52 protein-coding genes (1 of these 52 running past the window's edge) are annotated in these 57,671 nt (G+C 42.8%); 14 read left to right on the plus strand and 38 right to left on the minus strand.

All coding sequences use genetic code 11. The features are described from left to right. Positions 1 to 154: 154 nt before the first annotated feature. Both ycaC and ACZ9AO_RS21455 read right to left on the minus strand, forming a co-directional pair. Complete coding sequence (ycaC, locus tag ACZ9AO_RS21450; RefSeq protein WP_048681500.1) at positions 155 to 796, minus strand: isochorismate family cysteine hydrolase YcaC; 642 nt, start codon at positions 794 to 796, stop codon at positions 155 to 157. A 173-nt stretch (positions 797 to 969) separates the two neighbouring features. Further along, positions 970 to 1,530 carry an NADPH-dependent FMN reductase gene (locus tag ACZ9AO_RS21455; protein WP_251542332.1) on the minus strand — a complete coding sequence of 187 codons (561 nt, stop codon included), beginning with the start codon at positions 1,528 to 1,530 and terminating at the stop codon, positions 970 to 972. Between the two features lie 218 nt (positions 1,531 to 1,748). Here ACZ9AO_RS21455 and ACZ9AO_RS21460 point away from each other — a divergent pair, with 218 nt between their 5' ends. Both ACZ9AO_RS21460 and ACZ9AO_RS21465 read left to right on the plus strand, forming a co-directional pair. Then, positions 1,749 to 2,840, plus strand: a complete 1,092-nt coding sequence (locus tag ACZ9AO_RS21460; protein ID WP_063594736.1) for a low temperature requirement protein A — start codon at positions 1,749 to 1,751, stop codon at positions 2,838 to 2,840. A gap of 133 nt (positions 2,841 to 2,973) precedes the next feature. Continuing rightward, positions 2,974 to 3,402 (plus strand): MarR family winged helix-turn-helix transcriptional regulator, encoded by a 429-nt coding sequence (locus ACZ9AO_RS21465; RefSeq protein ID WP_202312082.1) that lies wholly within the window; start codon positions 2,974 to 2,976, stop codon positions 3,400 to 3,402. A 47-nt stretch (positions 3,403 to 3,449) separates the two neighbouring features. On the opposite strand, the gene ACZ9AO_RS21470 is transcribed toward ACZ9AO_RS21465, so the two are convergent. Then, the gene (locus ACZ9AO_RS21470; protein WP_476110468.1) at positions 3,450 to 4,424 is read right to left on the minus strand and encodes an MFS transporter; all 975 of its coding nucleotides are present in this window, start codon (positions 4,422 to 4,424) and stop codon (positions 3,450 to 3,452) included. Positions 4,425 to 4,432: 8 nt separating this feature from the next. On the opposite strand from ACZ9AO_RS21470, the gene ACZ9AO_RS21475 reads away from it, so the two are divergent. Next, the gene (locus ACZ9AO_RS21475) at positions 4,433 to 4,690 is read left to right on the plus strand and encodes a hypothetical protein (RefSeq protein ID WP_476110324.1); all 258 of its coding nucleotides are present in this window, start codon (positions 4,433 to 4,435) and stop codon (positions 4,688 to 4,690) included. Then, positions 4,677 to 5,327 (plus strand): O-methyltransferase, encoded by a 651-nt coding sequence (locus tag ACZ9AO_RS21480; protein WP_476110325.1) that lies wholly within the window; start codon positions 4,677 to 4,679, stop codon positions 5,325 to 5,327. Before ACZ9AO_RS21475 ends, ACZ9AO_RS21480 begins: the two co-directional genes overlap by 14 nt. Positions 5,328 to 5,558: 231 nt before the next feature. On the opposite strand, the gene ACZ9AO_RS21485 is transcribed toward ACZ9AO_RS21480, so the two are convergent. The 6 genes from ACZ9AO_RS21485 to ACZ9AO_RS21510 form a co-directional block, all read right to left on the minus strand. Next, a complete protein-coding gene (locus tag ACZ9AO_RS21485) occupies positions 5,559 to 5,966 on the minus strand; it encodes a hypothetical protein (RefSeq protein ID WP_476110326.1) in 408 nt (135 codons plus the stop codon). 131 nt (positions 5,967 to 6,097) lie between these two features. Then, positions 6,098 to 6,253, minus strand: coding sequence for a DUF1540 domain-containing protein (locus tag ACZ9AO_RS21490; protein WP_065421101.1), 156 nt, complete (start codon positions 6,251 to 6,253; stop codon positions 6,098 to 6,100). Between the two features lie 144 nt (positions 6,254 to 6,397). Then, a complete protein-coding gene (cstA, locus tag ACZ9AO_RS21495) occupies positions 6,398 to 8,191 on the minus strand; it encodes a carbon starvation protein CstA (protein WP_048679266.1) in 1,794 nt (597 codons plus the stop codon). 141 nt (positions 8,192 to 8,332) lie between these two features. After that, positions 8,333 to 9,079 carry a LytR/AlgR family response regulator transcription factor gene (locus ACZ9AO_RS21500; protein ID WP_476110329.1) on the minus strand — a complete coding sequence of 249 codons (747 nt, stop codon included), beginning with the start codon at positions 9,077 to 9,079 and terminating at the stop codon, positions 8,333 to 8,335. Continuing rightward, positions 9,076 to 10,833, minus strand: a complete 1,758-nt coding sequence (locus ACZ9AO_RS21505) for a LytS/YhcK type 5TM receptor domain-containing protein (protein WP_476110470.1) — start codon at positions 10,831 to 10,833, stop codon at positions 9,076 to 9,078. The genes ACZ9AO_RS21500 and ACZ9AO_RS21505 overlap by 4 nt, the downstream gene beginning before the upstream one ends. A 244-nt stretch (positions 10,834 to 11,077) precedes the next feature. Beyond that, positions 11,078 to 12,193: a GerAB/ArcD/ProY family transporter gene (locus ACZ9AO_RS21510; protein ID WP_476110472.1), complete on the minus strand. Its 1,116-nt coding sequence runs from the start codon at positions 12,191 to 12,193 to the stop codon at positions 11,078 to 11,080. Positions 12,194 to 12,865: 672 nt separating this feature from the next. Here ACZ9AO_RS21510 and ACZ9AO_RS21515 point away from each other — a divergent pair. From ACZ9AO_RS21515 to ACZ9AO_RS21525, 3 genes are all read left to right on the plus strand, one after another. Further along, positions 12,866 to 13,555, plus strand: a complete 690-nt coding sequence (locus ACZ9AO_RS21515; RefSeq protein WP_476110331.1) for a response regulator transcription factor — start codon at positions 12,866 to 12,868, stop codon at positions 13,553 to 13,555. A 317-nt stretch (positions 13,556 to 13,872) separates the two neighbouring features. Next, positions 13,873 to 14,193 carry a YbjQ family protein gene (locus ACZ9AO_RS21520; protein ID WP_034304199.1) on the plus strand — a complete coding sequence of 107 codons (321 nt, stop codon included), beginning with the start codon at positions 13,873 to 13,875 and terminating at the stop codon, positions 14,191 to 14,193. Further along, positions 14,193 to 14,420 carry a hypothetical protein gene (locus ACZ9AO_RS21525; RefSeq protein WP_251542344.1) on the plus strand — a complete coding sequence of 76 codons (228 nt, stop codon included), beginning with the start codon at positions 14,193 to 14,195 and terminating at the stop codon, positions 14,418 to 14,420. Before ACZ9AO_RS21520 ends, ACZ9AO_RS21525 begins: the two co-directional genes overlap by 1 nt. Before the next feature lie 309 nt (positions 14,421 to 14,729). Here ACZ9AO_RS21525 and ACZ9AO_RS21530 read toward each other — a convergent pair whose 3' ends face one another. The 5 genes from ACZ9AO_RS21530 to ACZ9AO_RS21550 all read right to left on the minus strand — a co-directional run bounded on the left by ACZ9AO_RS21530 (position 14,730) and on the right by ACZ9AO_RS21550 (position 18,907). Continuing rightward, entirely contained in the window at positions 14,730 to 15,191 is a 462-nt protein-coding gene (locus tag ACZ9AO_RS21530) for a carboxymuconolactone decarboxylase family protein (RefSeq protein ID WP_054399644.1), read from the minus strand. Between the two features lie 85 nt (positions 15,192 to 15,276). Then, complete coding sequence (locus tag ACZ9AO_RS21535) at positions 15,277 to 16,146, minus strand: RNA polymerase sigma-70 factor (protein WP_476110334.1); 870 nt, start codon at positions 16,144 to 16,146, stop codon at positions 15,277 to 15,279. Positions 16,147 to 16,404: 258 nt separating this feature from the next. Then, positions 16,405 to 17,106, minus strand: coding sequence for an LptM family lipoprotein (locus ACZ9AO_RS21540; protein WP_476110336.1), 702 nt, complete (start codon positions 17,104 to 17,106; stop codon positions 16,405 to 16,407). 301 nt (positions 17,107 to 17,407) lie between these two features. Beyond that, positions 17,408 to 17,584 (minus strand): hypothetical protein, encoded by a 177-nt coding sequence (locus ACZ9AO_RS21545; RefSeq protein ID WP_214786801.1) that lies wholly within the window; start codon positions 17,582 to 17,584, stop codon positions 17,408 to 17,410. A gap of 426 nt (positions 17,585 to 18,010) precedes the next feature. After that, on the minus strand, positions 18,011 to 18,907 hold the full coding sequence (locus ACZ9AO_RS21550; RefSeq protein ID WP_063594747.1) for a LysR family transcriptional regulator: 897 nt from the start codon (positions 18,905 to 18,907) through the stop codon (positions 18,011 to 18,013). 134 nt (positions 18,908 to 19,041) lie between these two features. Here ACZ9AO_RS21550 and ACZ9AO_RS21555 point away from each other — a divergent pair, with 134 nt between their 5' ends. Together ACZ9AO_RS21555 and ACZ9AO_RS21560 are read left to right on the plus strand one after the other, a co-directional pair. Beyond that, positions 19,042 to 20,025 carry a DMT family transporter gene (locus ACZ9AO_RS21555; protein ID WP_340877538.1) on the plus strand — a complete coding sequence of 328 codons (984 nt, stop codon included), beginning with the start codon at positions 19,042 to 19,044 and terminating at the stop codon, positions 20,023 to 20,025. 10 nt (positions 20,026 to 20,035) lie between these two features. Then, entirely contained in the window at positions 20,036 to 20,179 is a 144-nt protein-coding gene (locus ACZ9AO_RS21560) for a YrzO family protein (protein ID WP_476110339.1), read from the plus strand. Between the two features lie 975 nt (positions 20,180 to 21,154). On the opposite strand, the gene ACZ9AO_RS21565 is transcribed toward ACZ9AO_RS21560, so the two are convergent. The 9 genes from ACZ9AO_RS21565 to ACZ9AO_RS21605 all read right to left on the minus strand — a co-directional run bounded on the left by ACZ9AO_RS21565 (position 21,155) and on the right by ACZ9AO_RS21605 (position 31,042). Further along, positions 21,155 to 23,059 carry an endonuclease MutS2 gene (locus ACZ9AO_RS21565; RefSeq protein WP_476110341.1) on the minus strand — a complete coding sequence of 635 codons (1,905 nt, stop codon included), beginning with the start codon at positions 23,057 to 23,059 and terminating at the stop codon, positions 21,155 to 21,157. A gap of 654 nt (positions 23,060 to 23,713) precedes the next feature. After that, positions 23,714 to 23,866, minus strand: coding sequence for a hypothetical protein (locus tag ACZ9AO_RS21570; RefSeq protein ID WP_153246156.1), 153 nt, complete (start codon positions 23,864 to 23,866; stop codon positions 23,714 to 23,716). Between the two features lie 187 nt (positions 23,867 to 24,053). After that, on the minus strand, positions 24,054 to 25,772 hold the full coding sequence (locus tag ACZ9AO_RS21575) for an adenine deaminase C-terminal domain-containing protein (RefSeq protein ID WP_476110343.1): 1,719 nt from the start codon (positions 25,770 to 25,772) through the stop codon (positions 24,054 to 24,056). Between the two features lie 16 nt (positions 25,773 to 25,788). Next, positions 25,789 to 26,853, minus strand: a complete 1,065-nt coding sequence (locus tag ACZ9AO_RS21580; RefSeq protein ID WP_063575186.1) for an ABC transporter ATP-binding protein — start codon at positions 26,851 to 26,853, stop codon at positions 25,789 to 25,791. A gap of 15 nt (positions 26,854 to 26,868) precedes the next feature. Continuing rightward, on the minus strand, positions 26,869 to 27,657 hold the full coding sequence (locus tag ACZ9AO_RS21585) for an ABC transporter permease (RefSeq protein WP_053536295.1): 789 nt from the start codon (positions 27,655 to 27,657) through the stop codon (positions 26,869 to 26,871). A 6-nt stretch (positions 27,658 to 27,663) separates the two neighbouring features. Then, the gene (locus tag ACZ9AO_RS21590) at positions 27,664 to 28,488 is read right to left on the minus strand and encodes an ABC transporter permease (RefSeq protein ID WP_476110346.1); all 825 of its coding nucleotides are present in this window, start codon (positions 28,486 to 28,488) and stop codon (positions 27,664 to 27,666) included. A gap of 24 nt (positions 28,489 to 28,512) precedes the next feature. Next, positions 28,513 to 29,442, minus strand: coding sequence for a nucleoside hydrolase (locus ACZ9AO_RS21595; RefSeq protein ID WP_289322710.1), 930 nt, complete (start codon positions 29,440 to 29,442; stop codon positions 28,513 to 28,515). 19 nt (positions 29,443 to 29,461) lie between these two features. Then, entirely contained in the window at positions 29,462 to 30,499 is a 1,038-nt protein-coding gene (locus ACZ9AO_RS21600; protein WP_252267669.1) for an ABC transporter substrate-binding protein, read from the minus strand. Positions 30,500 to 30,691: 192 nt separating this feature from the next. Continuing rightward, positions 30,692 to 31,042, minus strand: a complete 351-nt coding sequence (locus ACZ9AO_RS21605; RefSeq protein WP_095679093.1) for a DUF2294 domain-containing protein — start codon at positions 31,040 to 31,042, stop codon at positions 30,692 to 30,694. Between the two features lie 360 nt (positions 31,043 to 31,402). Here ACZ9AO_RS21605 and ACZ9AO_RS21610 point away from each other — a divergent pair, with 360 nt between their 5' ends. From ACZ9AO_RS21610 to ACZ9AO_RS21620, 3 genes are all read left to right on the plus strand, one after another. Further along, entirely contained in the window at positions 31,403 to 32,938 is a 1,536-nt protein-coding gene (locus ACZ9AO_RS21610; protein ID WP_476110349.1) for a maltose/glucose-specific PTS transporter subunit IIC, read from the plus strand. Positions 32,939 to 32,969: 31 nt separating this feature from the next. Continuing rightward, positions 32,970 to 33,662, plus strand: coding sequence for an N-acetylmannosamine-6-phosphate 2-epimerase (locus ACZ9AO_RS21615; protein WP_134784475.1), 693 nt, complete (start codon positions 32,970 to 32,972; stop codon positions 33,660 to 33,662). A 149-nt stretch (positions 33,663 to 33,811) separates the two neighbouring features. After that, positions 33,812 to 34,654, plus strand: coding sequence for a MurR/RpiR family transcriptional regulator (locus ACZ9AO_RS21620; protein ID WP_053537367.1), 843 nt, complete (start codon positions 33,812 to 33,814; stop codon positions 34,652 to 34,654). 119 nt (positions 34,655 to 34,773) lie between these two features. Here the strand turns inward: ACZ9AO_RS21620 and ACZ9AO_RS21625 are convergent, their stop codons facing one another. The 15 genes from ACZ9AO_RS21625 to ACZ9AO_RS21695 all read right to left on the minus strand — a co-directional run bounded on the left by ACZ9AO_RS21625 (position 34,774) and on the right by ACZ9AO_RS21695 (position 56,152). Continuing rightward, entirely contained in the window at positions 34,774 to 35,223 is a 450-nt protein-coding gene (locus ACZ9AO_RS21625) for a YfmQ family protein (RefSeq protein WP_476110352.1), read from the minus strand. A gap of 247 nt (positions 35,224 to 35,470) precedes the next feature. Beyond that, positions 35,471 to 35,665 carry a hypothetical protein gene (locus ACZ9AO_RS21630; protein ID WP_048687505.1) on the minus strand — a complete coding sequence of 65 codons (195 nt, stop codon included), beginning with the start codon at positions 35,663 to 35,665 and terminating at the stop codon, positions 35,471 to 35,473. A gap of 510 nt (positions 35,666 to 36,175) precedes the next feature. Next, positions 36,176 to 37,606 (minus strand): MocR-like pyridoxine biosynthesis transcription factor PdxR, encoded by a 1,431-nt coding sequence (gene pdxR, locus ACZ9AO_RS21635; RefSeq protein WP_476110354.1) that lies wholly within the window; start codon positions 37,604 to 37,606, stop codon positions 36,176 to 36,178. Positions 37,607 to 37,775: 169 nt separating this feature from the next. Further along, positions 37,776 to 39,344 (minus strand): SagB family peptide dehydrogenase, encoded by a 1,569-nt coding sequence (locus ACZ9AO_RS21640; RefSeq protein WP_476110356.1) that lies wholly within the window; start codon positions 39,342 to 39,344, stop codon positions 37,776 to 37,778. A 23-nt stretch (positions 39,345 to 39,367) separates the two neighbouring features. Continuing rightward, on the minus strand, positions 39,368 to 41,311 hold the full coding sequence (locus tag ACZ9AO_RS21645) for a TOMM precursor leader peptide-binding protein (protein ID WP_251542367.1): 1,944 nt from the start codon (positions 41,309 to 41,311) through the stop codon (positions 39,368 to 39,370). After that, entirely contained in the window at positions 41,301 to 43,250 is a 1,950-nt protein-coding gene (locus ACZ9AO_RS21650; RefSeq protein ID WP_476110359.1) for a putative thiazole-containing bacteriocin maturation protein, read from the minus strand. Before ACZ9AO_RS21650 ends, ACZ9AO_RS21645 begins: the two co-directional genes overlap by 11 nt. Before the next feature lie 146 nt (positions 43,251 to 43,396). Further along, positions 43,397 to 43,660, minus strand: coding sequence for a heterocycloanthracin/sonorensin family bacteriocin (locus ACZ9AO_RS21655; protein WP_082196509.1), 264 nt, complete (start codon positions 43,658 to 43,660; stop codon positions 43,397 to 43,399). Positions 43,661 to 43,938: 278 nt separating this feature from the next. Then, a complete protein-coding gene (locus ACZ9AO_RS21660; protein WP_251542370.1) occupies positions 43,939 to 45,234 on the minus strand; it encodes a uracil/xanthine transporter in 1,296 nt (431 codons plus the stop codon). Positions 45,235 to 45,655: 421 nt separating this feature from the next. Beyond that, a complete protein-coding gene (locus ACZ9AO_RS21665; RefSeq protein WP_251542371.1) occupies positions 45,656 to 46,903 on the minus strand; it encodes an amidohydrolase in 1,248 nt (415 codons plus the stop codon). Between the two features lie 28 nt (positions 46,904 to 46,931). Further along, positions 46,932 to 48,182 carry an amidohydrolase family protein gene (locus tag ACZ9AO_RS21670; protein WP_476110361.1) on the minus strand — a complete coding sequence of 417 codons (1,251 nt, stop codon included), beginning with the start codon at positions 48,180 to 48,182 and terminating at the stop codon, positions 46,932 to 46,934. A gap of 24 nt (positions 48,183 to 48,206) precedes the next feature. Then, positions 48,207 to 49,454 (minus strand): amidohydrolase family protein, encoded by a 1,248-nt coding sequence (locus ACZ9AO_RS21675; protein ID WP_476110363.1) that lies wholly within the window; start codon positions 49,452 to 49,454, stop codon positions 48,207 to 48,209. 399 nt (positions 49,455 to 49,853) lie between these two features. Next, positions 49,854 to 51,419 (minus strand): glutathione ABC transporter substrate-binding protein, encoded by a 1,566-nt coding sequence (locus ACZ9AO_RS21680; RefSeq protein WP_476110364.1) that lies wholly within the window; start codon positions 51,417 to 51,419, stop codon positions 49,854 to 49,856. Positions 51,420 to 51,519: 100 nt separating this feature from the next. Continuing rightward, positions 51,520 to 53,019 (minus strand): chlorohydrolase family protein, encoded by a 1,500-nt coding sequence (locus ACZ9AO_RS21685; RefSeq protein ID WP_476110366.1) that lies wholly within the window; start codon positions 53,017 to 53,019, stop codon positions 51,520 to 51,522. Position 53,020: 1 nt separating this feature from the next. After that, on the minus strand, positions 53,021 to 54,529 hold the full coding sequence (locus ACZ9AO_RS21690; protein WP_251544212.1) for an amidohydrolase family protein: 1,509 nt from the start codon (positions 54,527 to 54,529) through the stop codon (positions 53,021 to 53,023). Positions 54,530 to 54,595: 66 nt separating this feature from the next. Next, positions 54,596 to 56,152: a glutathione ABC transporter substrate-binding protein gene (locus ACZ9AO_RS21695; RefSeq protein WP_476110369.1), complete on the minus strand. Its 1,557-nt coding sequence runs from the start codon at positions 56,150 to 56,152 to the stop codon at positions 54,596 to 54,598. Between the two features lie 210 nt (positions 56,153 to 56,362). Between ACZ9AO_RS21695 and nikC the strand changes: the two genes are divergently transcribed. After that, complete coding sequence (gene nikC / locus ACZ9AO_RS21700) at positions 56,363 to 57,265, plus strand: nickel transporter permease (protein ID WP_476110371.1); 903 nt, start codon at positions 56,363 to 56,365, stop codon at positions 57,263 to 57,265. Between the two features lie 12 nt (positions 57,266 to 57,277). Further along, positions 57,278 to 57,671: the start of a nickel ABC transporter permease gene (nikB, locus tag ACZ9AO_RS21705; protein ID WP_241591365.1), read on the plus strand. It continues 527 nt past the right edge of the window; only the first 394 of its 921 coding nucleotides appear in the window; the start codon lies at positions 57,278 to 57,280; its stop codon lies off the right edge, out of view.

Raw genomic sequence — 57,671 nt, forward strand, 5'->3', positions numbered from 1 at the left:
AGGTAAAATTAAAAGACCTGAGTCCGATAGAATACCGAACTCAGGTCTTAGAAGCTGCTTAAATTATATGTCTAACTTTATTGGGTCAGATCAAGCTTGCCTACAGTCCGAGAGGGAACAAATATCCCCTCTTTATTTAATCGGTGCGTCATCTCTAGATCTGCTTGCTGAAGTCGCGCTGCGCTCCCCTATAGCTTCCGATGATATTTTGATAACCAGGAAGCTGGCTGGAAAGTAAAGCACCAAAACCTTCGACATCGTTGCGCCAATCGCGTTGTAATTCGCATGCTACGCTAAACCAGTTCATAAGCTGCACACCGCCATGGGCCATACGCGCTAATGCTGCATCAGCTACTTGTTTGCTGACTGTTCCAGACGCATCAGTGACAGCAAATACTTCATAACCGGCGTTCAAAGCGGATAGTGCCGGGAAAGCGACGCAGACATCTGTAACCACGCCCGCGATGATTAGTTGCTTTTTTCCAGTTTCTTCGATTGCTTTAACAAAATCTTCATTATCCCATGCGTTAATTTGTCCAGGCCGAGCTATTTTTGGTGCGTGAGGAAAAAGTTCTTCCAATTCTTGCATGAGCGGTCCGTTTGGTCCGTTTTCAAAGCTTGTCGTTAAAATGACTGGTAAATCAAAAAACTTTGCTGTGTTGGCAAGGGCCATGACATTGTTCTTGAATTCATCAACACCATAATCACGCACTAGCCCGGAAATAAGACCGGTTTGATGATCCACCAGAAGAACGGCAGCATCATCTTTGGAAAGACGGGAATAGAGATCAGACATTTTTAAAGTCCTCCTTTTATTAAAAGCTATCGAAGAAAGTTCATATGTAGGGAAATCCCCCAACTCCTCCGTTGGTTCCAATCAGTTTATGACTTAACTGATTGTTGTTCTAAGTTTATCTATAAACTTATAGCCTGTCAATCATATATATAGTAAGAATCATTGATTATTGATTAATCTATAGCTGGAGTGTGATCGATCCAATGAATGAATTGTTGTAAATAACGCTCAAGATAACGTTTTGTTTGATCGTCGGTAAGCACTTTCCGATCAGAATCAATCTTTTTATGTACTTGCGAAATCAGCATTTTTTGAAATGGAAGGACATGTACTTGCATGGCTTCCAGTACTTGCCTGATTTGCATTTGAGCAAATGCAGTACCCATTCCACCTGGAGTAGCTCCAATCAGGCCAACTGGTTTTTGGGTAAGGACGGCGGACTCCCGAGGTCTTGATGCCCAGTCCAATGCATTTTTTAATACACCTGGCATTCCAGAATTGTACTCTGGACTTACGATAATGATACCGTCGACGCCCTGGATGGCGGATTTAAATGATGTCACTGTTTCTGGAACCCCACTTATTTCTAGGTCTTCGTTAAACAACGGAAGATCATTAATTTCGATCCAGCGAAATTGATACGAATCAACCATATCCGTCAATGATTGAGCAATGATCCGATTATAAGAATTTTCACGTAAACTACCGCAAATAAGGCCGATGGTTCTGGTCATCTACTTCCCTCCCTGTTTGTCTCCTATAGTACCATAATATACCAATGTTAAAAAAGTAACGTTATTCCTAATTACACGCTTGTATGTACTAAATTTGGCTTAACTTAATATTGGGTTAAAAGACATTCATATCTTACCCCAAAGTTATATTGGCCCCTTCCTTTTTCTGAATATTTCCAACATACTATAACCTATAAGGCGTTGGGAGGAGTACAGAAATGGATGAAAAGAAAGTTACATGGTTAGAGCTCTTTTATGATTTGTTATTTGTGGCGGCCGTTGCGGGCGCAACTCATGTTTTACTGCATGTTGAAGATGGATATATCCATCCAGAGTATTTATTAAAGTTCGTGCTGATTTTTATTCCTATCTGGTGGGCTTGGGTAGGGCAAACCATATTTATTAACCGGTTTGGAAAGGATGTATTTCATCAACGGCTATTTTTAATATTGCAAATGTTTTTTGTCCTGATCATGACATCAAGCTTATCTGCTGATTTTGATCCTTATTACCTTTCTTTTTTAATTGGTTATATTGGTTTAAGAGCCGTTACTGCTATCCAATATCTTGTTGTACAGCGGATAGAAGAGGGATTTCGAAAAAAGGCAGCACTCTTTTTGGGAAGGTATTTTTGGATTGGAATCGCCATTTCATTATTCTCCGTTTTTTTTGATTCTTGGCTTCGGTATGCTGTGTTGTATTTGGGCATCCTGGTCGATATCATTGTCCCGATCCTTGGAAGAAAGTGCTTAGAAAAGGTGCCTACAAATACGGCCCACCTGTTGGAGCGCTTTGGCCTATTTACCATCATTCTCTTTGGGGAAGCTCTTGTCAGCACGCTTGCGGTCATTCAACCTAAACAAGGAAATTGGGATTCGATTGCCTTCTCCATCATTTCATTTGCCCTGATAATAGCCATGTGGTGGCAATATTTCGATAATATGGACAAGAAAGTCGACAAGTCTGTACAATCTTCCGGCCAAATCATCATTTACGGTCACCTGTTTATTTTAATGTCTATAAGCATGATTGCAGCAGCCATCAGGTTATTGTTTTTACATGAGGTCCATTATTCATTTATCCTCTATTTTGTTTTTGGTTCCGTATTGCTCTATTTCATGTCAGCCACATTTGTTTTCCACCAATATAGACATAAGCACCAGCGGTTGCAAATATATCATTTAGGGTTATTTTTAGGGATTTTAGCTGTCTTTTTTATTTTTAATTTGTTTGTCGGGGTACCGAATATTGTGATAATAGCCGAATTAACACTGTTCTTTATCATCTATGCTAAATTAACGACTACATAATAAAGGAATCAAAGAAACCAGTATCATACGATAATACTGGTTTCTTCATATGGAAGTTGGAATTTTTTGCATTTGACACACAATTGGTTTATTCATAAACTGATTGGAACAAAGAAAGTATGAGGTGACATTCATGCATCCCTCCACATCTAATAATGAGGAAAGACTAGGTTTAATGTTATGGTTCCGGATCACACGGATATATAACCAGAGTATCCGGGAATCCAATCAACATTTAAAGAAATGGAATCTATCGGCAGCCCAATTTGATATCTTGGTTCAAGTGGGTTCCCATGAACGATTGTCTCAGCAAGAACTGGCAAACAAGCTTTTTGTAACGAAAGGCAATATCACTCAACTATTAAGGAAAATGGAAGAGTTGGGATTGATTAAACGGGAGCAGGAATGGAAGACAAAATACCTGTCATTGACTGAGCAAGGTAAAGAGTTCTTTCATGAAGTCGTTCCAAAACAAGAGCATTTTCAGGCGTCACAGTTTGCCAACTTGAATGAGACGGAAAAACAGCAGCTATTGGATTTACTTAGTAAAGTCCAAAAATAAGAAAAACAGATCACCCGTTTGAAAGGTGATCTGTTTTTTTATTTTTGTTACTTCGGTTTTTTCATGAACAATGAAAGCACCACATTCACGATGGCGAAAATCAAACTAATTTTAAATACAAGTGATGAACCAGAGGCAGCAGCTGACGGTAAATCATTTGCCACATCATTCAAGTAGCCATTTTGCTTCGCAGAGAATAGAGACACCATGACCGCTATGCCAATTGCCCCCGATACTTGTTGAGATGTTTGCGTAATCGCAATGCCATCCGGATAGAATTGTTTTGGCAATGCATTCAATGTATTCGTTTGTACGGAAGCAAGTACCATGCCAATGCCAAGCATCATCACGATATGCGTAACAACCATGATCCATAGTGCTGTGTCCGTTCCATACATTGCATATAGCCCATAGCCAATGACGACCAGAATCGTTCCTGGTGTAATTACGGAACGTGGTCCATATTTATCGAATAGCCGGCCGATGATCGGGGCAAAAACACAGTTTAATAGACTGCCTGGCAGCATGATCAGCCCAGTGGCGAACGCAGATACCAATAGCGCCATTTGCATATACATGGGTAACACAACCAGCATCGATAACATGTTAAGGAACGTAATCATGTTCATCGCTAGACCTAGCACAAATAACGGGTATTTGAATGCTTTTAAATTCAACATTGGGTTTTCCATCTTCGTTTGACGGATTGCAAAGAGAACCAGGGCGATCAATCCAACGATGATCGTGCCAATTACCGTCATACTCGTCCAACCATGATCCCCGCCTACGCTTACACCGTATACAACTCCACCAAAGCCAATCGTCGATAACACGACTGACAAGATATCGATTGATACATTCCTGGTTTCATTGACATTCGGAATATAGATATAGCCGAAGATAAGCGAGAATAACAAAAATGGAATCGTAAACCAGAATATCCAAGGCCATGATAGCGTATCTAAAATCATCCCTGCCAATGTAGGACCGAATGCTGGACCCGCCAAGATGACTAAGCCCATCACGCCCATTGCCCCGCCGCGGAAGAGCCATCGCTTTTTTAGACATGATGAACCTTAAACGTTCAACCATTAAGGAACAGTTAGATCAACCAGAATTTCAATCCATTCAGCAAATCTTAGTCGGTGAATTAAAAGCGATTGATATGTTAATCAACGAATTCATTCAATTATTTGAAATACAAGAAAATGAAGAAGCAGCCGAAAAGGGCAATGAAGAAAAGGAAACTTCCAATGAGAAAGGAATGGAAATGAATGAAACAAATTAACAGTTATATCGATTCATTATTTTATACTAAAGATGATCTTTTGGAAGAAGTCATTGCGTCCATACAAGAAAACGGAATGCCGTCCATTTCGGTATCTCCCTCATCTGGAAAACTTCTTACCATGCTTATATCCATTTCAGGAGCTAAAAATGTGTTGGAAATAGGCGCTCTTGGAGGCTATAGCGGGATTTGCCTTGCCAGGGGATTCGGCAGCGAAGGAAAATTAACCTCCCTTGAATTAAAGGAGGAATACGCAAAATTGGCTTATCGCAAACTAACCAAAGCTGGCTTTGGCGATCAAGTATCCTATATGACCGGAGAAGCCCTGCAAAGCCTTGAAAAACTCGCTCGTGATAACAAGAAATTTGATTTCTTCTTTATAGATGCTGACAAGGACAATTATGAAAATTACCTGCAATATTGCATTAAACTGGCAGAGTCGGGTGCTTTAATCGTCATGGATAACGTACTTGCAAGGGGCAGAGTCGCAGATCCAGATGCTGAACCTAAACGTCACACTGCCTTTATGAAGTCATTCAATGAAACGGTGGCCAAACATCCTCAACTGCAATCCATGCTAATCCCAATTGGTGATGGACTGACCCTTTCAAAAGTAATCGATCAAACTAACGAGTAAATAGTGCAAATTCACGAGTAAATTGCTCGAATTCACGAGTAAATTGCTCAAACTCACGAGTAAACTGCCCAAATTCACGAGTAAACTGCGAATTCATGGGGATATCGCACGAACTCTTGATTTTATCGACCAAACTTTGAACTATATCGATCAAACTTAAGTTTATATCAATCAAACCAGAGTTTATCGATCAATCTCTCGAGTAATGTGCGAATTCACTAGTAAAACTGCTTAATTCACGAGTAAACGGCTCAAACTCACGAGTAAACGGCTCAAACTCACGAGTAAACTGCCCAAACTCACGAGTAAACTGCTTAAATTCACGAGTAAACCGCCCAAACTCACGAGTAAACTGCCTAAACTCACGAGTAAACGGCTCAAACTCACGAGTAAACGGCCCAAACTCACGAGTAAACGGCTCAAACTCACGAGTAAACGGCCCAAACTCACGAGTAAACTGCCTAAACTCACGAGTAAACTGCCCAAACTCACGAGTAAACTGCCTAAACTCATGAGTAAACCGCCCAAACTCACGAGTAAACTGCCTAAACTCACGAGTAAACGGCTCAAACTCACGAGTAAACTGCCCAAACTCACGAGTAAACTGCTTAAATTCACGAGTAAACCGCTCAAACTCACGATATTGTCACACAAATATCCTTTTCATGAAGAAAAATAAAATGAATTTCTATATTCTTGAATGAAAATGATTTTTATTATCAATAATAAAATGAAAGAAGGGTAACCAGTTGATGGTTACCCCCGATGTTTTAAATTTCTGGATCAAATGTTTTGCAATCCGTTTCTTTGCTATTTGATGCTTGCTTCCCTTTATGGCTGACAACATAAATAGCATCTGCACTGCATTTGTTTCCAGAATCCCAATATTTACAATTATTCACTTCACATAGAACATCTTTTGCCATCTTATCACACCTCCTCATTTGCTATCATTAACAAAGTTGGGGTTATTGATACTTTCCTTTTTCAGGTTTTGGTGTCTTAATTTTAATTGAGGGCGTCATAACGTACAAAAATCCGGGCAGTTTCCGCCCGGATTTTTTGTATGCTTATGCGGATCTTTTCAATAGTTCTGCTTGAGGGATTTTCCAAAGCTCCCGCCATTTTTTCAAGGCGGCAACCAGGATGATCAAGCCTAGGATTAACATGGTGATCGATAGTATTCCGTTCAAGATGCTGAATCCTGCAGAGTCCGGGTTCAGGTATACGTTTTTCACCATCCAGTACCCTGCTACATTGACTGTTACATATAAGTAGGCAAGGGGTACGAGGCATGTCCAGATATACCAGCGTTTGTCTGCGATTTTCAGTACGACGGTCGCACCGATGATGAGTCCAATCGAAGCCATAAGCTGGTTGGATACGCCAAAGAGTGCCCAGATCGAACCGATGTCCCCAGAGTAAAGCAGATATCCCCAGATAAAGCAGGCTAATGCGCTGGCGAATATGTTCCCCGGCAGCCAGTCGACTCGTTTTAATGGTTTATAGAACTCCCCGAAGAAGTCCTGGATTAAGTAACGGGCAACACGTGTCCCTGAATCGATGGCAGTCAATATGAACACCGCCTCGAACATGATGACGAATTGGAAGAAAAACGATGCCAGTTTGTCAAAGAAGGGTATTTCGGTGAAAATATAGGTCATGCCGACAGCAAGTGTAACTGCCCCGCCTGTCCGTCCCTCCAGATTAATGCCGATTTCTTCACTGAGTTCGTCAAGGTGTACGGTTTCCATACCTAATGTTTGAAATACTTCAGGTGTGGAGTTAATCGCAAAATAATCTCCTGGCTGCAATGAAACCGCAGCAATCAATGCCATGATGGCAACGACACATTCCACAAGCATCGCTCCGAAACCAACGGATTTGATATCACTCCAACGGTTTAACATTTTTGGAGTTGTGCCGGATCCGACAAATGCATGGAATCCTGAAATCGCGCCACAGGCAATGGTGATTGAAATGAATGGCCAAACAGGACCGGCTACAATCGGGCCCCCGCCATTAATGAATTCGGTAAACGCAGGAAACTGGATTTCTGGATTCACTACGAAAACGCCGATAATCAATGCGGCAAATACACCGATTTTCATAAATGTACTAAGGTAATCACGAGGTGCCAGCAGCAGCCAAACAGGCAAGGCGGCAGCGAAGAAAGCATAGATCGGCAAAATGATGGCAAGTGTGCTCGCCTCAAGTGTCAATAAGTCGCCAAATGCCGTTCCTTGAATGTTCGGCCCAAGTAAAATTGCGGCCATGATGAGCCCGAACCCGACGATGGTCGCCCCTTTCAGGTTGCCGGTTTTTTTATGGTAAAGCCCTACACCCATGGCGATCGGAATGGTTATCCCGACAGCGAACGTCCCCCATGGATTGTTTTCCAGAGCATGCAGAACGACCATTGAAAGTCCTGCCATCGTGATCGTGATGATAAAAAGCATCGCGAGTCCTGTACAGAAGCCTGCTACAGGTCCAAGTTCTTCTTTCGCAACTTCCGAAAGGGATTTGCCGTCTTTACGCATCGACGCGAAAAGCACGACGGCATCATGGACGGCTCCCCCGATTACAGCCCCGATCAGTAGCCATAATAAACTTGGCAAATACCCGAATTGTGCAGCAAGGATGGGTCCCACCAAAGGACCAGCCGCTGCAATGGCTGCAAAATGGTGGCCGAATGCCACCCATTTATTTGTTGGAACATAATCTTTTCCATCTTCTAATTTATGGGCCGGAGTCGGCTTGGAATCATCAAGTTTTAATACTTTAAGTGCTATGAATGTCCCGTATAAACGGTAGGCAATCATTAATATACAAATGGAGCCTATGACAATTGTAACCGCATTCATATTTGAACCCCCTCTATTACTTACATCGTAAAAAAATGATATCACAATGAAAGCGAATACAATGGGTTTTCAAGTTATAATGCAGATATCGAGGGATGGACTGCATTATGATGAAGCTAAAATGCAGAATTATGAAAATTTTTAAAAACCGATCAGCTGCTTTAGCTCCTTCACATACGTCCGGCTTACCGGGATGTTTGATCCGTCACTCATAATGAGATTATAAGTCGAGTTGAACCAAGGCTGTATTTCGGATATATGGATGACATTCACGATAAAACTGCGATGCACCCGTAAAAATGAGCGCTTATCGAGCTTCTTTTCAAGCACGATGAGAGGGTCGCCGATTTTATATTCATTTTTCCCGGTTTTAATGACCGTCTTTCCTTCCACGAGTCCTATGAACAAAATATGATCCCGGTCGATCAAAACGATCCGATCATCTATCACTACAGCCAATTTACCTGTCTGTTCCACCGCCATTCGGCTGGCGGGAGCTTCTGTTCCGGATTCGTCTTTCCCGATTTGACGCTGCTTCATGAGCTTATCCAAAGTTTGACGTATCCTTTTTTCATTAAAGGGCTTTAATAAATAATCAAATGCATATAACTCGAAGGCTTGGAGGGCAAACTCATCATAAGCGGTCGCAAAAATGAGCGAAGGTGCGGGGTCAAGTTCCGCCAATTGCTTAGCCAACTGCAAACCATTGCCATCTGCAAGCTCAATGTCCAAAAAGACAAGTTCAGGTTTAAGGCGGGAGATATCCCTCATGGCATCTTCTATCCCCTCGGCCTCACCCACGACTTCAACTTGCCTACTTCTCTTCAATAGATATTTCAATTCATCTCTAGCCAGTGGTTCATCCTCTACGATAAATGCTTTCATCATCGTTGCCATACTCCTTTCTCGCTGAGTGGTATTGATATGTTCACTTTGGTTCCGTGTCCCGCTTCACTTTCGATCGAGAGGCTGGCCTGACCTTTATAGATCCCTTCCAGCCGTTCACTGATATTATGAAGGGCCGTTCCTGTTCCCTTAGCCGATTCTACAGCATGCTTGCCCAATTCATCTATTCTCCCGCCCGGAATCCCTTTTCCGTCATCCTCCACAACAATGTGCATCGCATCGTCTTTAAAGTATGCGCGGATGATGATTTGACCTTTGTTTTTCACATGTGGAAATGCATGGTGTACCGCATTCTCAACAAGTGGCTGCAATGTGAATGGAGGGATGAGAACTTCCTTAAGCCTTGGCTCAATGCGATAATCGATATGATATTTATCTGGAAAACGCGCCTGCTCCAGTGATAAATATGCGTTAACATGCTCTAATTCCTTTTCAAGCGGCACCAGTATTTGTCGGGCCCCTTGTAAATTAGAGCGAAAAAAGGCACTGAGCTCCTGCAATAAACTTCTTGCCTTCTCGACATCCGTCCGGCATAGAACGGATATCGTATTGATTGCATTGAATAAAAAATGAGGATGGACCTGTGCCTGCAATGCTTTAATTTCAGCATCTTTCAATAATTTCGTTTGCATTTCCGCTTTTGCCAGTTCCAATTGAGTGGAAAACAGCTTGGCCAATCCTTCAGCTAACTCTTGTTCCACTTGGCTTAATTTATCCGGATGCTTGAAATACATCTTCAAAGTCCCGACCGTTTTCTGTTGGACCTGCAACGGCAGGACTACGGCCGCTTGTAATGGACATTGATCATGAAAACAATAAATGTCCTTTTTTGTTTTGGCCACGATGATTTTCCCTTGTTCAAGGGCCTGTTTCGTTAAGCCTGTCGCTATCCCCACCTTAGGGACATGGTGATCTGACGCAGCACCAACATGGGCAAGCACGCTATGTTCATTGGTAATGGCCACGGCATCGGCTTCAGTCAGCCCCAAGATGATTTGGGCTATTCTCTTGCATGAAGTTTGATTCAAACCTTGCCGGAAAAAGGGCAAAGTCTGATCCGCAATCAGGAACGCAAGATTGGTTTGTACGGCCCGTGTCCGTGCTTCGTCCCTTGTGATCGACTGAATGATGAGCATGAAAAGTAAAGTCCCGAATCCATTGATGATGATCATGGGAATCCCGATTACTTGTACGAGCTCCCATGCCCTTTCAAAGGGGTTGGCCGTCACCAGGATGATGCCCATTTGGATTGCTTCCAATGCCATGCATATGGGAAGGGCAAACCAAGGGGTGATCGTCCCATGCTTTCGCCGCCTTTTCCCCAAAAGACCTGATAAAACCCCAGCCAAAATTGCAGCGATCGCACAAGCCCCCGCCGTAAAGCCCCCGAGAAAGTAACGGTGAAGCCCCGCAATCAAGCCTACTCCCAACCCAACAAAGGGTCCTCCCAGCAGACCGCCGATAGCCACGCCCATAATTCTTGTGTTGGCAATCGCGTTATCGGGAGCAATCTCAGCATGCCAATCACCATCCGGCATGGCATGAGTTCCGATTTCGATTCCTGTATAGTTACTTATGATGCCGAATGTTCCAAAAAGTGCGATAAACATGATTTTCTTCGACATTTCATGTTCATGGCCTATCATTTGCCGAAAGGGTTTCATATAAGAAAGCAGGAAGGCAGCAATTACGATGATCCCCACTTTTTCAAACAGCGACGGTAATAAATCAACCAAAGCATTCACCCCATTTCTGGCTTTTTCATTCATCTTACACCAGCCATGAAATCCTTGTCGAATTTTGTTTTTACGATTCCAAAAACATGGAAAAAATGAGGGACCATATCGGAGAAAAAGCTAGATTCAATCTAAAAAAAATCCTATAAATACCAAGACTTTTTCAATAGAAAGAAATCATTTTTTCAGAGTCGTTATCGAGGAATCGGACATCAGGGACCAAAGGCAGTAATTGAATTATTTATTAACATCCTTTGGCCCCCTTTGAATCAGATCGCTTTTTTTTCAATATTCCGATCACCAACAATAACACCGGGAGAAGAAAACAAATGGTTAAGGAAAAGGGCGTCCATGCTTTTACAGTATAGTTTTGACTATGTACTGTATTTGGATGTGTAATGATGGAGAAGGCAAAAATTAAAAATGCTAATGGGAAATGAAGAGGTTTGTGATTTTTTAATCCCAAAACTTGAGCTAACCCGAGAGACAGTCCATAATAACAGATCGTTAGCTTGAAATACACGGATAGAATCCAAATGAAGGCTACAGTGACTTCAATACGCTCCAAAAAATCACCAACACTCATCCTCTTTCCCAATCTATAGGAAGGATGGTTTTGCAGTGCGGTTATATCAATACCCAATACGAGGATAGAGAAAATGATCACTAAGAATAGAACGAAGCCTCCCAATAATGTTCCTCGATAAAAGTTCTTTTTCATTTCATCCTTTTCATTTACATAGGGCATGATCATTAAAAAGAAAACGAGCTGTACATACGGGAGCGCTAAAGTGTGATAGGAGCCCTTAATAATTGGTTTCATGCCTTCTTCAAAAATAGGTTGAATATGTTCTACTTTGATTTCAGGGATAAGAAGTAAAAATAACATGAAAAGCATAAAGACAATCCAAGGAAAAAAGATTAATGCAGTTCGACTGATGACTTCCAATCCTAATCGTACACCGATTATGCATGTCAATAAAAAAAGAATCATAATCATTTCAATAGGTGTTCCAACCAGGATTTGCGTCGTTGAAAAACTTCCAATTTCATACAATAAAGCGGACAAAAGGTACAAAATATAAAAAAGAAAGAGCAGTGCCGAAACTTTCCCAACCCATTTTCCCAATATTTTTTCATTAACTTCGACATAAGTCTTAGAAGGATAAATCGAGGCTAATTTATTATATAAGAAAACAAAACACAAACTAACGAGAGTAGTTATTATATAGGAAATCCAGGCATCCTGCTTTGCTAAATGGACAAGCAGCGCAGGTACATTGAGTATCGAACCTCCTATTGTAAAAATGATGACCAATATAAGAAATTCTCCTGAGCTAATTTTGCCTTTCTCGAGCATAATCAATAAATCCCCCCTAAGACAAAATCCGTTCCATGAAAGATGTGAAGGGATTATAAATGTTTGTTATCCAGTCTAAGGGATTAGGAATGGTAACATCTTTAATTAACAAAATGCTCAACGTCATACCAACTAAAAGCAATAGAATAAAGACGGAGATTTCCCTCCAGCATTTATTTTTAAAAAGTTGAGGTATCTCAAAATATGAAATAATTGCTCCAGTAAACACGGTTCCAATGATTGCCCACATAGATCTTTACTCCTCGACTTCTTTTTGAAAGGATTCTGTTATGGTGCCTAAATGGCGAATCCTTTAACGGTTACATTCACTTCCGAATGCATATCCACCTTCTGTTTCATTCCCAAGGCAGTAACGATGGCAAGTTCATTCAACTCATTGCTGCTCCAACAGCCGGGCAGACATATGAACGTTACGGTTATGTTTTCACCTTGGATGGAAATATATCCATTTAAATGAAATAATTTGTCATGAATTCCTTAAAGCTTCTGTCCCGCTTTCTTCTGCTCTACCTGATTGGAAGGTTTATGATGGTATCATTTCTGAAATAGCAATTGTCATTTTTGGAACCCTTCACACCCAAAAATAGTTTATTGTTAAACGAGGAAAGTAAACAGGTTATTTCATTTTAGGAACGAGTATGAGGTATGAATATGGAATTGAGAAATCAAATCATTTATATCAGTAAAAAAGTATTGAATAGTATTAAGAATTTCGAATTTAATTTTGAAACTGCTATATTTATCTTTGATAAAGAGCTAAATGTTTTATACGCCAAAAGTAATGATGAAAATCAAGATTTATGTAAATTGGTTATAGAAGAATCTGTTGAAAATAATGCATTTATTTTAAGTTCATTGCAAAATACTACTGTAAAAACTAAAAATCAAATTTCCGGAAAGGATTTTAGTGTCATATCTTCCCCGTTCCATGAAAATAAAAATAAGGAATTGCAAGGCTATGTAGGTATATTCACAACGGATGATAGTGAAAATTTCAAAATGATTTCTGAAATGCTCGCTAATCAAATCTCCTACGAATTACATGTGCATCGTGAGAAATTATCAATTGAAGAAATAATAAAAACAGATAGATCATCTTTATTCACCAGGGAACCGCAACATAAAGTTGATTTGCGGATCATCCAGAATATAACGCAAGGTCTCAAAGATAAAGAAATAGCTGATAATCTGAATATTAGTGTTTCTACAGTTCGTAACCATATAAATAAATTGTTTGAAGAATTAGACGTGGCCTCCAGATCACAATTAATCAGCTTGCATTATGAAAGTAAATTGCATGAAATTCTTCATGAAGTGAAGATGGAAAACCGCAATTTATAGTACTTATAGAAATAAAAAGCCAATGAGCATCATAACTCTACACATATAACAATCAAAAAACAGCAGTAAAAACACTGATGAATTTAATCCCATTTCTTTTCGGCGAAATGGGATTTTTTCTGCTTACCCGAAATATGTTACCTATTGTATAAGAGGGATAAAGCTTATATTATGGTAAAATTTAAAGGAATGATTATTGCGCTTGATAAAAAGGAACTAAAGGGAATGTTTAAACTTCATGCGAACTTGGATCATTTGTTTATGCTTTCAGTTCAGGAAAATTTCATAATAAAGTAAATAAGTCGGAGGCGATTAATGTGTTGGTAGTTACCACAGAAAAAATTGAAGGGTACAAAATTGTAGAGGTAAAAGGGCCTGCCTTCGGTCTAATTGTAAGAAGCAGAGGGATTGGCGGCGATATCATGGCAGGGTTAAAATCCCTGGTAGGCGGAGAGATCAAGCAATATACAGCGATGCTTGAAGATTCAAGAAAAGAAGCTATGGACCGTATGATAAAAAATGCCAATGAAATGGGTGCAAACGCAATTATTATGATGAGATATGATTCTGGGGAAATCGGTACGAATATGAGCGAAATTGTTGCATATGGAACCGCCGTCATTGTGGAGAAAATATAATGAAATTCATCGTAGGGTACTATATATTACAAATTATTATAGTTATCTTATGCATTGTACTTGGATACTTTATCTATGATAAACGGTTTAAACGCAATCACGGTGTAAAAGTTCCTGATGGATTTCAATCGACAGGTGAAATAAATATAGACCCCGTGACAGGAGAAAAAACAAGGGTGTATTATAATCCTGATACGGGTGAACGCTTTTATAAAAAAGAAAAATAATTAAAAAGCCACGTTTTTTCAAAAACGTGGTTTCAGTTTGTAGACAAAAGGAGTTCTATCCAAATTTTTAAACATAGTTGATTGGAACGGAAGGTGCGAGACTCCTGCGGGAATAGCGAGTCCAAGGGAGACCCCACAGGCGCAAGTGCGCCGAGGAGGCTCCCGGTCCGCCCGCGGAAAGCGAGTGCCTGAAGTGGAAATCAACGTCCAAATTTGTACAAGCAAAAAAACTGTAGACAAACTCGATTTTCATCGAGTTTGTCTACAGTTTGACCCCTTGTAACCATACAAGGGGTTTTAATAACGACATTATTTTTCCATTACAGGCTTATAGTGCCCTGGTATGTTTTGGGCTGAAATGGCCAATCGGTTCCAGCCGTTGATGGTGATGATTATGGTAACGAGATCGATATATTGTTTTTCATCAAAATGAAGGCGGACCCTCTCATACAGTTCATCAGGTACACCGTTGGCAGAAATGGCCGTGACCGCTTCCGTCAATTCCAGCGCTGCCCTTTCCGAATCAGAATAGAATGGTGTTTCACGCCAAGCACTCAAACAGTAAATTCTTTGTTCCGTTTCACCCATTGCCCGGGCATCCTTTGTATGCATATCCAAGCAGTACGCACAGCCATTGATTTGAGACGCGCGAATTTTAATCAATTCGATTAATGCGCTATCGATTTCCGTTGTTTTCTTGTACTCCTCCAAACCCATCATTAATTTGACCACTTCACGATTTGTCTTCATGTAGTTAATCCGTTGTTCCATGTCAATCTCCTCCATTAAATCTTTTTAGGTTCCACTTATAAGACAAAATAGAGGTTTGATTTGTGACATCCCAAAAAAAGACCCCTCAATCTATCACAGGAATATGATTTAATTTATCGGGATTGGTAACAATGAAGATTTTGCGGATATTTTTTTGTTTTGGATCTAATTCAAAGCAGATGACTTTGATAGGCTTTCCTTCTTTCATTTGCAAAATTCCCTCCTGGCCATTGACCATCACCGGAAGAAGTTCTCCTATGAAGCCTCCTTTAGCGGAAACGCCTTTAAGAAAGGCGGATACGCGCTGTCTGGTTACAATTGGGTTTAATGCAGAAAGCACTTTACCTCCGCCGTCAGTAACAAGGACAACATCTTCTGTAAGAAGATCCAAAAACTCCTCAAAGTTTCCTGTCGCAGATGCTTTTATGAATTTTTTTGCCAACAGATCGACATGTTTCGTATCCTCCGGATGGACGGGCCTATCATTCTCTAATTTCCGCTTAGCCCGGCTGTAGATCTTTCTGCAGTTCACTTCATTCTTTTCCAGCATCTCGGCGATATCTTCATAGCTGTAAGTGAATGCTTCCCTAAGCACGAAAACCGCTCTTTCAACAGGTGAAAGCTGTTCCAGCAAAACGAGGAAGGCATATGCAACCGTTTCATCCGTTACGACCTTATCTAGAGGCTGATCTGTTTCGTTTACCCGAGGTTCTGGCAGCCAAGGACCTGTGTAAACCTCTCTTCTCTTACGGGCTGACTTTAAAAAATTCAGACAGCGGTTTGTCGTGATTTTCGCAAGATATGCTTTCATGTCCTTAATTTCGTCGGTATCAAGCTTAAGCTGCAGGAATAAATCATGAACGATATCTTCTGCATCGGTAACCGATCCGAGCATCCGGTATGCTATGGAAAAAAGAAAAGTTCGATATGTCTTATATAATGTATCCAACTCCACTTGCTTCACCTATTTTCTATCAAATTCGTTTTCGAAATCCTATCACTAATTATTCTCTAACCCAATCATTTATCCTTCTTAATCTGAATAAAGCAGACAATCCTATCATACAAAAAAGAGCAGCAAAAGAGCTGCTCTCAGACTGTAGACAAACTAGCTCCCTACCGTTCAACAGGATTCCTTTTTATACCCCCTTTTTAGACATATATATGACCATCATCCGTCAAAATGGTGTACCCATTTTCGGATACTCATTTATCAAGGTGCTTCATACCATACGATATCATCAAACATTTTTACAACCCGCGGTATGAAGCCTTCTTCATAATCTTCCGGGTATTGAACGATCGCATAGTAAACGCGGTCGCCATGTTGAAAAACCGACACTGTACCCAATATGGAATAATTACTGCCCTTCTGACTAATGTCAAATTCCACCTCAGACCAATCAAATCGGTTAGGCGAATTATCAGATCGCTGTTTTATCTCAAAGTCGTTGCTTATCACAACTTCCCTCGCAAACTCCGCCTGTTCTTCTATTGTCGCATTCGTACCCTCACTTTTGGAAAATATCTGAACTTTGGCATCCTCATTTCTCTTGCCTGTAAAATTTGCAAAAACAATCATTGCATCTCCTTCACCAGAACTAGCCTCTTCAACGACCATGTCATCCACGATGTAGGTTGAGAATCCCAATGCCTGACTATGATGAAGCGTGAATTGGAATGGTTCTTCCATACCTTCTAATATGATCGTATCCGTTTTCGTATTTGGCAGATTTTTTGCCGGATCATCGACCGATTCACCTGGAGGATCTTCTAGCCCGTCGGTTTGCTTAGGATTATCATTTGGCTTTTCTGAAATTGGCGGAGATTCCTCATTTCCCTCCTGGACTCCTTTACAAGCACTAAGTCCTGTTACCAAAAAAACAGCTGCCAAAATCAACAATATCTTTTTCATTGGAACCCTCTTTTCATGTGTTTTAACAAATTATTATACGGTCCCATATGTAAAAAAGTTACACTGTGCTTCATTGAAGTATCAGACTTTATCGTCTTAAAAACGATTGATACTCCACTCGTTCCGAAAAAGGAAAATATGAAATTGATTCACTTTGATGCGTCCATATCTTTATTTAAGTAAACTATTCGATAGATAGTTTGAATAGGAGTGCTTGAATGTATGATAATGTAAAGAATCGCACGTCAAAAGGCCGCCAATTGGCGGCCTTCAAAGCTAACTGTTTATGTATCGTTTATGGTTAAGATCCAATGCTATGTTCTACTGCAGTATCCCAATTAGGAAAATAATACAATGCATTCTTCATTAACTCCGGATCTGACTTCTTTACCTCTTTCTTTCGAGGTGGCTTCCCTTCTTTTTCTACTAATTCAGAAATTTGATTCACGACTTCTTCAACACTCATATTTACTTCCATCTCTGTTCCCTCCTTCTTGTTATTATTTATATTTTTTCCTAATTAATGAAAAGTAATACAATTTTTCTATAACTAAACTACCAGTTTAGTTATAGAAGGTTATTTGAATGTATGAAAATTGAAATGATCGTACAGACAAAAAGCCAACGAAATCGTTTGTCTAAATAATTCCCAAATGCTTTTCCAAGTTATCTTTAGATTCACCTATGGTTAATGCTAAATACTTTCTAGAAGTAACATGATTAATAAACGACAAGCATAAGGAAACCGAAGCAATAATAAATGCCATACTATGCTATATCGCTGTCCCAGTATCCCCATGATTTTTTATGTTTTACTTTTTATGAATAGTTTCGCAGCCTAAAATAATCGGTTTCAGCGATCCTCTATCATTCTATGCAAAGCGATTTGCTGCTCCCCCATCCTTCATATCAGCTCAGGAGCTGTTTCTGGATTTTGCTTGAATCGGTCTTCATGATGAGCTTCAATCGTGTGCAGAAAGCTTTTCATGGAGTTTGTCATATAAGCATCTTTACGGTGAATGAAGACTGTCGAGATATTGCGGTATTCTTCCGGAATGGGATGCACGTGGACTTTTTCATTGGCTGTTAGGTGATTCACCGCCGATTGTGGTACGAGGGTAATGCCAAGGCCGAGTGTTACGCTGGTTAAGATCGTTTCCAATACATTGAACTCCATGATCCTTTTGGGCATCACTTCTTCTTCCCTCAGCCATTGTTCCAGTTTGGAGCGATAGCCACACCCCTGACTGAATACTAAAAATGGTTCTGTTATGATTTCTTCAAGGTTAAATGTTTCATTTCTTGTAACTAATACAAGTTTTTCTGTACATACATCGTATGGCTGAATGAGCGGATGTTTGATCGGTCCTGTAACAAAAGCGCCATCCAGCCTGTGTTCAATGACATCTTTGATTAAGTCTTCCGTTAACCCCGCCTTTATGGATAAATCGACATTTGGATACTGTTTATGATAGGAGGCCAGAATCTTGGGAAGATCGCTGACCGTTTCAACAGTACCGATATTCAATATCCCTGTAGGTGTTTCACTATCCAGGAATACTTGCTTGAGTTCTTCCACATCAAGCAAAATTTTGTTTACATACTCCAGCATTTTTCTGGCCTCCGCAGTTAGAGACATGCCACGTTTATGCCTATTGAATAAAGGCGTCCGTAACTCCTGCTCTAAATGCTTAATCCTCGCCGTTACATTGGATTGGACGTAATTCAACTCAACGGCCGCCTTACTGACGCTGCCATATTTAGCGACGCACTGGAATATTTGCAAATCCCGCATTTCCATAAAAGTGCCCCCCCTTTTCAACTATCATTAATAATGATGATTATATTCATTTTAAGTCATTTTACATGATAATGACTTTATCATAAGGTGTGTATAGGAATTAAATCAATCATTATTTTTGAGGGGAAGCTTTTATGAAAAAAAATCAAGTTTTAATCGGTGCACTTTTATGTTTGACTGCCAGCATTTCTTGGGGAGCGATGTTTCCAGTTGCAGAAAGGGCCTTAATGTATATTGATCCTTTTTATTTCGCTTTTTTGCGATATTTAGCTGTTAGCGTCATTTTAGGGATATTGCTTTTAATGAAAGAGGGCAAGAAGTCTTTTAGCCTGGAAGGGCAAGGAAAGAAATTATTGTTTTTTGGGACGATGGCGTTCACTGTATACAACTTTCTCATTTTCGCAGGGCAAGATTTACTGGGGCATAACGGGGTAATTGTTGCTTCCATCATGGAATCATTAATGCCCATGATTTCAATTTTAATTCTGTGGGTTTTCAAAAGTGCCAGACCAATGAAGTATACAATCGCCAGCATGTTCCTTGCCTTGATAGGGGCCATTCTTGTCATTACCAATGGCAGCTTATCATTCGTATTTTTATTGAAAGATAGCATCATCCCTATCCTTTTCATTCTTATCGGGGTTATAGGGTGGGTAATTTATACGATGGGCGGCAACCAATTTAACGGATGGTCAACACTCCGCTATTCGACTTTAACGTGCATTTTAGGAACAGCCGTATCAGCCATCATAACATTCCTCGCAACGGCAATGGGCCTGTCCGTCCCTACGGCAGAGGTTATGCAATCCATTTATGGCGAGATGATTTTCATGATTATTTTCCCTGGTGCCATAGCCCTTTTAAGCTGGAATTTAGGCATTAAACTTTTAACGCCGATCAATGGAATCCTATTTATCAATTTAGTTCCAATCACCACGTTGGCCATCGTTTTCATCCAAGGAGGATCACTATCATCCTACGAATTACTCGGAACTTTTTTAGTGATATATGCTTTGATTCAAAACAATTATTTTCAAAGAAAGAACTTGCCTTCCCGGGTTAAGGAAATGAATCCAAGTGAAGAGAATCATTTAATTAAAGGTACACAACATCAATAGGAGGGCAACAATGGATTTATTAACGCTTATGCTAATCTTTGGATTGGCTATACTTTGGGAATTGGCAACGATTAATAAGAATGTGAAAAAGATGAATGAGCAAAATGCAGAATTGATCAATCTGTATCATGAAAGAAGTAAAAGAATTAAGTAAAATGGACTTGGCGATACAACGCAAAAAAAAAAGCCTGTCATTTAGAGAGGCTTCAGACTGTAGTCATAGACAACTTGAAAGTTGATTTCCACTCCAGGCACTAAGCTTTCCGCGGGCGGTCCGGGAGCCTCCTCGGCGCCTTTGCGCCTGCGGGTCTCCCTTGGACGCGCTTTTCCCGCAGGAGTCTCGTACCTTCCATTCCAATAATAAATTAAGTCTCTTAGAGAGGCTTTTTTTTATTTTGATGATCGTAATCACTTTGTCGCCGGCCGCGAGCAATTAGAACGCGTAAGCTGCTACAAAAAACCGCAAACTTTTTTACCTCACCTAACGGTTGATCAACAAGCCTACAACCCACACGAAAAAGTAATGTCGACATCAATCCCTCTAAACAAGGAGGGCAGTATCATTTCTGAAATTGTCCTGATCATTTTTGGAACCCACCTACTAAAAAAATCGTTTATTTTGGAAACAAGGATGTGATTTTTATTCTGGTATTAATTTAAAGGATGATTGATCAAAAATGAAAAAATTAAACAAATATATTGTCCTATTTCTCTGGGTAGTATTATTTTTATATTTCTTTGCTATGTATATGCCCAAAGGTATTTATTATTTTGTTGTAGGAATACCAGTACTTTTTCTAAGTTCAATTTTTATTTTAAAGATGTTTGATCATTCAAAAGATGTAAGAGGCTAAATATCTAGGTGATACTAACAACCTTTCAGATGATGTATGTATCCCTTTCTTATTTTATCTTTCAACTCTAATTGATTTTGATTGTTTAATACCTTTTATATCTGAGTCTAGAGCCTAATCCTTCTTTCTGCACACGAGAAAGCAAGGCACAATTAAAGGGTATGAGCCCTGTTAAAACAGAACTCATACCCTGCCGATGTCATTTTTCACAACCGCTTTATTACAATTTCATGAGTCATCAGGATTTGGGTTTTCCGTTCAAAATCCAACCCTGTTTATTCACCAAGCTTCTTCCGGATATCCGCTGCTACGTTCTTTAGCGCCTTTTTCGATCTCCGCTCTAAGTCATGGTTCAATTTCCTTTCCTTGTAGCTGACAAATAAAGTATTGAGATCATAGCCTTCAGGATATAAATCGACGGCCTTTATTTCAAGCTCGAGCTTATTGGCATGAACTTCCTTGAAGGTATCTTCGAAAAGTACGACGACATTATTGAAGGAGTCCTTTTTCTTATAAACGATCGCGTATCCATTCAGTTCGCTTACCTTCACTTTATCGCCGACTTCATATTCATAAGATGATTCTTTAGGAACGGCCGCTGGCTTTGCTTTTTTGATTTTACTTTCCTGGACACGCTCCAAGTCGTAGTCTTTATTTTCGATATAGAGCTTTGCCTTTTGCAGAACCTTTTCACGGACATTCATTTTTTGGGCTATCCAAAGGGCATTGCTTTCCCCGGATTGTCCGATCAACAGCTTGTATTTTGGCTCAAGTGTTTCGCTGTTGAATTGCATGGCCGCATTCATGAAATCACTGTGTATTTCCGAATAGCGCTTGATTTCACCATAATGGGTCGTCGCAACGGTTATGCACCCTCTTTGATAAAATTCCTCAAGGATGCTAATCGCCAATGCGGCTCCTTCATTCGGTTCCGTTCCGCTCCCAATTTCATCGAACAGCAGCAAGGAGTTATTGGTTATTGCCCCCATGATTTCCGAGATGTTTTTCATATGCGATGAAAACGTGCTCAGTGCATTTTCCATGCTTTGATTATCGCCGATATCGACGAATACCTGGTCAAAGACGGCAAGCTCCGTCCCCTCTTTCCCGGCAACATGCAGTCCTGACATGACAGCCAATGTAAGGATGCCGATCGTTTTCAGGACGACAGTTTTACCCCCGGCATTAGGGCCTGTAATAATCAAGCTGCGATAGTCCTTACCGATTTCAAAATCCAAAGGTACGCTGTTTTGCGGCAATAGTGGATGTTTACAGCCCGTTAATTTAATATAACCGTGATCATTGATTTTCGGTTCGATGGCATCCATGCTTTTACTGAACTTGGCTTTTGCGAAGATCATGTCATATTGACTGATCAGCTCGATGTTTATCTTGATCGGTTTCAGCTGTTCGAAAACCGTTCCGGATAATGTGGCCAAAAGCTGATACTCTTCCATCGATTCTTCCGCTTTTAAACTTGCCAATTCTATATTCAATTTCGTAACAGAGGCAGGTTCAATGAACACGGTAGCCCCTTTTGCGGATACTTCCACGATCGTTCCGGCCACTTGATTTTTATAGGAGGCTTTGATCGGGATGGTGTAGCGATCATCCTTTTTACTGATGAAAAATTCCTGAATGAACTCTTTATTGGCTCCGCTCTTCAAGAACTTATTCAGCCGTTCCTCTATTTTACCCTCTGTCTTGATGATTTGGTTCCTGATCCGTTTCAGGTCCTTGCTTGCTTCGGAAACGACAGCATTGCCCTTTATCGTGAATTGGATTTCCTCTTCGATGCTCCTGAACTCAGTCATGGAGCGGACGTAGGAATGCAGTGTCGGTGCAAAGAACTCTTTATCGGTCATGAATTTCTTGATATTCCTGCAGCCTCTTAAGAAGTCTGCTATCGCCACTAACTCTGACGGCTCCAAAATCATTCCTTTTTCCAGTTTGTCGATATGGAGGCCAATATGTGAAATGCCCTTTAAGGGAATATGGCTTTCCGCATTCAGTAAGTTCCTTGCCTCGGTGGTCTCGTTCAAACGATTTTTAACGACCTTCAAGGTGCTGCTCGGCTTAAGCTGATCCAATAACGCTTTTCCTAAACCGCTTACGCAATGGTTTTTGACCATTTCCTTGAGTTGGATATATTGTAATTTTTCATAAGTCATTGTATTCATCTAATGATCCTCCTTGAATGAGTGAGTGATTAAAATTCCCGAATCCAAAAAATGCCCGCAATGGTCCCCCCTACCTTTACAAATGAACAAGCCATTTGAGTAGAAAGCTCCTGCGGGCATCGGCCTTATCCATGGATAAGTACCTAAAATCGATAACAAATAGGGCAGCTCGAATAGACCTGCGTACACAAAAAAACATGATAGGACAAATCCCACCATGCTTTTCGCCGTAACACCTGCATGTTACACGATTTATGGAAAAGGAAGCAGTCTTAAGGTAGGTATCCACAATGCAGAATTGCACTGTAAAAAAAGGCATACGTAATCCACTGACATAACAGTGATTAAATACCTTATTCAACTAAATTAGTTGATACCTACTCCCGACATAAAACACCACACCTTTTCTTAGATTGGAATTAACATACCATATCAGTAAGAAATAGTCAATTCATTTTTTGCCGTTTTCCAAAGTTTTATTAAAAGATTCAAGAAAAAAATGCAGCGAAGCCCATGGTAACCCCCAATTCATTGTCTGAATATTTACTTTAAAATCGGGGTATGTTATCCTTATATTGACATAAACTAAAAACAGCCTCATGCGCTAACATGAGGCTGACAACTAGCAAGAGTGGTTGGTCACAACTAACTTAATTAATCGTCAGAAGAAGAACCATTGCCATCTTGGGAGGATGAGTGGTTCTTTTTCCGTTTCTTGGCGAACATAGACAGGATAAGACTGGTTGCTACTGCAACAAATATCTCTTTACCCATATCTGTTATCAAGTTCAATAAGAAATGAATCAAGCGGTCACCTCCTTTCCAATCTATCATTAGATGGAAAAGCAAAGCGTGACCTACCACTCTATCCTCAGTTGTTCCTCTATTTTATCATATATTTACCCTAATGGTAATTATATGAAAATAAACAAATCCAGCTAACATTTGATGCATTAATAAAGGGGATTATCCATTGGATAATCCTCTTTTCGGTTTAAGCTTCATCACTCATCATGAGAGGGACTGTTTTCCCTTCGTTCACGTTGATCAATCCATGGTCGGTTATTTTCAGAGCCGGGCTGACAGGAAGCGATAAGGTGCTTAATGACATGATGACATTATAATGTTCGTAGCCTAACGATTTAAGTGCATCTGTCAGGTGCTGAACCTGCTTTGATACGATGTCCATCGGCTCTTCGGAAAGAATTCCTCCAACCGGCAGGGGAATCATCGATAGGACCTTGCCATCGTGGACGCAGCAGACACCGCCTTGCTTCCTTATCACTTCGTTAGCGGCAATCATCATATCCTGCTTATTATGGCCAATCACCAGAAGATTATGGTTATCATGCGAATAGGTTGTGGCGACAGCTCCACGCTTCAATACATCGCCGGTGATCAACCCGTGCGCCCGATTACCGTTTTTCCCGTATCGTTCGAATGTGGCGATTAAACCATAAGGGCTTTCTTCCCAGCTTAATTGACCATCCTTCCCTTCGATACGATCATGGGTTTCAGATGTGAAAGTAGAACCGTTCTGCACGTTTATGATCCGGCACTTGCTGCTTTCAAGACTATCCGGGATCGTGATGTTAAAATCGTTTTCGGTAAGTTCCGCAAGCTTCACACTTTGATAGAAATGCTCAGGAAATTGTTCTTCCTTCACTTCTTGGACATATGGGCGTGAAGATTCATAAACTAGTTCACCTTTTTTGTATACTTGTTCAATTTCAAATGTTTCCAAATCCGATAGCAGCAGGAAATCTGCTGTTTTTCCAGGTGCAATGGCGCCGCGGTCATACATCCGCATCCGCTGTGCAGGTGTATAGGTGCATGCATAAATGGCTTTTTCCGAAGTCATCCCCATTTGGATGGCTTTCTTCAAAAGGACGTTCAGATGTCCTCTGTTTTGGAAAGAGTCGGTCATGACATCATCGGTGACAAAGCAGAAATGTTCATCCACCTGATTTTCCTTCAAGTAATCTATCACTTCTTCAGTCATTGATTTCTCTTGAATCTCAATGAACATCCCGGATGCGATCCTCGCATCCATCCCTTCCACGGTCTGGTGTGTATGATCTGAATTCACTCCGGCATTAATAATCTTTTGCAAGTCCAAGTCGAGCAGCTTTGGAACGTGCCCCTCTATGATCAGATCTGGATAACGGGAACGGATATGGGACAAGATCTTATTCGTTTTGCAATCCGGGTCGGTTATGACCTCATAGTAATTCATGATCTCGCCGAGACATATAATGTCCTCCGTTTGCATCAATTCGTCTATATCATCTATTTCGATCGAACCGCCTGTTGTTTCCATCGATGTGGCTGGGACGGAACTCGGGATGGCATAAAACATATCCGCTACGCAATCTTGACTTGCTTTGATCATTTCCTTCACACCGGAAATGCCGAAAACATTGGCCATTTCATGCGGTTCCGGCACGATTGTCGTCACGCCATTTTTGATTAACCCGTAGGAAAAAGTCGCAGGCGTCACCATCGTACTTTCAATGTGGAGATGGATATCGATCAGACCTGGAACCATATACTTCCCCTGTCCATCGACGATTGTATCCGGCTCGAAGGCATCCAATTCACGTTCTCCAATATAATAGAACTTTCCATCCTTGATGGCTGCATTCCCTTTAATGAATCTTTTAAAATAGCTGTTAAACACGTTGATATCCCTTACAAGCATATCCATTCGCATAACTTACCCTCCTAAGCTAGTCAACAAGCACCATCTGGTTTCTCGGAATTTCAAGGATGATTTCCTGACCCGTCCGATAGGATTCCGCCATTTCCTTGTTCACAGTGAAATCCCCTATTGGAGTTTCAACGACATATTGATAACTTCTTCCAAGATACGTACTTACCTTGACTCGGCCAGGTAAACTATTTTCCTGAACAGCTCCCGTGTTATCTTTTTCCCTGATCAACAGATCGTCCGGCCTGATGGCGCCTATTTTTCCCGTTGAATTGCTCATCTGCGGATCCTTGTGCAGCACAAATGAGTATCCAGATTTGTTCAGTTCGATTTTACCGTCATGATCTGTCCGCTTATCGAAGTCAATGAAGTTCTTGAAGCCGATGAAGTCCGCGACAAATTTGGTTTCAGGATATTTGTAAATGGTCGCAGGGTCACTAAGCTGTTCGATGATCCCTTTGTTCATGATCGCCACCTGGTCGGATATCGAAAAGCATTCTTCCTGGTCATGGGAAACATATACCGTTGTAATCCCCAGCTCTTGTTGGATACGACGAATCTCGACTCTCATATTCACCCGTAAGTTGGCATCAAGATTACTCAATGGCTCGTCAAATAAGAGGATGTCCGGTTCAATCACCAGCGCCCTGGCAATCGCTACCCGCTGCTTTTGCCCTCCTGAAAGCTCTTGGGGATATCGTTTTTCAAAACCTTTCAAATTAACGATCTCGAGCACATTCATTACTTTTTTTTCGATTTCACTTTTAGCATTCTTTCTCAGACGGAGACCGAATGCAATATTATCGAATATCGACAAATGCGGAAATAATGCATAGTTTTGGAACACAAAGCCAAAGTTCCGCTTGTTGACGGGCACTTTCGTATAGTCCTTTTCCTTGAATAAAAACTTCCCTTCATTCGCCTGTAAAAACCCGGCAATTAAACGGAGGGTCGTCGTTTTCCCACAGCCGCTCGGGCCAAGAAGGGATACCAGTTTCCCTTTTTCAATCTCAAGATTGAAATCCTTTAATATATTCTGTTTGTTATATGCTACAGATATATCTTGTAAAGTGAATAAAGCCACCCATCATTACCTCCTTTATCGTTTTGTGAAATAAGACAATCCCATGAGCCGTTCCACTATAAACATGAAGAAAGCGGTTATGAACATGAGCAATACGGAAATGGCCGAAATGGTGGGATCGAAGTAGTTCTCCACATACGTCAGCATCTGAATCGGAAACGTACTTACCCCAGGGCCTGTCATATAAACTGAAATGTCTACATTATTGAAGGATTCCAAGAAGGCGATCATGACTGCCGCCAGAATTCCTGATTTTATATTCGGGAGGACGACTGTAAAGAATGTGCCCAATTTACTCGCTCCGAGACTCTCGGCCGCTTCTTCAATGGAAAAGTCAAAGTTTGATAAGCTTGAAGAAATCACACGGATGATGAAAGGCAGCATGATAACAGTATGTCCCACAAATAGGGCCGCATATATCGGAAGCTGATAAGTCCCCACAATGTAACGTAAAAATGCAAAGCCCAGCACAATTCCCGGTATTAATATTGGCGAAACGAAAAAGGCATTTATCACGCTTTTCCCTTTGAAATCAAACCGGCTTAATGCATAGGCAGCCGGCACTCCCAGTAACAGTGCCAAAAGGTTGCCACCCAGTGAAACAAGGATGGACGTTTTAAAAGCGACCAAAAACATGTCCACATTAAAAATATTTTCGTACCATCTGAAAGAAAACTCTTCTGGCGGGAACTTCAAAATATTTCCGCCTTCAAATGACGTAACGGATATGATAAGCAAAGGCCCTAGTAAAAAAAGGAACACCAGGAGTGTAAACAGGGCCAATCCTCGATTTTTTTCCTGCATACACCTCTACCCCTTTGGATTTAATTTTTTTGCCAAACCATTCATGATTGATATGATCAGAACGGTCACGGCAATCATTATCGTAGCGACTATCGATGCCACTTGCCATTCGTTCAATGTAATCGCATTTTGATAAAGAAAGGTCGAAATGACCCGCTGTTTCCCGCCTAATAAAGCAGGCGTTGTATATGCCGTGAAGCTCCCTACGAAAACAAGGATGCTGCCAATGACCAAACCTGGAACCGAAAGCGGAATGATCACTTTTGAGAATACGGCCAATCTTGATGCTCCAAGGCTTTCCGCCGCTTTTAATAAGTCCGTCTCGATGTTCTCCATCACACCCACCAGCGTCACGATGATCAATGGCAGGAATAAATGGACCAATCCGATGATGATGGCAGTGGGCGTGTACAATATATCAAGCGGCTTCTCAATCAAGCCCATGCCCATCAGCAATTTATTCACCACACCGTTTTTACCGATGATCACCATCCAGCTGAATGAGCGGACAACAGGGCTTGTTAATAGCGGGAAGATCGTCAGCAAAAGCATGATGGCTTTTTTTCGTTGTTTCAGTTTTGAAATATAATAAGCTGCTGGAAATCCCAATATAATGCAAATGATTGTCGTGAACAGACTCACCCTAAGTGTCGTCAGCAGAATTTCAATAAAGTATCGGTCTTGGAAAAAATCAAGATATCCTTGTACGGAAAAACCGCCGCCTTCATGAAAAAAGGTCGTGCCAATCGTCATTAGGATCGGAATGATCATGAAAATCGTTAAAAATAGAACGCCTGGTAACAGCAACAGGTATAGATAGCGTTTCTTCACCTCGGAACCCCCTGTTCGTATTATTTATGAATTGATTATGCGAATGAACAGGTCGAAAAACGCTTCCGCATCGACGTCCAGGCAAACTTGCGCATTCGGCTGCTTCATCAGCCTATTTTGAAAGTCGCAAACCATCTGTCCGTCACAAAGCTCGCTTTTTGTTTCAACATCCACATAATATTCTTCTCTGGTGACAAGATCTTCTTGCAAAGCAATGGCTACAGCTAATGGATCATGCATCGCACATGCCCATATACCGTTACGTTCAAAATACCTTTTCCGATAATCTGATGTACTTTGCCTTATATAGTCAGCAAGTTCATGGTTTTGAATCAATTGGATATGCTCTTCACCCAATAGAACTTTTCTCGTGACATCAAGACCAACTTGCGTGATGGATGCGAATCCCGCCTGTAATACGATTTTGGCTGCTTCAGGATCGACATACGTGTTATATTCAGAGGTCGGCGTGACATTGCCAACCCCTTTGATCACTCCGCCCATGAAAATGACTTCTTTAACGAGCTTGGTGATTTGCGGACATTTTTTCACCGCCAATGCCAAATTCGTAAGAGGTCCCGTCATGACAAGCGTCACTTCACCAGGAAAATTCAAAATGGAATTGATGATAAAATCAGAAGCAAATCCATCATCAGGCTGCTTTTTGACTGGCACATCCTTCAAGGCTCCGCCAATCCCGTCTTCGCCATGGATCCGGTGTTCAAAAAAGGGGCTCCTGATAATTGGGCTGTCTGCCCCCTTTATGACTGAAATGTCCTGTTCATTCAATAAATCCAATATTTTGCATGTATTCAATGTGGCCGTATCAAGTGATACATTCCCGTTCACTGTTGTGACCGCCAATATGTCGAATTGACGGCTTTTAACAGCAAGAATGATCCCGATCGCATCATCTATTCCAGTATCCACATCAAGAATCATTTTTTTCTTCATCAAGCACCTCGTTTCTTTCTTAGTGTGTAAGCTCACGATTCCAACGATCGATCCATTGTTTCGAGTTTTCATTAACAAACTTCATGTCCAATACACGCAAGCTGTCAATGACGTCATCTCCATAGGTTAAGCCTTTCGCTTCCGTTTCAGAGAGTTTGACTTCCGTATTGACAGGAGAATCCACTTTCGCTTTCGCTGATTTTTCCTGAACTTCCTTGCTTAAGATGTAATTCATGAATTCGCCTGCCAATTCTTTTTGATCGCTGGCTTTAACAATATTCACCGTATTCATCACTGCGTAGCCGCCTTCTTGAGGGGAAATGAACTTAGCATTAGGAACGGCTTCCTGTAAATCGCCAAAATACATTTCCATGATCGGGCCTGCAGCGATTTCCCCTTGCGAGAACATGTTGACGAACTCTGATGTTTGCCCATATTCCTTAACCGCATTCGGCATGATCTTTTTCATTTGATCGAAGGCTTTATCTTCATTGAACTCTTCACTTCCGCTAACTTTTGAAGCGGCATCCAAAAACATCGGTCCAGTTGTCGAAGTGATAGATGGGATCGTGATCTTCCCTGCCATATCCTTGCTCCAAAGATCTTTCCAAGAGGTGATCGGTTTACTCAATTCATCGGGATTATAGGCAATCCCAAATTGTGCAATGGTATAGGCTGGTCCATACTCAGCACCATTCGGCGCTTTTGCTTTGTCGTAGATATTATCAATATTCGGAATTTTGCTATGGTCAACTTTCTCAAATAACCCTTCATCGATGCCCTGCTGTGCATAGTAGTCGGATAAATAGATAACATCCACATCGCTATTCGCTTGGCGCACTTTGTTCAATCGATCTGCATTATTTCCTGAATCAACGACAATCTCGACATTATGCTTCTTTTCAAATGGCTCATAGACTTCAGGACGGAAGAAATCATCGGCGAATCCCCAAGTGGAAACGACTAATTTCGCTGGTTTTTCCTTTCCATTGTCCTTTGAAGAACATGCAGCTAAAACTAATGTGAACAGTGATAACATCATCAATATTTTTTTCATCATTCAAACCTCCAAGTTCATATTGTTTAAAATTTCCTTTTTACTGATTTACATGTAAAAAAAGACAATCTTAAATAGAATTGAAATTCTACCCAAGATTGTCTTTTCTTTGTAAACAAAGATAAAACTTATCATTTGGTTCTCTAGCGGCGTTCCCTCCAGATAAATCCGAAGGGAAATCCACTTATATGATTATATAATTTTTTCCTTCAATACTATATTGGTGAATGCCAGCTGCGTCGCTGAGTCATAATCCCTCAGGACAGCTTCAATATCCCAATTCGTTTGCGTTTCCAGCTTTTGTTTCAGTTTCTTTTTATAAAGCAGGGACATATGAAAGTCAACCTCCTGCTTCAGGCTGGGAACTTCCCCTTCTAAAGCTTCAGAGCGCGGGGCACGTCGATGTTTGGCTTGAAATGTAATCACATTCTGCTCAACAGTAACCTTCAGCAGCGTCGTACCAAAGCCGAACAATTCCTTCGATACCTCATTATACATATGAGAAAGCAATTTCTTCGTTTCGTTAGCGTTTATCGGTAAGATGACTATCACCTGCCAAACTATCGTTTGAGGTAATTATATATACTTTTTCTTGATTGCACAAGATAATATTCGGATTTTGGATAAAAAAAATGTTTTTTCTTATTAAATAGTACGTTTACTCACCAATACACGAATTATAAAAATAAGCAATAAAGATTTCAATATATTCATATAACTTTTTATCCCATCCAGCACCTTCTATTAATGAAAACTTTTTCAGAGAAATAAGCACAAGATTGAAAACAGTTGATATAACCTTTCACCGCATTGAAAACGCTCTCAAAGGGATTTAATATAGCTAGTATAGAGCGATAAAAAATAAAGAGTATCAAAGGCTCGTTAAACGAGGGAGGAATCATTATGAAGAAAGCTTTCGAGAAAGCGCAGCAGTTCGGTAAATCCTTTATGCTCCCGATTGCCGTTTTGCCAGCGGCCGGTTTATTGCTGGGAATTGGCGGTGCTCTTTCCAATCCAAATACAGTTGAGGCTTATCCATTTTTAGACTTTGCTTGGCTACAGGCCATTTTCACGATCATGAGTTCTGCAGGAAGCATCGTATTCGGCAACTTGCCGGTTATTTTTGCCGTAGGTGTTGCAGTAGGATTGGCACGTTCGGATAAAGGTACCGCTGCACTGGCTGCCATGATTGGCTATTTCGTCATGAACAGTTCAATAAATGCACTGCTTCAAATAACCGGGGAACTTGCCAAAGACAATTTGGCAGGTGCCGGACAAGGAATGGCGGTCGGGATCCAAACACTGGAGACCGGTGTGTTCGGCGGTATCGTAGTAGGGATCGTTGCCGCACTTTTGCACAATAAATATAATAAAATTCAGCTTCCGCAAGTGTTAGGGTTTTTCGGGGGTTCCCGTTTCATTCCCATCATCGTTTCCTTCGCGTCCATCTTGGTTGGAGCCGTGCTTTTTATCGTATGGCCTTATTTCCAACTTTTCATAAACCAATTAGGTGCGCTGGTAACGAGCACAGGTACGATCGGGACTTTCTTTTACGGATTCATATTACGGATGCTCGGGCCGTTAGGGCTGCACCATATTTTCTACCTTCCCTTCTGGCAAACAGCATTAGGCGGAACGATGGAGATTAAAGGGCAGCTTGTCAGCGGGACCCAGAACATCTTCTTTGCACAATTGGCCGACCCAACTACCGTCAAGTATTATGAGGGTGTTTCCCGGTTCATGTCGGGACGGTTCATCACGATGATGTTCGGTCTTCCTGGCGCGGCATTGGCCATATACCATTGTGCTAAACCTAAAAATAAGAAAGTCGTGGCCGGTTTGCTTCTTTCAGCTGCCTTGACCTCTTTCTTAACAGGCATCACCGAACCGCTTGAATTCAGTTTCTTATTTGTCGCACCGATCCTTTATGTTTTTCATGCCTTGTTTGACGGACTTGCCTTCATGATGGCAGATATATTCAATATAACGATCGGTCAAACCTTTTCTGGAGGATTTATTGATTTTACTTTATTCGGGATACTCCAGGGCATCAGTAAAACAAACTGGATTTATGTACTTTTCGTCGGAATTCCGTGGTTTTTCCTATACTACTTCACTTTTAAATTCTTGATCAGGAAGAAGAATTTGAAAGTGGTTGGCCGTGAAGATGATGAACAGGCCGCTGTTACACAAGTAACGGCATCAGAGAGAACCCAGACCATCGTTAACGGATTGGGCGGACAGGAAAATATCGAGATCGTCGATTGCTGTGCAACCCGTCTCCGTGTCACGGTAAAGGATGAATCATTGGTGAAAGAAGACGTCATTAAACAAACCGGTTCAAAAGGTGTCGTAAAAAAAGGAAACGGCATTCAAATAGTTTACGGTCCCCAAGTGACGATCATCAAAAATGAAGTGGAAGAATACTTGGGTCATTGAGAATATAGACAACGATAAGGACGTGTTAAACATGCAACAGGTGCTGGATAAAATTCACAAAGGCTTAATTGTATCATGTCAAGCATTGGAGAATGAGCCGCTGCACAGCTCTTTTATTATGGGACGCATGGCCATTGCTGCCAAAGAAGGCGGTGCGAAGTGCATTCGCGCAAACTCTGTAGCTGACATAATGGAAATCAAGAAAAATGTGGACCTTCCAGTCATAGGGATCATTAAACAGGTGTATGGACAAAACGATGTCTATATCACTCCCACCATGGCCGAAATTGATGCATTGATGGAAACCAAAGCGGAAATCATTGCGACGGATGCTACAGCCCGGGTAAGGCCGGACGGTAAAACGTTAAAGCAGTTTTATGATGAAATAAGGGCAAAATATCCGGATGTCCTGCTAATGGCGGATGTATCCACCATTGAGGAAGCCAAATACGCTGACGATTTAGGATTCGATATTGTGGCGCCCACTTTATACGGCTATACGAACGAAACTCTCGGCGAGAAAATATATCAGGATGACTATGCTGTGCTCAAAGAAATAGTAAAAGCAGTGAACAAAGCGAAAGTGATCGCTGAAGGAAATGTCATCACACCAGAAATCGCCCGCTCTGTATTGGATATGAACGTCCATGCAGTAGTGGTGGGCGGTGCTATTACCAGGCCGCAGCAAATCACCAAAAGATTCGTGGACGCTATCCAAGAATAGAAAATGGCATAGTAATGAAAAGACCCAGACTGGCAACAGTTTGGGTCTTTTCTTTTTCATATTCCTGTTTCCGTTCCTCCGGTTATTGACGTCCCTACTGGATACATTAAACTATAAATACAGATAAGAAATCCGAAACGGGTGATCAAATGGAATACCTAGCAGAAAACCTCATATATGGCATAGAATGCAGCATGGACAAGTTCACCAAAACAGAGGAAGAATTGGCCCATTATATTCTGCAGCGCCCTGAAGAAGTAAGTCAGTTAACGATCAGTCAAATAGCTAAAAAGCTTCATATTTCACCTGCAACCATTACGCGTTTCTGCCAGAAATTAGCCTTTTCTGGGTTTAATGAGTTCAGGCATGAGTTAAAAAGGTTCGTGGATCTCCGAAATACGCCGAAAAACATGAAGAACATCAAGCAGGTGGATTATTTCGCTAAACTGTATCAAGATCACTTAGGTATCATTGATAATACCTTTCATATAACGACATATGACAATATCCAAAAAGCTGTCTCTTTCCTTACAAAGGCAAATAAGATTCATGTATATGGAATAGGGAGTTCTGGTATAGCGGCCCAGGAGTTCAAGTCCAAGTTCTTTCGTATCGGCTTAACTGTCGAAGCCATTACAGACCCCCATCAGTCCATGATGGATGCAGCTTTAAGTAACGAGAATAGTGTTGTCATCGGCATTTCCATTTCCGGAACGACGAAAGAAGTGATTTCTGCAGTTAAAATCGCAAAGAAGCAAGGCGCATGCATCTTGGTCTTTACTGGAGATAAGAATTCCGAGCTCTCCCAGCTTGGCGATCTAACACTATTGGTCACAAGCAAAAACAGCATGCATATGGGACAAAACATTTCTCCATTGCTTCCGCTCCTATTGCTTTTTGATTTATTATATACAGAGTTGGTAGCTAAAGATTATAAAAACCGGATAAGCATCAGGGAAAAGACTTTAAAGGTATTAACCGAGACCGACTGACTTTTGGCACTGAAAGTTATCAGTTTGCTTGTTTAGCTGAACCTGAGCGATAGTTCTTTTCGTTATTCTTCATAAAAAAACTGCATCTCCAATTGGGGTGCAGTTCACTTTTATTCCTTTTAAACTAAATTCCTTATTACTGGCATGGAACGTTCTTGAAGGCTCTCGGAAAGAAGACTATACGCAACTACTTTATTCTTGTACTGTTTGACTACGTCCACATGGTCGTTGTACATGTACACATATAACCTAACATCGTTTTTTCCTCTTTTTACATCAATTATAATGGGAGTCCCGCTGTTCTCTGGATGTAAAAACAATTTCTCGTTCCCGGGAAATATATGATTTTTTTTCAAAAACTTAGCTTCGTTAAAATAATTAAGCACTTGAATTTTACCTTCACCTTCCAAACGCTTTCCATCAAAGGTCACGATTGCATCCGCGTCACTAATTTCAGAATGTATTTTAAATTTACTCATAATCCAATTCACGGCATCGGTTGGAAGACAGGTAACTAATAATTTAAGCAAACTTAAGATAATTGTCAAAATCAATACAGGCCATGTCATATTTGATCATCTCCGCTATTATTTAATGATTCATCTATATATTTTTCATCCATAATTATGTCGAAAGGATTGTTCACTCAGCTTACAAAGGTGATTGTTTCAAGGTATCGATCAGATTCTTTTCGTTCAAATTTTTGCCACATTTGTGAACGAATTCACATTTTTATACAAATAGAGTATGTCTTATGAATCAAGGCAATATTTCCATTCATTTTGATAGACTATTATAATAATCATTCACGGTATCTTAGGCTGATTTTATTACGAAGTAGATGATGCCTACAGTTAATACTAGGGCGAGACCGATATAAATATAACTAAGGTTCAACAAATTCCCTCTCGTTGCTGCAGAATAATCACTATCACTCTTCCCAGTTAATGAAAGGGTGCCAACCAGGGCAACTATACTAATGGCCACTACTGCTATTACACTTACCGTCATGAATCAACGCCTCCTAATATTATTATCTATTTCCTTGAACCATTTAAAATCCTTCCGATTCTCATCGTATTTCGCAGTGTAACTACATAAAGAGATCGCAAAATTACAGGTAGATCGCTCTTTGTGTTTACTGAGTAAATATATTAGTAAAACCCTTCCCCTCTATAATAAAAGAACAACCATTTTTAGGACCATCCAATCAAGTAAAATTTCCACCATCCACTTGTTGAATTCTCTCGTTAATATCCATAGAAAAGCGCAAAGCGCCACTGAAGAAATCGCTAAGATACCGCGGATTGCAGGAACTCATGCCTAACTTGTATCCTCAACTCCTCGGGTATGGTTACAACTTTTAGATGTTGATTTCCACTTCAGGCACTCGCTTTGATGAGGCTTGGCAGACAGTCGGCGGAAAGGGAGCGGATTTCTGAAATCAACACTTTTTAATAAAAAAAAGCTGCAGGCAAACTGAGTTTTCATCAAGTTTGTCTACAGTCTGGAATCATATGATTATAAACTTTTTACCGCCTCTGCAAACCTTTTGATGCCTTCGTGAATGGAATCCTCATTTTCCCTTCCAAATGTAAAGCGTACGTATTCCTTATTTGTACCTAGAGTTGAACCCGGAACATATATGACTCCTCTTTTGATGGATTCCTCCAGTAACTTTATTTGGTTCAATGGCACTTTCAGCTTACACCACAAATGAATTCCGCCATTTGGCGAATAATAATCAACTTTTTTTGGCAGGAATTGTTGAAGACTCGAAACCATTGCATCCCTTCTTTTTTCCAGTTGCCCCCTTAAGCCGGCAAGATGGGCAGGAAAATACTCTGAATCCAAAAAATCATTCGCTATCCATTGAGTGAATGAGCCATGACCGAAGTCAACCTGCTGCTTAGCATCCGATAGTCTATCTATGACTGATTTCGGTCCAATGATCCATCCAATTCTTAAACCGGAAGCAACAATTTTTGACAAAGAGCTTATGTATAAAACATTTCCGTTGTTGTCCATCGATTTAAGAGTGGAAATTTCTTCCCCGGCAAAGGAAGTTAAACTATAAGGATCGTCTTCTATGACCGGTATTCCATATTCGGATGAAAGCTCAAGAATCCTTTTACGGCGGTTGATATGAAGGACAGTTCCTGTAGGGTTTTGAAATATAGGGTTCAAAAAAATCATCCTGATCCGATGTTTTTTATGTAGTTCCAGTAAATCCTCTGGGTTGATGCCATCTTTATCAACCGGCAAAGGAAAGGTTCTTAGTCCCGCGGATTGAAAGATGGGAAGGTTGTAACTATATGATGGATCTTCCAATACAACGGCATCCCCTGGCTTTAACAAGCATTGGACCACCAGATGCAGGGCTTGCTGTGCACCAGAAGTAATGAGTATAGAAGATGGATCCGTGTCAATTCTCCTATACTGTTTAACATGATTGGCTATCGTTTCCCTTAAATTCGCATTGCCTTGAGGGTGATCATAACCTAAGCTACCAATGAAGGACCTATTGGAAATGATTTCACGTAAGGATTGGACTGGGAATAAGTCTTCTGAAAGCTCCCCGCTAGCTAAGTTAATAAGGTTATGCCCTTCCGTCTCTTTACGTATTTTTTGGGTTACTGGCATATTGGGCAAAAAAGAACCCGCTTCAATATATCTATTCCAGCTAGGGATACGTTTTCGGGTAATTCCCCAGATATCCTTGCTGATCATCGTTCCGCTTCCTTTTTTTCGTTCTACCAGCCCATTTGCTTCCAATTCATCATAAGCCGCAACAACTGTGCTTCTGTTAACTCCCAGTTCACTTGCCAGGAAGCGTTCAGACGGTAACGGCTTATCCACTAGGAAGGTTCCATCAGCAATGCCACTCTCGATGTAAGCGGCTATTTGTTTATATAAAGGCTTCTTGGATTTTCTGTCCATTTTCCATTCCATAAGCTACATCCTTTAAAATGTTTAGTTAACAGCGTACTGCATTAATAACTTTATCTACTTATTCATTCAGTATAATCTTCAGCAGAGATTATTGCACTCTGCCATACTACAATATAAAAACGAAAGCCTCCATTCCTTAAATCAAATGGAGGTTTTCGTTTCATCTTCTTCAACTATGCAGACTCCCCTTCAGCCAAGGGCGATTCAGATAGTGTCCGATCGGGATTTGAATCAGGCTCGTTTTCCTTTGCGGACCGTCTATCTTATAAAGTTCATCACACATATTCACATCAAAGCCGAGCAGCGGGTGCCCATTCATTCCAAGGGCTGACGACGCCAGCAGTAATTTCTGAACGAGCATCCCCGCCTCCATTTGCTGGATGCGGTATCCTCTATATCCAAGTTGCGTTTTGGAATGGTCCCGCTCACCAACTACATGTATGCAGATCGGCACTTGCTGAAAATTCATGATATCGAGGGACATTCCGTATTGCAATAGGAGCCGGTGATCTCCTGGGTGTATCTGCCGTAATGAATGTGTCATGCTGTCATAATGGTAGGCACCATCTTGTATGTCTTCCACATTATATAAACAAGCATAGAGGGAAACGCGATTTCCTTTGTTTCCGTATGTTCCATCCAAGTCATTTTGATAGGAGAACGAAGCGGTTGCCTCCTGCAGGAGAGCGGCGAGTTGCGATTGACTGACTTTCCCGAGTATAAAGTCCATTTCAGGTGAAAATCGCTTCCGGCAAACTGATGCCAAGTCATAGGACAACCGCTTCACGATAGGAAGGGCTACAATTTTCCCTTCTGATTCCGTCCCATTCTTTGGATGGATCCGCCGGAATGTTTGGGTGGATTCGATCATGGATGCTTCATTCATTTTAGTCAGCATCGGAAATTCCCTGATCCTTTGCGACCGAACATAGTGTTCAGGCTGAATTCCCTTCAATTCCAGCAATAATTCCGTCGAAGTGACAGGTCGATCCATACTCCTTTCTTCCCTAAATCTCCAAGAAGGCTCTGATGATAAGGGGATCGCCGCATACGTGCTCTCTTCCTCCTCCGAAAGCCCGAGCAGATGATTGATGGCCCGATCAAGGAATTGGAAGCACACCCCGGCAGCGATTCCAAAGCGTTTCGCCACTTCGAGCAACTGTCCAAGAAGCACGCCTGCATCAAGACCTTGCAGACGGTATGAAAAGTTATTATATTTATAGAAGTTTTTCCAAAACATCGTCGATACGAAAACCGTGCCAAAGCAAGAGGACATATCAATGGTTCCACCAAGAGCCTTTGTTACATATGAATCGAAATTCCCTTCCCGCAGCAAAACCAGCCGGTGGTGTGCCGCATCATAATGGTATACGCCAGCAGGTAATCCCTCGATCTTCAAATATACGTATAATTCGCTTGGATACAAAGCTCCCCCTGATGGCGGAAAACGCCGGAATGACTGCATGAGGTCCTCAGATTCCGAGGATCTCGGTACCTGACTGACTTGGGTCAGGCCATAGGCATACCAGAGGAAATGACCGATTCCTTCGAGGTCCTGCTTTGAAGGCCCGCTCTCCCCCTCGAGCGTCAGCGGCACCTCCAGTGATAGTGGATAAACAGGCAAGTCACGGTAAAGCTTATACGTTAACGGTGCATCATCCCAATCCACTTCCCAATTTGGCGGACTTGCCTTTTCAATATCAAAATGTAAATTGTGCAAAAATGCCTCTAGACTCATCCTCCAACCTCCTACGTCACCGCTTATGGAAAAGGATGCGGATGCGGATTGAGCTGTTCGAAATCAAGCGGCCGTTCAGCATATCCAAGTTCCATCGGAACCCTCAGTATTCTCTCAAGGCCCGTTATGCGGGTAAGATGATGGCCGAATGTCATCGGCAGCATCCCCGGGATCAGGACTTTCACGCAATGTAATCCATTCCGTGCAATTTCCGGTGTCGTCTGATCCACCACAATCACCTCGAGTTGCAATCGGCGAAACGCCTGAAGGATTTCCTGCAAATCCTCCGTCAAGTCCGGATGGTTCGCCTTTTCCCCGTATTCTTCAGCGAAAGTTCGCATCGGGCGGTCATCATCCAGCAGAAACTGCAGTCGCTCTTCAGCTTGGGGTAAACCGTACAGCATGCCATGATCATCCATTTTCCGTACCAGTGAGGAATCCTGCAGCATTTTCTCAACCTCATCCCGGTTCTCTTCCAATTTATCGTCAAGTGTCAGCATCATGCCGGCCAACTCGAAGACTGCGCTTTTCACAGCCCGGACCGGGTCGAGATGGGCCCCTGCCGCACAGATGATATTCAATCCTTTTTGTTTCCTGTTTTTCGCCAGCGCCCATACGCTCGGTATACCATGTTCCATTGTCGCATTAAACAAATGGATATCATATCCCGCTGCCGCCCTCGCCCTGTCAATCATCAGCTCAAGTTCTTTGTCATTTGCAGAATAAGGGTCAAGGCGTGTGAGCGGCAGCTGCGCATACCAGGTCAGCAGGAACGAATCACGTTCGACCACTTCCATGATGCCGTAGAAAATGGCCTCCTCCAAACTTCCCCCTAAAGCACAGCCATTGGAAGTTTCATAGACAAATCCATGACCGCAGCCCAAGCTGTAATAGGAAAGCAACTCCGGGACCAAGATCGGCCTCTCTTGCAAGAATGAGTGGCCCCATACCCAATCTATCGAGCGGTCAGGATTAAATGGTTGAAACGGGAAATCATGCTGTGCGTAATTTTCCTTCGAGTGCACCCCGATCCTGGTGGGATCGAGCGCAGAATCTTTCAGGTTGTTGTAGCTGTCATGTATGACTGTCCGTTTACCGCGGGGCTCCATTCCGCAATACCTTTCCAATCCCTCCAATATGGCCGTCATCTCACTGACCGCATATGAGAGAGTCCGGCCAGCCGCCCCCTCATCTCCTATGAACAAAGGCAAATTAACACTTACATCGGCAAATGGCGGCACAAGGTCTATCATTTTATTATTCAGGAATCCTGTGCGGTGGTCCAAGTAATCCTTGGCCAGCACTTCATTCAGCTCATCCATTGAACGGGTTCGGTAACTGTCGGGATTGATTTTCGGACTTGGCTGCAACGAAATCCTAGCACGCTCCTTCGAGTCATCAGGTAATGTTGAGCAAACCGGACACAATGGATCTGGTAAAAAGGAGTGCCACGAACCATTCAGCGTTTTCAGGCTGATTAAAGATACATGCCCCTCCGAACGGGCGCGCTCTCCTTTCATCACCTTCCTCACCTCTGCACAAATCAAGTGGGCCATCTGTAAAAGGCCAGTACGGGATGCCACCGGATCACGCTCCATCCCCCCATTTTCCTCCAGCTGCTGGCGGATTCCCCACATTTCTTTTCGATCACGCCCGGCCATGAGGTACCTTTGGTCCGCACACTGTGAGCAGCCAGGAACACCCGGGCGCACCAACGGCCCTACCACTCCCTCTCCAAATGATACGAACCCCCGCAGCCATGGAATTCCCGCTTGCCCTATCACTTCTTCTGCCTTTACATGGACAGCGGGATTCCAAGCATCTTGCAGCAGAAGGACCATCGCCGTGGTTTGCGGGATTCCTGCCTCGAAATCGGTTTGGCGATTCACCTGATATTGGCCGGACAGGTCCCCATGAACATGGTCGGCCAACACTCCTACCCCGACAACCAATACGTCAGTTTTCACCCTGATTCCTCCTCTCGCAAAACACCCCGAACACTCCTGCCATTCCTTCCTTCAATAGAGGTTCCAGATTTAATTCGAAAACACAGATTCGCTTACTGTTCTTCTTCAAGACTTGAATGGCGGACTGTACTAGTTCGGAATTCCCTTTCACCCCGCATGAAGGAATCACAAGATTCACCTTTTCTTCCTCAAGAACAGGCGATGCCACTAAACCAGGAGCTGTGAGGCAAACGGTCTGGTTTTGGACTTTCATGACAGCCTTTTGCAACGCGTTCCGTAATGCGATCGTTACATTCAAACCGACAGCCCCGGACCAGCCATCGCTCGTTCCTGCCCAAACTACCGGGAAACCGGACACTTCCTCACCCAACGCGATGATCGGATCTCCCTGCAGCCGGGTCAGCGCTTGTAAATAATACCTGCAGCGCTCATCTTCCACTTGAGACAACTGCACCGTCACAAGTTTCTCCTGGTTGAATCGCTTATTTAAAAACTCTGTATCCAAACTGCTTTGCAGTCCACGGCAAACACATTCAGCAAATGTTTCCCCTGCTCCGACACCGATCGATTCCTTTATTTCGTCTGCTCCCTGAAGTTTCGGAAGAGTCGCCACGAGCTGGCTAAGTGTTCGGGATGCATATGCTTCAACTCCTGCAAGACCGGTTTCCCTCCTCGCTTCCTCATGCGTCAGATCTGAACGGATGATTTCGGGCAGGAGTCCGGCCGGACCGGACGATAGCGGATCAACAACCTGAACGCGGCATTGAGCCAGCGGCAGCTGTTTTAAATCCCCCTCATCCCATCTATGAAAGATTCCGGATTCCGAGGAAGTCAAACGGCTGAAGTACATAAACACCTTCCCCGGATCACCCGGGTCCGCTTTTTGTTCGAGCCGCCGTTCAAAATCTTCAATCCATGCAGCAGTCCCTTTTCCCGTCACCCCCAGGTGGGGAATGAACGGATGCCATTTTCCCTCCAATGTATCCATATCCAACAGATAAAATTGATTGGCTTGTTCTGCTGTCGTAACGCCTGCAGCCTCTTTAAACCATTCGAATACCATTATATTGGCTAACATCGCTCCGGCTGTGGCGGAAATGGAAGATGGTTCCTGATTCTTTTCCAGCTCAGCTTGATGTAAACGATGCCACGCTGACTCCCAGCATCCCTTTGAATCCGGATGGACAAACGGACCAGCCATGCCTACTTGATTGATGATCAACGCAGGAAACAGGATCTTTTCCCCTTGCCTGCAAACCGAATGAAGTTCTCTTAATTCCTCTATATCACCCTCCTGTGATACATATAAGATCGAGTCAAAAGGCCGTACGATCTCCTGCCATTCAATCCCTGCTCCCTTTTCAAGCACGACCTCCTCTATGGCAACCTCGTCGTCCGTCTTACGCGCATGTGCCACGATCTCATTCAACCTTTTTCTATTGGTCGGTATCGTGTCCGTAATGAAGATATGGAATGTGGGCAATCCGGATTCAATCAGCGAGGACACCAATGAAAGGAACAAGGGGCCAGAGCCTATAGCCAACGCCTTTTGCTTTCGATAAGTTTCAAAACGGTAAGCCCCAGAATCGCCGCAGCTTTCCAGGAACTCGATTTGCGAAGCATACCTTTCAAGAACTTGATTCCTTAATTGATGGGGACTGTCCTGACTTACATCCCGAACAAACCCATTACCGTACAGAACCTCGGCAATTTCCATCACCCTGTTCCGGTATGGGTCAGGCAATCCATCCGTCAACTCGCTTAATGTATGGTTCCCGTTGAACATCGGCAATAACTTTTCAATCCACTGGACGATCGAGCTGCCCTCCATACGGAACGAACTTATGTTATTCCTGAAATACACTCCTCTGTTTGGTTCCGGAAGAAAAAACGTATCCCTTTTCACTTTCAAACGCATAGAAGGGGTCAAATTCACCATTCCGCTCCTCCTAACCCGAAGCATTCTAAGTTCTGCTTCATCACTTCACTATCATCCTATGTACGACAATTTGTCTCTTATGTCTAATGCCATAAAGAAAAGTCCCTACTGCACCGCAGGGACTTTTCTTTAGAAGACCTGAAACCTTAACCGCCGCAACGTCCGCAACGACCGCCGCACCCTCCGCAACGTCCGCATCCACCACAGCGTCCACAGCGTCCACAGCGACCGCCGCAACCAAAGCAACCGAAGCACAAGAAACAGCCAAAACAACCAAAGCAACCGCCCACACCAATGAATTGCCGAGACGAATCATCCAAATTGTACTGGTTTTGCTCCCAAGGAACTGGCTGAGTCACCTGGAAATCATCTACATTCAGGTTTTGCAATTGATTTTGAAATTCATACATTTTATATAACCTCCGTTTATTATTTATAAGGTAGAGTTTAGATTAGAAAGGGAAGCCAGAACGAAATGGTCAGGGAATTAACACCACGTCAAGTATTCCCTCCAACAAAATATGTAAAGGGAGTGGGTATTGCTACTGATTAAAAGGCCCATTTCACATTAAAAGACCAATGAAAAAACAGAAAACCGGAAGGGTAAACACCCTTCCGGTTTTCATGATCGCCTCTTAAATTAGCATTTTCGTTTTCCTTATGTATAGCTCTTTCAATCGAAGTCACGTTAGTTCTGCAGTTGTTCATAACGATTCCAGTTGACCGTTTTTTCCAGCACGATTGATATCAATACTCCCATTATGAGCCCATTCGTCAAAAAGGGCTGTAATAGCGCGGGCAGGTTCGAAAATGCATTAGGCAGGATATTCATCAAACTCACGCCAATCAATACTGGTACGGCAAGCCTGAATATCGTGTCTGAAGTGAAATGCTGACCCTTGACGCTGTTGAAAGCCGTACCGAACAGCTGAAGGTAAGCAACGAACAATACTGCATTCCCGACTGTTATCGGCATCGTGGCCAGGAAAGAGATGAAAGGGGGAATGAGCCCGATTATGGTCAATAACATCCCTCCAAGCAAGAAGGGCCTCCGCTCATAGATTTGAGTGCTCTGCAAAAATCCGATCGATGAAGTAAAGGGTGTATACGGAACAAGGCCAAGCAACGGAGCGAAAATGGTAAATCCGCCAGTCATGAATAAAGAATTTCGATACTGCTTGTGTTCAGCTTTATCACCGATTAATTCCGATGCAGCCTGAATGGATGCGAACGTGTTGCACAAATTCAGCAATCCTGCAAAAAAGGAAATCGCTATTATCCCGAATTGAAGGTTTGGAGCACCTAATGGGAAAAATGAAAAAGCGGCACCCGTCGATCCCATTTCTCCCCCGGCCTCCGGAAATAGCAGCTCGTAAAAAATCCATCCCACTATAATCCCGATCAATATGGAGAAATTGCTTATCGTCCTTGGTCCTTTTATTTTTAATATACTAACTAGAAGTACAATCCCCACTGATAGGAAACTGACCGGGATGTTAATTTCCCCATTCTCCGTAATCCCCAGCATCCCCTTAAAAAAGACAAAAATGAGCTGGAACGTCAGAAGGAATAAATAAACCGTCATGACCATGGGAGTGAAAATCTTCTGGACATGAGAAATCAGGTTGAAGGCAGAAATAATGAGGGTCACGACACCAGCGGCAATGAGGCCAGTAGCAATTCCCCCTCCTATCTCAGCATAACCGAGCCCTATGGATGGTGCAGATAACCCTAAATTCAGCATCACTCCCCACAATAGACCGGAGTGCCCTTCCATAAGCGGATACTTATGTCCCTTCCACCCCTGAAACACGCAAGCGATCCCGGTGAAAATGAGCGAGCTTCTCATGGTCATTTCCGTAACATTGGGAGGAAGATCAAAAGCTGCGCCAATCGATATGGGTACAACTACCGTATTTGCAAAAATAAAAAACAACCATTGAAAAGAAGAAAATAGAGTCACAGAAGATCTCCAACTTTTCATAGATTCCATCTCCTTTGAACATGATACTTTTGAAGCTCATGGTGAATTTCTATTGTCCTTCCCTTGAAAAAGGCGATAGGACATCACCATGTTAATAAACGCGGTCCCGGATGGTCCGCTGCTGCATTGCTGGACACATAATTTATGTCGCTGGACCTTTGCATGCGCATGAGTAATGATAACGTTCCCATTAATAGTAACAAAGACTGCGGCTCCCCGCTAATTTGTTGGCTTGATTAAGGTTGCAAGGCCGGCAAGCAAAAGCGGGACATTTTATGATATAAAGACATGCGAGGGCAACCCATATAGCCCCAAAAATCACTTCCACAGCATATAACATATGTAAATAAAAGTACACGGAAGCCGCCAAAAACGAAAAAGGAAATCCGGAAATATCCAGAAATCCTTTTTTGGTTCAGTCCTACCGTTCAATGGACTGCTTTTGTTTATATAGTGAACCGGAAACCAAGTTCCCCTTGTAAATGACCGCTTTACGTTCCGAACGCCTGGCAACTGCCTCTGCAGAACAGCTTGCGTCAATTAACACCAGACTTCCGGCATCCCCAACTTTCGGCCATACCTGGTTACCCTTATCATCCAATGGGGTTTTTCCGCCAGTTATATATCCGAGTGTCCGGGAAAGCGAGACTTCATCAATCCATTTGAAACGTTCTGCGAGCCTTCCTGCCCTCTCCAAGATGTCACCATTCCCGAGAGGTGACCATACATCAAAGATATTATCATTTCCTACTGATACTTCAACCCCTCTTTCATGTAATAAATCAACAGGGGGCATCTGCCTGTTGATCGGGACACTGGTGACGATGGAAATCCCCGCCTCCCTAAGAATGTCAGCCAGTTCATAGGCTTCTTCCCTGGATACGTCCCCGATACCGAACGCATGGCTTAATGCCACCCTTCCTTCCCAGCCCGCTTGCTTGGTCAGAGCTGCCAAACGTTTCATGGTGAACGTGCCCAGATGGCCGGGATCATGTAAATGCAAGTCCACAGCAGCATTCGCTTCCACTGCTAAATCCATCAATTGTACGAGCGATGCTTCAATATTGTTATCGACTGTGGCTGGATCCACCGCCCCGACGATTCCTGCTCCGTTTCGCAATGCCTCCCTGACAAGCTTGACAGAGCCGGACCGCAACAAACCGTGCTGCGCAAATGCGACGATTTCTGAACTGAGTCGATTGGAATAGCCAGCAAGCGCCTGCTGAACTTGCTCTAAGTTTTGCAAGCCCGCTTCCGGATAGATATCAACATGAGTCCGTATATGTGCAGAGCCAGAAGCTAACAGGATTTCCAGTAAAGATTCTGCACGTTTACATGTGCTTGTTGCAATGGAAGGCAGAACCCTCTTCTCATTTTCAAAGCGTTCAATGACACTTGAAGAAGGAGTGCACGCTCTCCAAACATCCCCCATCAGTGTCTTATCAAGATGGACATGCTTTTCAATGAAGGATGGTAACGCCAGCAATCCTTTTGCATCTTCCACTGGTAAATCATCACGTATGGCATCCCCATCTTTGACAATCTTCGTGATCCTGCCATCCTCCATCAACAGATGAAATAACCCGGTGATCGTTCCTGTAACTCTTTCATTCTCTTTCCGATAACCACATTCCAAACGAACATTCTTTAACCAATAGATTCTATTCATGATCTTCATCCCTTCTTGAACTAGATCTTCAATTCGACTTCAAGGCAGATTCGCGATCAAGTCCGCCGTAAACCAGGTTTCCATCGACCATGACCGCAGCCCGCGTCGATCTCCTGGCAACTGCTTCGGCAGCACATGATGCATCCACAAAAACCATACTTGCATCATTTCCCACTTTCGGCCATAAACGATTTCCCTCATGGTCCAATGTCTTGACTCCGCCCGTAATGAATTGGAGCGATTGAGACAATGCATACTCGTCCTTCCAGTTGTACCTCTCAGCCAATCGGCCTGCCTTTTCCAGCATATCCCCAGTACCGAATGGGGACCAGGAGTCGTAAAAGCCATCGCACCCGAGAGCAACATGGACACCTTTCTCATGCAGTGAATCAATCGGGGGCATGACCCGGTTGATCGGAACTGTAGACATGATCGCTATCCCCAGGTTTGATAATTCACTGGCCATTTCATTCGATTCTCCTATTGAAACATCACCAAGTGCAAAAGCATGACTGATGGCCGCTCTGTTCTTCCACCCTGCTTCATCGATCAAAGAAGCCAGTTTTTTGATCGTATATAAACCAAGATGACCGGGATCATGTATATGAATATCAATATCTGCATCAAATTCAACAGCCAAATCTACCATTTCATACAGGGAAGCTTCTATATTATTATCCACCCCTCCAGGATCAAGGCCGCCCACCAAGGACGCCCCTTCTTTCATCGCTTGTCTCATCAACCCTTTTGAATTCGTTCTTAGCAGGCCATGTTGCGGGAAAGCCACGATCTCGTATGTCATTTTCCCTTTGAAACGATATAGGGCACGTTGAATCTCTTCCAAGTTCTTCATTCCGATGTATGGATCGATATTTACATGCGTCCTTACATGCGTTGCCCCGCCGCTTAACAATAGTTGAAGCATCCGTTCAGCCCGGAGCTGTCCAGTTTCAGCCAGTTCTGCAAGCTCTTTTGCTTCTAATTTTAAGCGTTCGATTAAGTTCGGAACCGGAGTGCATGATTTCCAGGGCAGTCCTAAATAAGTCTTGTCGAGATGGTTATGCATCTCTTTAAAAGGAGGAAGTGCAAGCAGCTTTCTCGCGTCGTGAACAGGACCATCCGTTTTCAAAGGCATAGTTGAAGCCAATTGCAAATCCTCTATGATCCCATTTTTTATATACATGTTGTATGTAGCTGTTTTCGTCCGATCAATTCTTTCATTCTCAAAAACAAATCCACTATCAAGCGTAACGTTTGTAAGCCAGTATGCTTCATTCATCCAATCACTCTCTTTATTAGAAGATTAAACACCTGTCGTCTCAAAAGATGAAATGGATCCGCTAACAACATTGCCCCTGAAGATGACAGCGGTACGCTTCGCCCTTCTAGCCACCGCTTCCGCTGAACAGCTGGCTTCAAGCAAAACGATATTCGCCTCATCCCCGACATTAGGCCATGCCTTGCCCCCGTCTTGGTTTAATGGAGTCTTCCCTCCTGTTATGAATTGCAGGCTTTTCGCTAAGGAACGTTCATCAATCATGCGAAACCTCTCTGCAAGGCGACCGGCCTTTTCCAGATTGTCCCCGATGCCAAAGGGTGTCCAATGATCAGTGATGCTGTCATTACCCAATTCCACTTTCACTCCTTTTTCATGAAGCAGGGGGATGGGGATCGTTCTGAAGATGGGCACTGTGGATGTAATCGATATTCCTGTTTCCGAAAACCTTTCGGCTATGCCCGTAGCCTCAGGGACTGAAAGATCTGCCAAACCGCTGGCGTGGCTAACCGTGACCCTTCCTTGCCAGCCTGCGTCTTCCGTCATTGAAGCAAGTCGCTGCATGGTGAAGAGACCAAGGTGATCCGGATCATGTAAATGGACATCGATATCGGAATTGGATTCAACCGCGATATCCATGATCGTTTCAAGTGACCGCTCTATGTTTTCATCAATGGTGGCGGGGTCCACGCCTCCTACCAGATTCGCCCCATTCTTCATGGCCTCCCTTATTAACCGAACGGAATCGCTGCGTAAAAGTCCATGCTGTGGGAATGCGACGATTTCATATGTCAATTTATCCTTATAGCCTTCCAGTGCCTGAATGGTCGCTTCCAAGTTCTTCAGTCCTATGACGGGGTCGATGTTGCAATGTGTGCGTATATGGGTAGATCCGAAGTTCAATAATAAATCGAGCATTTTCTCTGCTCTTACTTTAGCGGTAGGCAATAATTCGGGCAGCAAGACCTGCTCTTCCTCTATCCGGGTTTTCACGCCATTAATGGCAGGCATGCAAGCCTTCCACGGACCGCCATAGTACGTTTTATCAATGTGGATATGCATTTCCTTAAACGAGGGGACCATCAGGAGACCGTGAACATCATGCTGCGGATCCTGATCCGTTATCGATTCCTTTGCCGATAAAATGGAAGAAATTTTCCCACTTTCAATCTTGATGTGGTAATTGCCGGTTTCAGTGCCGGTGATCGTTTCATTTTCATTATAAGTAAAACCATTTTCCAAGCGGACATTCGTTAACCAATACGATTGAGACATTACACTCACCCTTTCATTCCAGATTGACTATGCATCACTTTCATTATAGTTTTAAAGATCAACAAATAATTTCAGTATTTTTACTCGTTTTTATGTTATTTTTACTTATTGTGCCAAAGAAAAAGGCTCACCCTAATGGATGAACCCTTTCAGACTGTAGACAACTCGATGAAAACTCAGTTTGCCTGCAGTTTTTTATTTAAAAAGTTCAATTGATTGAAGAGATCCGCTCCCTTTCTTTTATAGACGTTGATTTCCACTTCAGGCGCTCGCTTTCCGCCTTCGGGGTCTCGGCCAGCCAGTAATTCGGCAGGAGTGTCGCAAATCTCTTCAATCTAATGAGGATTACAAGAAAAAATCATTCTTCGGACTCCGAACCCCTTTCCTCTACAAACTGTATCACTTGATCGTTACGTCATTTATCTCCAGGTAGCCTGAAGGGCTGATTGAAAATCCTTTTACTTCTTTGGCGACTGCAGCAACATTTTCTATGACCCTTACAGGAATGTACGGGGTGTCAGCCATTTCGATTTCCTGTGCCTCTGCGTATAGTTCTTTGCGTTTCCCTTCTTCTTTTTCCTTCCTGGCCGCATCTATTAAACGATCAACCTTTTGATTGCTGTAAAAGAATGTGTTACCTGCCGCTCCCTGTGATTCCGTATGAAACAGATTATATTGATTATAATCAGCATCCCCGGTTGCGTTTCTCCAACTGATGATGAACATTTCCGATTGTCCTTTATTCACTTGTTCCACGAATGAACCGTACTCCATGACCTGTACTTTCAAATTAATCCCGATCCCTTTCAGTTGGGATTGCAGGACCTCAGCCAAGTTGACTCTTTCTTTACTGTCCATTGTCAGGATGGTCGCATCCAAGCCTTTTGAATATCCAGCTTCGGCCATCAGTTTCTTTGCTTCCTTTAAGTTGTAATCATAGGCTTCGAGATCTTCGTTGTACCCGAATACTTTAGAGCCCATCAAAGAGTTCGCCTTTACTCCCACATTATTGAAGACACCCTTGATAATCGAGTCCATCTCAATGGCATGGGCAATGGCTTTACGGACCCTTAGATCATTGAACGGCTCATTATTGACATTGAACCCTAAATATTCGGTACCATACCCTTCACTGCGGTAAACATCCATTGACGGTGATGATTCCACCTGGTCCATGACCGCTACAGGAAGCGGCTCGGCGATATGCGCTTCACCGGTTTCTATCATCGATATCCTCGTGGAGTCTTCCGGGACGACCTTGAAGATGACCTTGTCCACTTTTGGCTCGTCTCCCCAATAGCTGTCGTTTTTCGTCAATGTGATTTCCTGGCCTGGGGACCATGAATCAAAAGCGAAAGGACCGGTTCCATTCGGTTCCTGGATAATCTTTTTGCCGTACTTTTCAATCGTTTTCGGACTGATGATTCCGCCTTCGTGATTCGCCAATATGGAAAGGAGAGGGGAAAAAGGTTCCTTCAGGATGAATTGCACGGTAAATTCATCAACAGGTTTCACCTCTTTCACCATATCGAATACTACCGCTCTGGGAGAAGCGACCACCGGATCTAATAGTCGATCAAACGTCTTCTTTACTGCGTCTGCATTAAATGGTGTGCCATCATGGAACTTTACATCTTCCCTAAGCTTGAATTCCCAGGTCGTGTCATTTATTTGCTTCCATTTTTCTGCTAGCATTGGCTGTATCTCACTATTCTCATCCCGCTGTACAAGACCTTCATAGATTTTATGATGAGTGACGCTAGCGGCGTTAATCGTGGACATGAACTGCTGATCCAAGTTCTCAGCATCGGATAGGCGGGCAATGACCAATGTACCCCCTCCGTTTGATGCTTTGTTCGGATCACTTTCTGTTGTGCTTACGTCATTGTTAGAAGAACAGCCTGTAATGATGATAGCCATGATCATGACTAGAAAAAGCTTTCCTGCCCCACGTTTTACCCCCATGGTCTTCTACCTCCCGATTTCATTTTTCGAACATTTATCTAATTATAGGAAATATTCTGACTATTTTTTTCGAATATCTTTACTATGTTTTTCATTTTCTTTACTTGTTTTTACAAATGTCTTCTGTAGCGCTTATCGATTCCACGACCTTGAATGATGGCTTAAACAATTCTTTCTCGGGAAGCTCCTGATAATCCCTTTCCATATAGCCTCTTCTCATCTTATTAAAATATTGCTGCCCCTTATATTTGATTTCCGTTAAATCAAGATCGGGGATTATTTGATCCTTCATGACCACCTTTCCATTGATAATCGATAATTTAACGTCCCTCCCGGACCCGCTTGCGAACATGGTTCGAATCGGATCATCGATTACCCCCATATGGAAACCGTCCAAGTCAATCGCGATGATATCCGCCTTGGCTCCCGCGGCGATGCGTCCTAGATCGTCCCTGCCAAGAAAAGCGGCCGCATCAAGTGTGGCTGACCGGAAGAAATCGGCATAGACAGAGCCTTCCGTTTCTCCTGCCGCCAGCCGTGAGAGCATACTGCCTGTCCTGACGTTCTGGAACATATCCGGAGGGAATGTGTCCGTTCCAAGGGCTATATTGATCCCAGCCCGTTTATATTTGGCAAAAGACTCTAACGCCTCCCCATGCCTCCCGATGATCAGCGGGCAATGGATCACCGTTGTATTCGTTTCTGCAAGCAGCGCCAAGTCATCACCCTGGCCATATTTCGCTTTACTGTATCCTGAAATAAAGTGGGCGTGCGGGATCCCTGTTCTTGGACCGAGAAAGCCAAGGTCGTACAAATATCTGATCGGTGTAACATGATGGGCTTCCCAGATGGTGCTGAATTCAAAACTTCCTTGTGCAGCATGAAGCTTTATGGGTACATTCAATTTTCCGCTGTAATATTTAATCTGTTTTAATTGATCGGCCGTTTGAGACTCAATTCGTTCTGGAGCAAGCATCCCCCTGACCATGCCTTCATGGGCTCCATCGAATTTTTCTACAAACTCGACGGCTTTCCGCAACCCCGCTTCACCGGCTCTTTCATCCCAATGCAGTTTGATTTTCCCGTCAGGCTGGACGGCTCTCATTCCTGATTGGAAACTTGGGCCAAGGTAAATCCTTAATCCCAAGCCAGCGGCATGTTCTGCGGCAGCTGCCAATTCATCATAGGTTTCGGCCCAACTTTTATAAAAGACGGAAGTAATGGGCATCGCCGTCGTCACGCCATGTAGTATGAGCTGTGAATAAGCATATAGTGATTTAAACGCTTCTTCTTCCTCGGTCATTAATTCTGGATGTCCGCTTTTTATATAATTCTCCGACCAAAGAAGGTTTTTCTGTCTGTCGGCACCGGCTTCAAAATGTAAAATATCATGGTCAATGTCCCCTAATGCATTTAAATCTATGAACCCGGGACTGATAATCGCATTACCGGCATCCATTACCTCGTCCACTTCTTCTGGATAATTTTTTCCGACATACAAAATCGTGTCTTTTTCATAAACGATCTCCGCGTTTTCCAAAATGACATGATCGCACCCGTCATACCCGATTACATATCTTCCTTTAAGTTTGGTTTTCATCTTATTCCCCTTTCACCATCGCGGCAGCGTCTTCGCGTTCGTCATATCGCTTTTCATCTACATAGGCCCTGGCATGGCCCCAGAAATATTTCGTCGGCTGCATATACTTTTCGAGCCCCGCACGCTTTATCGTTGAAAAGGCCTCCTCATTCGCTTCATCAAGCACTGTACTTTCATGGACCGTCCGTACATTCCTGCCTTCCATGATCAATTTCCCATCCACGATGACATGCTCCACATCATTCGCCACAGCTTGAAATACAAGCCGGTGAACATGCATGAATTCAGGGGTCAGATGAGGCTGATGCAGATTGACCGTAATGACATCCGCTTTTTTCCCGATCTCAAGGGAGCCTATTTCATCATCCCAGCCAATGCATTTTGCAGCATCTATCGTGATCATTTCCAACAGCTTGCCTGGCGGTAAATAATAGTAATCCCTAAGGGCGGCCTGGTGAACGAACTGTGTTTTCCTCATTGCCTGAAACATATCGAAACTTGTCGAAGGGGACGTCCCATCCGTGGAGATCGCTACAGTTGCACCCATCTCCAATAATTCAGTTATCGGGGTACGGGCATGAACCTGGCCAAATCCAGGTGATGCACTGACGTTGGTACCTGTTTCTGCCAGTATTCTTGCCTCATCGAAGGAAATGCCCCGACAGTGCTGTAAATGGACATCCGGACCCAATAGGGCATTTTCCTTATCCTGTATCGCTAAATGAATCATCCCGCCAAAGGCATCAGAGTGAATGCGTGTATTATACTTCCTGGCAATCTCCCTTATTTTCTTCGCTTGATACAGGTCATGGTCAGTCAGCCCATAAAGCCTGTCAGGAGATGTCGGATTGGAGGGATCCACTGATGTAACGATGACAAATGGTGTAATGAAGGCTCTCGTGCGGTCCTCATTTGCATGGTTCAGCGCCTCGATTACCGCTTCCGCCCCCTGTAATACTTCTTCATAGGTAACTTCCTTTACCACTCTCTTTCCGTCGATCCATCGGCTGAATGAATGGGGCCATGGAGGATTGCAAGGACCCGTGCATACCACTTCCCTGATTCCCACTTCGGCGTATGCTTTTGCATGATTGATGGCGAAAATCGGTTCATCGGACCGCGGCATGGATCCTAACACGCTCACCCCAGTCGTCACGCCTGCCTTCAATCTCTCAAGGGCGGATAGCTTTCCTTCGTAATACCAAAAGTCATCTGTAACAAAATGCTTGTACGCATTCGTCATGATCGGCATCCAAAAATCAATATTCTCCATGGCAATCGTTTTGAACATGGAATGTCCCCCATGCCCATGAACATCTATCAATCCGGGCAATATGCACTGATGGCTGCAATCGATGACTTTTACTGCCTCATACTTCCATTTCAGTTTTTCGGTCGAATCTACGGCTAAAATCCTTCCTTGATGTATGGCGACGGCGCCATCTTGCAGAATTCTCCTGTTTTGATCCATGGTAATGACGGTCCCATGGATTAGCAGTAAATCTATCATACTTTCCCCTCCTAATTGAGAAGACAGCATAACATCCTTATGCTGCCTTCCTTTTGTGATGAATTCCTACTTCACGGTTACGTCATCAAGCATTAAATAATTTGCCGGATTCAGCCAAAGCCCTTTAACTGTCCCGCCATATACGGCCAAGTGTTCATAGTTACGGATAGGGACATATGGAACTTCTTCTCTTTCAATTGCCTGTGCCTTCGAATATAGTTCCTTACGTTTATCGCCATCCGATTCTTTACGTGCATTTTCAATCAATTTATCCACTTCCGGATTGCTATAGAATGAACTATTTCCCGCAGCACCTTGGGATTTGCTATTGAAAAGATTGAATTGATTATAATCTCCATCACCGGTAGCATTGCCCCAGCCGCCTATCGATACCTGGTGCTCGCCCTTGGCTGTCGCGTCAATGTAAGCCCCATACTCAAGGACTTGAATCTTGACCTTAATTCCAATTCCTTTTAACTGGGATTGAATCACCTCGGCCATATTGATCCTTTCCTTACGGTCACTCGTCGTCAGGGTAAACTCCAATCCATCCTTGACCCCCGCTTCAGTCAAGAGCTTCTTCGATTCATTAATATCATAGTCATAGCCTTTTATATCCGGATCATAACCAAACACCTTTGGGCTCATTGTTGAATTTGCCCTTGTGCCGACATCGTTATAAACCCCTTTGATGATGGAATCGACCTCGATGGCATGAGCGACCGCCTTACGGACCCTTACATCATCAAAGGGCTTTTTCTTAACATTGAAGCTTAAGTATTCAACGGCAAGTCCCTCCGTGCGATATAAATCCATCGTGCCCGACGCTTCGATCCTTTCAATCTCCGTCACGGGCACTTGATCGGTCACATGCGCTTCACCCGTTTCAATCATCGCAATCCTCGTGGCATCTTCAGGGACCACCTTGAATACCACCCCATCAGTCTTAGGCTTATCCCCCCAATAGTCCTTGTTTTTCGAAAGGGCGATTTCTTCACCAGGCTTCCACGATTTAAAAACGAATGGACCTGTCCCAACGGGGTTTTGCCCGAGTTTGTCACTATTTTCCTTAATCGCTTTAGGGCTGATGATGCTTCCTTCATTACTCACTAAAATCGATAACAGCGGAGCATAAGGATATTTCAGCTTGAATTGTACGGTCGTTTCGTCAATCACTTTAATTTCCTTGATCATTTCCAATTTACCAGCCTGCGGAGAAGCTGTTGCCGGATCCAGTATCCTGTCGAAATTGGTTTTCACCGCTTCGGCATTGAATGGAGCTCCATCATGGAATTTGACTCCCTCCTGCAATTTAAACTCCCACGTGACATCATCCAGTTGTTTCCACTCTTTTGCGAGCAGCGGTTTAGGATCCATGTTCTTGTCAGGAACGACCAATGTTTGATAAACCTTTTCATAAACGACGTTTGCAGATGGAATGTCTGTTATGAAATGGGGGTCAAGTGTGGTCGCGTCAGATAATCGCGCGACGATCAGCGTACCTCCTTCTTGCGCTTTTTCTGCTGTTTCCTTACTGCCGGTTTCTTCTGTTGCACACCCTGATAAAACGGATGAGATGCCTAATAAAGAAGCAAAAAACAACCCAATCATACCTTTTCTCATTCTATTTCCTCCCTTTTCAACCTGCCTTTGTTTCTCCAAGTAACTTACAGCTATGAGTACATCGGGCTTAATGTAAATTATAAAAAAAAACCGAATTTTATATTTTCAGAATCTTTACTCTTTTTTTAATTATCTTTACTGCTTTTGCGCATCATATTTACTTCAATCCTTTTTTTGAATAAATTGAATGAAAGAAAAGGAGGAAATCCAATGAAGCCAGAGGTCGTCATCAATAATACCGAATTGAATGTAAAAGAAAGAAAATTTCCGAAACTAAGACACTGGAAAGCCTTTTATAAAAAATTCAAGCGAAATAAATTGGCATTGGTAGGCGGGTACATCGTACTTTTTTATATTTTATTGGCTATCTTTGCCCCTTTGATCTCACCGCAGGATCCCTATGAAATTGATTTGGTCAACAAACTCCAGCCTCCATCAGCCGAACATTGGATGGGTACGGATGATAAGGGAAGGGATATTTTAAGCAGATTATTATATGGAACACGGCTTTCTTTAACGGTTGGGTTTGTCTCTGTTTTCTTCGGGGCGTTCATTGGCATACTCCTCGGGTTAACAGCTGGTTATTACGGAAAATGGATCGATACCGTCATTATGAGGATTGTCGATGTTCTGCTGGCTTTCCCGGGAATACTGCTTGCCCTTGCGATCATTAGTGCCCTTGGTCCGAGTTTAATCAATGTAATGGTAGCGGTCGGCGTCTTTTCGATACCGATGTTTGCCCGGATTGTACGCGGTTCCACACTGTCAGTCAGGAAGCTGGAATATATCGATGCCATTCGTGCATTGGGAGCGACTGACTTCACGATCATATGCAAGCATATTTTTCCGCATATTCTATCACCGGTCATCGTTCAAGCTACATTACGTCTGGCAACGGCCATTCTGTCGGCAGCCGGATTGTCATTCCTGGGACTGGGAGCCCAGCCGCCCTCACCAGAATGGGGAGCGATGCTGAGCAGCGGACGGGATTATTTGTTCAGTGCCCCACACATCGCTTTGTTTCCTGGGATAGCGATATCAACACTGGTACTTGGTTTCAACATCTTCGGGGACGGACTTAGAGATGCCCTGGATCCAAGAATGAAAAAATAAGGAGGAGAGAAAATGTTCGTATTCATTATCAGACGGGTACTTCAAACGATACCGGTACTACTGGGAGTAAGTCTTGTTGTTTTCCTCATCATGCAAATGGTCCCGGGAGATCCGGCAACACTGCTTGCAGGTGAAGGAGCGACTAAAGAAACGATTGAATCGCTGCGGCATGAGCTTGGCTTGGATCGTCCAATCCTCTATCAGTACGTTGACTATGTCCTTCATGCCGTTCAAGGTGACTTTGGGGAATCACTCCGCAGCAGCCGCCCTGTTTTGGACGAAATCATGGTCCGCTTGCCCATCACCCTTGAACTGGCACTTGCCAGCATATTCATAACCGTTGTGCTTGGAATGATCGCAGGAATCATCTCGGCCACCAAGCAATACTCGGCAGCTGACATTACCA

It is taken from the genome of Peribacillus sp. TE19612 (assembly GCF_056279465.1).

Bases quoted from the DNA above. Each gene is read 5' to 3' on its own strand.
- ACZ9AO_RS21600 (WP_252267669.1), bottom strand. From the start codon at position 30,499: ATGAAAAAAATATTGATGATGTTATCACTGTTCACATTAGTTTTAGCT.
- ACZ9AO_RS21625 (WP_476110352.1), bottom strand. From the start codon at position 35,223: ATGACATGGCCTGTATTGATTTTGACAATTATCTTAAGTTTGCTTAAA.
- ACZ9AO_RS21650 (WP_476110359.1), bottom strand. From the start codon at position 43,250: ATGGTGAATTTGACCCCTTCTATGCGTTTGAAAGTGAAAAGGGATACG.
- ACZ9AO_RS21515 (WP_476110331.1), top strand. From the start codon at position 12,866: ATGGAATTGAGAAATCAAATCATTTATATCAGTAAAAAAGTATTGAAT.
- ACZ9AO_RS21615 (WP_134784475.1), top strand. From the start codon at position 32,970: ATGCAACAGGTGCTGGATAAAATTCACAAAGGCTTAATTGTATCATGT.
- ACZ9AO_RS21595 (WP_289322710.1), bottom strand. From the start codon at position 29,442: ATGAAGAAAAAAATGATTCTTGATGTGGATACTGGAATAGATGATGCG.
- ACZ9AO_RS21560 (WP_476110339.1), top strand. From the start codon at position 20,036: ATGGATTTATTAACGCTTATGCTAATCTTTGGATTGGCTATACTTTGG.
- ACZ9AO_RS21490 (WP_065421101.1), bottom strand. From the start codon at position 6,253: ATGGCAAAAGATGTTCTATGTGAAGTGAATAATTGTAAATATTGGGAT.
- ACZ9AO_RS21685 (WP_476110366.1), bottom strand. From the start codon at position 53,019: ATGAAAACCAAACTTAAAGGAAGATATGTAATCGGGTATGACGGGTGC.
- ACZ9AO_RS21630 (WP_048687505.1), bottom strand. From the start codon at position 35,665: ATGACGGTAAGTGTAATAGCAGTAGTGGCCATTAGTATAGTTGCCCTG.
- ACZ9AO_RS21660 (WP_251542370.1), bottom strand. From the start codon at position 45,234: ATGAAAAGTTGGAGATCTTCTGTGACTCTATTTTCTTCTTTTCAATGG.
- ACZ9AO_RS21695 (WP_476110369.1), bottom strand. From the start codon at position 56,152: ATGAGAAAAGGTATGATTGGGTTGTTTTTTGCTTCTTTATTAGGCATC.
- ACZ9AO_RS21525 (WP_251542344.1), top strand. From the start codon at position 14,193: ATGAAATTCATCGTAGGGTACTATATATTACAAATTATTATAGTTATC.
- ACZ9AO_RS21680 (WP_476110364.1), bottom strand. From the start codon at position 51,419: ATGGGGGTAAAACGTGGGGCAGGAAAGCTTTTTCTAGTCATGATCATG.
- ACZ9AO_RS21530 (WP_054399644.1), bottom strand. From the start codon at position 15,191: ATGGAACAACGGATTAACTACATGAAGACAAATCGTGAAGTGGTCAAA.
- ACZ9AO_RS21655 (WP_082196509.1), bottom strand. From the start codon at position 43,660: ATGTATGAATTTCAAAATCAATTGCAAAACCTGAATGTAGATGATTTC.
- ACZ9AO_RS21550 (WP_063594747.1), bottom strand. From the start codon at position 18,907: ATGGAAATGCGGGATTTGCAAATATTCCAGTGCGTCGCTAAATATGGC.
- ACZ9AO_RS21470 (WP_476110468.1), bottom strand. From the start codon at position 4,424: ATGGGCTTAGTCATCTTGGCGGGTCCAGCATTCGGTCCTACATTGGCA.
- ACZ9AO_RS21510 (WP_476110472.1), bottom strand. From the start codon at position 12,193: ATGCTCGAGAAAGGCAAAATTAGCTCAGGAGAATTTCTTATATTGGTC.
- ACZ9AO_RS21610 (WP_476110349.1), top strand. From the start codon at position 31,403: ATGAAGAAAGCTTTCGAGAAAGCGCAGCAGTTCGGTAAATCCTTTATG.
- ACZ9AO_RS21665 (WP_251542371.1), bottom strand. From the start codon at position 46,903: ATGAATAGAATCTATTGGTTAAAGAATGTTCGTTTGGAATGTGGTTAT.
- nikC (WP_476110371.1), top strand. From the start codon at position 56,363: ATGAAGCCAGAGGTCGTCATCAATAATACCGAATTGAATGTAAAAGAA.
- ACZ9AO_RS21465 (WP_202312082.1), top strand. From the start codon at position 2,974: ATGCATCCCTCCACATCTAATAATGAGGAAAGACTAGGTTTAATGTTA.
- ACZ9AO_RS21585 (WP_053536295.1), bottom strand. From the start codon at position 27,657: ATGCAGGAAAAAAATCGAGGATTGGCCCTGTTTACACTCCTGGTGTTC.
- ACZ9AO_RS21545 (WP_214786801.1), bottom strand. From the start codon at position 17,584: ATGGAAGTAAATATGAGTGTTGAAGAAGTCGTGAATCAAATTTCTGAA.
- ACZ9AO_RS21500 (WP_476110329.1), bottom strand. From the start codon at position 9,079: ATGATGAAAGCATTTATCGTAGAGGATGAACCACTGGCTAGAGATGAA.
- ycaC (WP_048681500.1), bottom strand. From the start codon at position 796: ATGTCTGATCTCTATTCCCGTCTTTCCAAAGATGATGCTGCCGTTCTT.
- ACZ9AO_RS21575 (WP_476110343.1), bottom strand. From the start codon at position 25,772: ATGCGAATGGATATGCTTGTAAGGGATATCAACGTGTTTAACAGCTAT.
- ACZ9AO_RS21640 (WP_476110356.1), bottom strand. From the start codon at position 39,344: ATGAGTCTAGAGGCATTTTTGCACAATTTACATTTTGATATTGAAAAG.
- ACZ9AO_RS21565 (WP_476110341.1), bottom strand. From the start codon at position 23,059: ATGAATACAATGACTTATGAAAAATTACAATATATCCAACTCAAGGAA.
- ACZ9AO_RS21480 (WP_476110325.1), top strand. From the start codon at position 4,677: ATGAAACAAATTAACAGTTATATCGATTCATTATTTTATACTAAAGAT.
- ACZ9AO_RS21670 (WP_476110361.1), bottom strand. From the start codon at position 48,182: ATGAATGAAGCATACTGGCTTACAAACGTTACGCTTGATAGTGGATTT.
- ACZ9AO_RS21555 (WP_340877538.1), top strand. From the start codon at position 19,042: ATGAAAAAAAATCAAGTTTTAATCGGTGCACTTTTATGTTTGACTGCC.
- ACZ9AO_RS21540 (WP_476110336.1), bottom strand. From the start codon at position 17,106: ATGAAAAAGATATTGTTGATTTTGGCAGCTGTTTTTTTGGTAACAGGA.
- ACZ9AO_RS21690 (WP_251544212.1), bottom strand. From the start codon at position 54,529: ATGATAGATTTACTGCTAATCCATGGGACCGTCATTACCATGGATCAA.
- ACZ9AO_RS21620 (WP_053537367.1), top strand. From the start codon at position 33,812: ATGGAATACCTAGCAGAAAACCTCATATATGGCATAGAATGCAGCATG.
- cstA (WP_048679266.1), bottom strand. From the start codon at position 8,191: ATGAATGCGGTTACAATTGTCATAGGCTCCATTTGTATATTAATGATT.
- ACZ9AO_RS21460 (WP_063594736.1), top strand. From the start codon at position 1,749: ATGGATGAAAAGAAAGTTACATGGTTAGAGCTCTTTTATGATTTGTTA.
- ACZ9AO_RS21675 (WP_476110363.1), bottom strand. From the start codon at position 49,454: ATGTCTCAATCGTATTGGTTAACGAATGTCCGCTTGGAAAATGGTTTT.
- ACZ9AO_RS21455 (WP_251542332.1), bottom strand. From the start codon at position 1,530: ATGACCAGAACCATCGGCCTTATTTGCGGTAGTTTACGTGAAAATTCT.
- pdxR (WP_476110354.1), bottom strand. From the start codon at position 37,606: ATGGAATGGAAAATGGACAGAAAATCCAAGAAGCCTTTATATAAACAA.